At 68.9% G+C, this 55,961-nt stretch carries 53 protein-coding genes; 25 read left to right on the top strand and 28 right to left on the bottom strand.

Going from position 1 to position 55,961, the window contains the following annotated elements:
• Positions 1-184: 184 nt before the first annotated feature.
• Complete coding sequence (locus ACZ63D_RS28110; RefSeq protein ID WP_465357350.1) at positions 185-1,978, top strand: ABC transporter ATP-binding protein; 1,794 nt, start codon at positions 185-187, stop codon at positions 1,976-1,978.
• 9 nt (positions 1,979-1,987) lie between these two features.
• Positions 1,988-2,440, top strand: coding sequence for a MarR family winged helix-turn-helix transcriptional regulator (locus tag ACZ63D_RS28105; RefSeq protein ID WP_465357349.1), 453 nt, complete (start codon positions 1,988-1,990; stop codon positions 2,438-2,440).
• A 198-nt stretch (positions 2,441-2,638) separates the two neighbouring features.
• On the opposite strand, the gene ACZ63D_RS28100 is transcribed toward ACZ63D_RS28105, so the two are convergent.
• From ACZ63D_RS28100 to ACZ63D_RS28085, 4 genes are all read right to left on the bottom strand, one after another.
• Positions 2,639-3,016 carry a hypothetical protein gene (locus ACZ63D_RS28100; protein ID WP_409466174.1) on the bottom strand — a complete coding sequence of 126 codons (378 nt, stop codon included), beginning with the start codon at positions 3,014-3,016 and terminating at the stop codon, positions 2,639-2,641.
• Between the two features lie 344 nt (positions 3,017-3,360).
• Complete coding sequence (locus tag ACZ63D_RS28095; RefSeq protein ID WP_465357348.1) at positions 3,361-5,670, bottom strand: [protein-PII] uridylyltransferase; 2,310 nt, start codon at positions 5,668-5,670, stop codon at positions 3,361-3,363.
• Between the two features lie 3 nt (positions 5,671-5,673).
• Complete coding sequence (locus tag ACZ63D_RS28090; RefSeq protein WP_043827775.1) at positions 5,674-6,012, bottom strand: P-II family nitrogen regulator; 339 nt, start codon at positions 6,010-6,012, stop codon at positions 5,674-5,676.
• On the bottom strand, positions 6,009-7,376 hold the full coding sequence (locus ACZ63D_RS28085; RefSeq protein ID WP_465357347.1) for an ammonium transporter: 1,368 nt from the start codon (positions 7,374-7,376) through the stop codon (positions 6,009-6,011). The genes ACZ63D_RS28090 and ACZ63D_RS28085 overlap by 4 nt, the downstream gene beginning before the upstream one ends.
• Positions 7,377-7,550: 174 nt before the next feature.
• Between ACZ63D_RS28085 and ACZ63D_RS28080 the strand changes: the two genes are divergently transcribed.
• From ACZ63D_RS28080 to ACZ63D_RS28060, 5 genes are read left to right on the top strand one after another with little or no spacing between them, the layout of a single operon-like run.
• Positions 7,551-8,384 (top strand): putative RNA methyltransferase, encoded by an 834-nt coding sequence (locus ACZ63D_RS28080; protein ID WP_465357346.1) that lies wholly within the window; start codon positions 7,551-7,553, stop codon positions 8,382-8,384.
• Positions 8,374-8,874, top strand: a complete 501-nt coding sequence (locus ACZ63D_RS28075; protein ID WP_465357345.1) for a GNAT family N-acetyltransferase — start codon at positions 8,374-8,376, stop codon at positions 8,872-8,874. Before ACZ63D_RS28080 ends, ACZ63D_RS28075 begins: the two co-directional genes overlap by 11 nt.
• 35 nt (positions 8,875-8,909) lie before the next feature.
• Complete coding sequence (locus ACZ63D_RS28070) at positions 8,910-10,196, top strand: O-acetylhomoserine aminocarboxypropyltransferase/cysteine synthase family protein (RefSeq protein ID WP_465357344.1); 1,287 nt, start codon at positions 8,910-8,912, stop codon at positions 10,194-10,196.
• Complete coding sequence (locus tag ACZ63D_RS28065; protein ID WP_465357343.1) at positions 10,193-10,669, top strand: CoA-binding protein; 477 nt, start codon at positions 10,193-10,195, stop codon at positions 10,667-10,669. Before ACZ63D_RS28070 ends, ACZ63D_RS28065 begins: the two co-directional genes overlap by 4 nt.
• A 19-nt stretch (positions 10,670-10,688) precedes the next feature.
• Positions 10,689-11,201 (top strand): DUF6228 family protein, encoded by a 513-nt coding sequence (locus ACZ63D_RS28060; protein ID WP_465357342.1) that lies wholly within the window; start codon positions 10,689-10,691, stop codon positions 11,199-11,201.
• Here ACZ63D_RS28060 and ACZ63D_RS28055 read toward each other — a convergent pair.
• From ACZ63D_RS28055 to ACZ63D_RS28045, 3 genes are read right to left on the bottom strand one after another with little or no spacing between them, the layout of a single operon-like run.
• Complete coding sequence (locus ACZ63D_RS28055) at positions 11,194-12,015, bottom strand: class I SAM-dependent methyltransferase (RefSeq protein ID WP_465357341.1); 822 nt, start codon at positions 12,013-12,015, stop codon at positions 11,194-11,196. The genes ACZ63D_RS28060 and ACZ63D_RS28055 overlap by 8 nt on opposite strands.
• A complete protein-coding gene (locus ACZ63D_RS28050; protein WP_465357340.1) occupies positions 12,012-12,338 on the bottom strand; it encodes a VOC family protein in 327 nt (108 codons plus the stop codon). Before ACZ63D_RS28050 ends, ACZ63D_RS28055 begins: the two co-directional genes overlap by 4 nt.
• Before the next feature lies 1 nt (position 12,339).
• Positions 12,340-12,504, bottom strand: a complete 165-nt coding sequence (locus ACZ63D_RS28045) for a ribbon-helix-helix domain-containing protein (protein ID WP_465357339.1) — start codon at positions 12,502-12,504, stop codon at positions 12,340-12,342.
• A gap of 69 nt (positions 12,505-12,573) precedes the next feature.
• Here ACZ63D_RS28045 and ACZ63D_RS28040 point away from each other — a divergent pair, with 69 nt between their 5' ends.
• The 3 genes from ACZ63D_RS28040 to ACZ63D_RS28030 all read left to right on the top strand — a co-directional run bounded on the left by ACZ63D_RS28040 (position 12,574) and on the right by ACZ63D_RS28030 (position 15,268).
• Positions 12,574-12,750, top strand: a complete 177-nt coding sequence (locus ACZ63D_RS28040; protein ID WP_167441866.1) for a hypothetical protein — start codon at positions 12,574-12,576, stop codon at positions 12,748-12,750.
• A gap of 137 nt (positions 12,751-12,887) precedes the next feature.
• The gene (locus tag ACZ63D_RS28035) at positions 12,888-13,220 is read left to right on the top strand and encodes a type VII secretion target (RefSeq protein ID WP_465357338.1); all 333 of its coding nucleotides are present in this window, start codon (positions 12,888-12,890) and stop codon (positions 13,218-13,220) included.
• Positions 13,217-15,268 (top strand): WXG100 family type VII secretion target, encoded by a 2,052-nt coding sequence (locus tag ACZ63D_RS28030; protein WP_465357337.1) that lies wholly within the window; start codon positions 13,217-13,219, stop codon positions 15,266-15,268. The genes ACZ63D_RS28035 and ACZ63D_RS28030 overlap by 4 nt, the downstream gene beginning before the upstream one ends.
• A gap of 97 nt (positions 15,269-15,365) precedes the next feature.
• On the opposite strand, the gene alc is transcribed toward ACZ63D_RS28030, so the two are convergent.
• Positions 15,366-16,385 (bottom strand): allantoicase, encoded by a 1,020-nt coding sequence (alc, locus tag ACZ63D_RS28025; RefSeq protein WP_465357336.1) that lies wholly within the window; start codon positions 16,383-16,385, stop codon positions 15,366-15,368.
• A gap of 5 nt (positions 16,386-16,390) precedes the next feature.
• Positions 16,391-17,719 (bottom strand): allantoinase AllB, encoded by a 1,329-nt coding sequence (gene allB, locus ACZ63D_RS28020; RefSeq protein ID WP_465357335.1) that lies wholly within the window; start codon positions 17,717-17,719, stop codon positions 16,391-16,393.
• Between the two features lie 108 nt (positions 17,720-17,827).
• Between allB and ACZ63D_RS28015 the strand changes: the two genes are divergently transcribed.
• The 7 genes from ACZ63D_RS28015 to tatB all read left to right on the top strand — a co-directional run bounded on the left by ACZ63D_RS28015 (position 17,828) and on the right by tatB (position 22,462).
• A complete protein-coding gene (locus ACZ63D_RS28015; RefSeq protein ID WP_465357334.1) occupies positions 17,828-18,304 on the top strand; it encodes a helix-turn-helix domain-containing protein in 477 nt (158 codons plus the stop codon).
• Between the two features lie 93 nt (positions 18,305-18,397).
• On the top strand, positions 18,398-18,883 hold the full coding sequence (uraD, locus tag ACZ63D_RS28010; protein WP_465357333.1) for a 2-oxo-4-hydroxy-4-carboxy-5-ureidoimidazoline decarboxylase: 486 nt from the start codon (positions 18,398-18,400) through the stop codon (positions 18,881-18,883).
• Positions 18,880-19,197, top strand: a complete 318-nt coding sequence (gene uraH / locus ACZ63D_RS28005) for a hydroxyisourate hydrolase (RefSeq protein ID WP_465357332.1) — start codon at positions 18,880-18,882, stop codon at positions 19,195-19,197. The genes uraD and uraH overlap by 4 nt, the downstream gene beginning before the upstream one ends.
• Before the next feature lies 1 nt (position 19,198).
• Positions 19,199-20,089: a factor-independent urate hydroxylase gene (gene pucL, locus ACZ63D_RS28000; RefSeq protein ID WP_465357331.1), complete on the top strand. Its 891-nt coding sequence runs from the start codon at positions 19,199-19,201 to the stop codon at positions 20,087-20,089.
• Positions 20,090-20,114: 25 nt separating this feature from the next.
• Entirely contained in the window at positions 20,115-21,461 is a 1,347-nt protein-coding gene (locus ACZ63D_RS27995) for a nucleobase:cation symporter-2 family protein (protein ID WP_465357330.1), read from the top strand.
• The gene (locus ACZ63D_RS27990) at positions 21,458-22,066 is read left to right on the top strand and encodes a TetR/AcrR family transcriptional regulator (protein WP_465357329.1); all 609 of its coding nucleotides are present in this window, start codon (positions 21,458-21,460) and stop codon (positions 22,064-22,066) included. The genes ACZ63D_RS27995 and ACZ63D_RS27990 overlap by 4 nt, the downstream gene beginning before the upstream one ends.
• A 36-nt stretch (positions 22,067-22,102) precedes the next feature.
• Positions 22,103-22,462, top strand: coding sequence for a Sec-independent protein translocase protein TatB (tatB, locus tag ACZ63D_RS27985; protein ID WP_465357328.1), 360 nt, complete (start codon positions 22,103-22,105; stop codon positions 22,460-22,462).
• Here tatB and ACZ63D_RS27980 read toward each other — a convergent pair whose 3' ends face one another.
• Complete coding sequence (locus ACZ63D_RS27980; RefSeq protein WP_465357327.1) at positions 22,463-23,137, bottom strand: DUF998 domain-containing protein; 675 nt, start codon at positions 23,135-23,137, stop codon at positions 22,463-22,465.
• A gap of 163 nt (positions 23,138-23,300) precedes the next feature.
• On the opposite strand from ACZ63D_RS27980, the gene ACZ63D_RS27975 reads away from it, so the two are divergent.
• Entirely contained in the window at positions 23,301-24,695 is a 1,395-nt protein-coding gene (locus ACZ63D_RS27975) for an FtsW/RodA/SpoVE family cell cycle protein (RefSeq protein ID WP_465357326.1), read from the top strand.
• 16 nt (positions 24,696-24,711) lie between these two features.
• Here ACZ63D_RS27975 and ACZ63D_RS27970 read toward each other — a convergent pair whose 3' ends face one another.
• Positions 24,712-26,049, bottom strand: coding sequence for an 8-oxoguanine deaminase (locus tag ACZ63D_RS27970; protein WP_465357325.1), 1,338 nt, complete (start codon positions 26,047-26,049; stop codon positions 24,712-24,714).
• A gap of 69 nt (positions 26,050-26,118) precedes the next feature.
• A complete protein-coding gene (htpG, locus tag ACZ63D_RS27965) occupies positions 26,119-27,999 on the bottom strand; it encodes a molecular chaperone HtpG (RefSeq protein WP_465357324.1) in 1,881 nt (626 codons plus the stop codon).
• Between the two features lie 123 nt (positions 28,000-28,122).
• On the opposite strand from htpG, the gene ACZ63D_RS27960 reads away from it, so the two are divergent.
• On the top strand, positions 28,123-28,551 hold the full coding sequence (locus ACZ63D_RS27960) for a nuclear transport factor 2 family protein (RefSeq protein WP_465357323.1): 429 nt from the start codon (positions 28,123-28,125) through the stop codon (positions 28,549-28,551).
• 50 nt (positions 28,552-28,601) lie between these two features.
• On the opposite strand, the gene ACZ63D_RS27955 is transcribed toward ACZ63D_RS27960, so the two are convergent.
• Entirely contained in the window at positions 28,602-29,798 is a 1,197-nt protein-coding gene (locus ACZ63D_RS27955; RefSeq protein ID WP_465357322.1) for a DUF6986 family protein, read from the bottom strand.
• Positions 29,798-31,372, bottom strand: coding sequence for a malate synthase A (gene aceB / locus ACZ63D_RS27950; RefSeq protein WP_465357321.1), 1,575 nt, complete (start codon positions 31,370-31,372; stop codon positions 29,798-29,800). Before aceB ends, ACZ63D_RS27955 begins: the two co-directional genes overlap by 1 nt.
• Positions 31,373-31,480: 108 nt before the next feature.
• Between aceB and ACZ63D_RS27945 the strand changes: the two genes are divergently transcribed.
• Positions 31,481-32,245, top strand: coding sequence for an IclR family transcriptional regulator (locus ACZ63D_RS27945; RefSeq protein ID WP_465357320.1), 765 nt, complete (start codon positions 31,481-31,483; stop codon positions 32,243-32,245).
• On the opposite strand, the gene ACZ63D_RS27940 is transcribed toward ACZ63D_RS27945, so the two are convergent.
• Positions 32,238-32,729 (bottom strand): GNAT family N-acetyltransferase, encoded by a 492-nt coding sequence (locus ACZ63D_RS27940; RefSeq protein WP_465357319.1) that lies wholly within the window; start codon positions 32,727-32,729, stop codon positions 32,238-32,240. The genes ACZ63D_RS27945 and ACZ63D_RS27940 overlap by 8 nt on opposite strands.
• 9 nt (positions 32,730-32,738) lie before the next feature.
• Positions 32,739-34,094 carry a signal recognition particle-docking protein FtsY gene (gene ftsY, locus ACZ63D_RS27935; RefSeq protein ID WP_465357318.1) on the bottom strand — a complete coding sequence of 452 codons (1,356 nt, stop codon included), beginning with the start codon at positions 34,092-34,094 and terminating at the stop codon, positions 32,739-32,741.
• Positions 34,095-34,234: 140 nt separating this feature from the next.
• Between ftsY and ACZ63D_RS27930 the strand changes: the two genes are divergently transcribed.
• Positions 34,235-35,449 (top strand): anhydro-N-acetylmuramic acid kinase, encoded by a 1,215-nt coding sequence (locus tag ACZ63D_RS27930; RefSeq protein ID WP_465357317.1) that lies wholly within the window; start codon positions 34,235-34,237, stop codon positions 35,447-35,449.
• Positions 35,450-35,458: 9 nt separating this feature from the next.
• Entirely contained in the window at positions 35,459-37,024 is a 1,566-nt protein-coding gene (locus ACZ63D_RS27925; RefSeq protein ID WP_465357316.1) for a sodium:solute symporter, read from the top strand.
• A gap of 61 nt (positions 37,025-37,085) precedes the next feature.
• Here the strand turns inward: ACZ63D_RS27925 and ACZ63D_RS27920 are convergent, their stop codons facing one another.
• The 4 genes from ACZ63D_RS27920 to ACZ63D_RS27905 all read right to left on the bottom strand — a co-directional run bounded on the left by ACZ63D_RS27920 (position 37,086) and on the right by ACZ63D_RS27905 (position 42,355).
• Entirely contained in the window at positions 37,086-37,427 is a 342-nt protein-coding gene (locus ACZ63D_RS27920; protein ID WP_465357315.1) for a beta/gamma crystallin domain-containing protein, read from the bottom strand.
• Positions 37,428-37,598: 171 nt separating this feature from the next.
• A complete protein-coding gene (locus ACZ63D_RS27915) occupies positions 37,599-38,141 on the bottom strand; it encodes a hypothetical protein (protein WP_465357314.1) in 543 nt (180 codons plus the stop codon).
• Positions 38,142-38,277: 136 nt separating this feature from the next.
• Positions 38,278-41,880 carry a chromosome segregation protein SMC gene (gene smc, locus ACZ63D_RS27910; protein WP_465357455.1) on the bottom strand — a complete coding sequence of 1,201 codons (3,603 nt, stop codon included), beginning with the start codon at positions 41,878-41,880 and terminating at the stop codon, positions 38,278-38,280.
• A gap of 178 nt (positions 41,881-42,058) precedes the next feature.
• The gene (locus ACZ63D_RS27905; RefSeq protein WP_465357313.1) at positions 42,059-42,355 is read right to left on the bottom strand and encodes an acylphosphatase; all 297 of its coding nucleotides are present in this window, start codon (positions 42,353-42,355) and stop codon (positions 42,059-42,061) included.
• Between the two features lie 159 nt (positions 42,356-42,514).
• On the opposite strand from ACZ63D_RS27905, the gene ACZ63D_RS27900 reads away from it, so the two are divergent.
• The gene (locus ACZ63D_RS27900) at positions 42,515-43,201 is read left to right on the top strand and encodes a hypothetical protein (protein ID WP_465357312.1); all 687 of its coding nucleotides are present in this window, start codon (positions 42,515-42,517) and stop codon (positions 43,199-43,201) included.
• Between the two features lie 84 nt (positions 43,202-43,285).
• On the opposite strand, the gene ACZ63D_RS27895 is transcribed toward ACZ63D_RS27900, so the two are convergent.
• Together ACZ63D_RS27895 and ACZ63D_RS27890 are read right to left on the bottom strand one after the other, a co-directional pair.
• On the bottom strand, positions 43,286-44,170 hold the full coding sequence (locus ACZ63D_RS27895) for a phosphotransferase (protein WP_465357311.1): 885 nt from the start codon (positions 44,168-44,170) through the stop codon (positions 43,286-43,288).
• Positions 44,167-44,658 (bottom strand): glycine-rich domain-containing protein, encoded by a 492-nt coding sequence (locus ACZ63D_RS27890; RefSeq protein ID WP_465357310.1) that lies wholly within the window; start codon positions 44,656-44,658, stop codon positions 44,167-44,169. Before ACZ63D_RS27890 ends, ACZ63D_RS27895 begins: the two co-directional genes overlap by 4 nt.
• Before the next feature lie 78 nt (positions 44,659-44,736).
• On the opposite strand from ACZ63D_RS27890, the gene ACZ63D_RS27885 reads away from it, so the two are divergent.
• Positions 44,737-45,849, top strand: coding sequence for a helix-turn-helix domain-containing protein (locus tag ACZ63D_RS27885; RefSeq protein ID WP_465357309.1), 1,113 nt, complete (start codon positions 44,737-44,739; stop codon positions 45,847-45,849).
• A gap of 22 nt (positions 45,850-45,871) precedes the next feature.
• On the opposite strand, the gene ACZ63D_RS27880 is transcribed toward ACZ63D_RS27885, so the two are convergent.
• Genes ACZ63D_RS27880 through kdpF form a run of 6 tightly spaced genes read right to left on the bottom strand, consistent with a single transcriptional unit; the run spans position 45,872 to position 53,597 of the window.
• Positions 45,872-46,570: a response regulator gene (locus ACZ63D_RS27880; protein WP_465357308.1), complete on the bottom strand. Its 699-nt coding sequence runs from the start codon at positions 46,568-46,570 to the stop codon at positions 45,872-45,874.
• Positions 46,567-49,125 carry a DUF4118 domain-containing protein gene (locus ACZ63D_RS27875; protein WP_465357307.1) on the bottom strand — a complete coding sequence of 853 codons (2,559 nt, stop codon included), beginning with the start codon at positions 49,123-49,125 and terminating at the stop codon, positions 46,567-46,569. The genes ACZ63D_RS27880 and ACZ63D_RS27875 overlap by 4 nt, the downstream gene beginning before the upstream one ends.
• Before the next feature lie 4 nt (positions 49,126-49,129).
• Positions 49,130-49,741: a potassium-transporting ATPase subunit C gene (locus ACZ63D_RS27870; RefSeq protein WP_465357306.1), complete on the bottom strand. Its 612-nt coding sequence runs from the start codon at positions 49,739-49,741 to the stop codon at positions 49,130-49,132.
• A gap of 1 nt (position 49,742) precedes the next feature.
• On the bottom strand, positions 49,743-51,836 hold the full coding sequence (gene kdpB, locus ACZ63D_RS27865; RefSeq protein ID WP_465357305.1) for a potassium-transporting ATPase subunit KdpB: 2,094 nt from the start codon (positions 51,834-51,836) through the stop codon (positions 49,743-49,745).
• Complete coding sequence (gene kdpA / locus ACZ63D_RS27860; protein WP_465357304.1) at positions 51,833-53,494, bottom strand: potassium-transporting ATPase subunit KdpA; 1,662 nt, start codon at positions 53,492-53,494, stop codon at positions 51,833-51,835. Before kdpA ends, kdpB begins: the two co-directional genes overlap by 4 nt.
• A 1-nt stretch (position 53,495) precedes the next feature.
• Positions 53,496-53,597 (bottom strand): K(+)-transporting ATPase subunit F, encoded by a 102-nt coding sequence (gene kdpF / locus ACZ63D_RS27855; RefSeq protein ID WP_037358287.1) that lies wholly within the window; start codon positions 53,595-53,597, stop codon positions 53,496-53,498.
• A gap of 424 nt (positions 53,598-54,021) precedes the next feature.
• Between kdpF and asnB the strand changes: the two genes are divergently transcribed.
• Entirely contained in the window at positions 54,022-55,863 is a 1,842-nt protein-coding gene (gene asnB, locus ACZ63D_RS27850; protein ID WP_465357303.1) for an asparagine synthase (glutamine-hydrolyzing), read from the top strand.
• Positions 55,864-55,961 lie beyond the last annotated feature (98 nt).

Here is a 55,961-nt window from a genome sequence, read left to right as displayed (position 1 = left end):
AAAGTTCGCGTGCCGGGCGGTGCTCGGCACCCCCGGCATCTTCCGAGGGTAGCCGCCCCGGCCGCCCGGCCTTCACGGGTACGGGAAGGGTACTACTCGACCGCGTAATAACTGACTGAGCGACAACAGCTCAACCACGCGAAAACTGCTCGACCAGGCGCGCCAATTAAGTAAACATAGGCGTATGACATCAGCTGTTGCCCGGCGTCCGACGCTCGCCGAACCGGCAGGGGACGAGGACGAACAGGTGCCGTTCCGGCGTATCGCGGGCCTGTTCCGGCCGCACCGGCGAGCGCTGGCCGGGCTGTGCGCGCTACTGGTCGTGCAGGCCGGGCTGGGCGTCACCTCGCCGTTCCTGCTCCGGGAGATGCTGGACGACGCGCTCCCGCACCGCGACGCCCTGCTGGTGAGCCTGCTGGCCGCCGGGATGATCGCCGCCGCGCTCGGGTCCGGCGCGCTGAGCGTGCGGACGACCGGGCTGTCCAACACCATCGGCCAGCGGGTGATGAACGAACTGCGGGTGGCGGTGTACAGCCATCTGCAGCGGATGTCGCTGGGCTTCTACACCCGGACCAAGACCGGCGAGGTGCTGTCGCGGGTGTTCAACGACATCGGCGGCGTGGACAACGTCGTGACCGGGACCGCCGCGTCGATCGTGCAGAACGGCACCACGGCGCTGGCGATCGCGGTGGCGATCCTGGTCATGGACTGGCAGCTGGCACTGTTGTCGCTGGTCGTCGTGCCGTTGTTCCTGCTGTTCACGCTTCGGCTCGGCGGCAAGCAGCGCAAGCTCGCCCGCGGCCGGACGCGGCGGATGGCGCGGCTGACCACGATCGTCGAGGAATCGCTGTCGGTCACCGGCGTGCTGCTGGCCAAGACGATGGGCAACGCGAAGCTGATGCGCGACCGGTTCGCCGAGGAATCGCGCGAGGTCGCGGCGCTGGAGCGCAGTGCCGCGCTGGCCGGGCGGTGGCAGCGGGCGGCGCGGACGATGAGCCTGACGATCATCCCAGCGCTGGTCTACTGGGCGGCCGGGCTGGAGCTCGCCGGTGGCGCGGCACCGATCTCGCTGGGCACGGTCGTGGCTTTCACCAGCATGTTGAACCGGCTGCTCGCCCCGGCGACGGCGATGCAGACGGTGGGCCAGAACGTCGCGTCGGCGAAGGCTTTGTTCGGGCGGATCTTCGAGGTGCTCGATCTGCCGGTGGAGATCGACGACCGGCCGGGCGCGCGTGAATTGGTCCTCAGCGGCGGAGCGGTTTCGATGCGCGGGGTGTCGTTTCGCTACGACGAAGAGGGGCCGTGGACGTTGCGGGACATCGATCTCGACGTGCCTGCCGGGACTACGACGGCGCTGGTCGGGTCGACGGGTTCCGGGAAGACGACGCTCGCCTATCTGGTCGCTCGGTTGTACGAGGCGACCGAGGGAAAGGTGTGCGTGGACGGGACGGACGTCCGGGAGGTCACGCTCGCGTCGCTGGCCGCCGGGGTCGGGCTGGTGTCGCAGGAGACGTACCTGTTTCACGCGTCGGTGCGGGAGAACCTGCGGTTCGCGAAACCGGACGCCACTGACGAGGAGTTGGAGAACGCCGCTAAAGCCGCACATATCCACGACACGCTGGCCGCGCTGCCGGACGGGTACGACACGGTGGTCGGGGAACGCGGTTATCGGTTTTCCGGCGGGGAGAAGCAGCGGATGGCGATCGCGCGGATCCTGCTGCGCAATCCGCCGGTGCTGATCCTGGACGAGGCGACGAGTTCACTGGACAACCGGACGGAGCGGGCGGTGCAGGCGGAACTGGACCGACTCGCCGCGGGCCGCACGACGATCGCGATCGCGCATCGGCTGTCCACTGTGGAGCACGCGGATCAGATCGCGGTGCTGGACGGCGGGCGGATCGTCGAGCGGGGCACGCATGCGGAGCTGCTGGCGCTGGACGGAAGGTACGCCGCGTTGGTGCGTGGGGAAACCGCCTAATCTGGCGGTATGGAGACCGAATCCGACGTGCACCGGGCCGACGAGCTGGCGGCGCTGGCGCGGGCGGTGCGCGAGGGCGTCGGACGGTTGAACTGGCGGATGCGCGCCGAGGCGGACGCGCCCGCTCCGGGACCGGCTGTGCTGGCGGTGCTTTCGCGGCTGTACCGGGGCGGCACGCACACACCGAGCGAACTGGCCGAGGCCGAGCGGATGCATCCGCAGTCGCTCACGCGGATCCTGGCCTCGCTGGCCGAACGCGAATGGATCACGCGCACCCCCGATCCGGCGGACGGGCGGCGGTCGCTGATCGACGTCACCCCGGCTGGGCTGCGGGTGCTGCGCGAGTACTCGATCGCGCGGGAGAAATGGCTGGCGGCGGCCCTCGACCGGACGCTGAGCCCCACCGAACAGGAACTGCTCCGGCTCGCCGCCGGGCTGCTGACGCGGCTCGCGGACTCCTGAGACCTGGGAGTTCCGGGGCGGCCGCTCCCCACGGCCGTCCCCGGAACCATGGCGGAAGAGCTCACCTCCCCGGGAGACTTCCGCCGCAGGCACGCGGAGCGGTTCCCCCTCGACCACCCGGCGTTGGCGAGAAGTCTGCCGTCCAGGACCGGGCGCGCGGCAGCGTGAAGTCCCTCAATCGGGGCTGAGTAGAACTACTCAAACGCGGGTGTCGGGCCCCGCGGAGTCGCTCGTGAACTCGAAGAGCGGTTCGGCGTCGGAGAGTTCCTCGGCTGAGCAGCTCACCGCGCAGGCGGCGGCCTGGAGGACCTCGGTGAGCACCTCGACCTCGGACGGGGAGACGGTCGCGAGCGCGGGATTGCGGACGTCCATGCGGCCGGCGAGACCCGCCAGTGCGTGGGACAGCGCGTGCTGGCCCGCGACGAGCTGGGTGACCACCTCGGACAGCTCGCCGAGGGTGGCGGCGGAGCCGTCGCCGCGGAGCAGGGCGGAGAGTTCTTCGGCGCAGGTGCGGAGATGCCCGGCCACGACTGTCGGGGGCAGGGAGAGCTCGGGCAGGTTCTCGTGACCTCGCACCGCGTTCACCTCGCCCCTTGGTCGGACTTGCCATCCTGCCATCGGGAGCGGGGTTTTCGCTTCCGACACCCCGGATGGGTGAGCCCGGATGGCGGAATGGTCGTTCGTCTGGGCGGAGGTTGGGTCTGGAAAAGAGGGTTGCGTGGGGGCACCCCGAAGCTTGATTGTGCTGACGGTCTGAGGGTGCTTGTCAAGGCGGGAAAGATGCCTTGACAAGCACCCTCAGACCGCAGGGAGGCTTCGTATCGGGGTGCAGGGCCAAGGCTGGGTGCCTGGATCGGTGGGGGTGCGTGGGTGCGGGTTGGGTGGGTGGTGGTTGTCGTGAAGGTGCCCTTCACGGAGGGCTAGGAGACGGCGGTGAGGACGGCGTCGGTGATGGTGGTTCGCCACTGGGGGGTGACGTGGCCGGAGCGGGGGGAGAGGGCGAAGGAGTCGACTACGGCGCCGCCCAGGGTGGCGGCTTTTGCCCAGTGGACGTCTGCTTCGGCGCGGCGCAGGGCGCTGGCCACGCGGAAGAGCAGGCCGATTCGGTCGGCGGCGCGTAGTTCCAGCACTACGGCGTCGGGGCCGCTGGTTTCGTCGTCGAACCAGCGCACGACGGGTTTGACCACGACGGGGGACGCGGTGGCGTAGTCGCGTTCTTTCGCGGCCAGGCGTTGGGTGAGGGGCAGTGTGCCGGCGACTGCGCGGGCGAACTGTTCCCGCAGCAGCGCGGGGTCCGGCAGCGAGCCGAACTTCGGCGACGCGGTGAAGACGCCTGCGCGGCCGCGGCCGGAGTGTTCGCGCAGGATCGCGGAGTGGACTTCCAGGGAGTTCAGGGCCAGCACTCCGGCCGCGGGGGCCAGCAGTTCGCGATCCGCGGGCACGGCCAGCAAGACCGTGACGACCTTGCCGTGTGCGGAGATTCGGATTTGGCCGACGCCGGTTCGGGCGGCTTCGGCGACCAGTTCGCGTTGCTCGTCGTCCAGCGGCTCAGGTGGAGTGAAACCCTTGCCGTGCACGGCTTCCTCGCAGCCGCTGACCAGTTCGGCCAGCAGGCGATCCTTCCAGTCGGTCCAGACGCCGGGGCCGGTGGCCAGCGAATCGGCGCGGGTGAGGGCGTGCAGGAGTTCCAGCAGGACGACGTCGCGGTCCAGGGTTTTCACCACGCGCGAGATGGTCGCGGGGTCGCCGATGTCGCGTCTGGTCGCGGTGTGCGGGAGCAGCAGGTGGTGGCGGACCATCGCTGAGACCGTCGCGACGTCCGCGGGTGGCAGGCCCAGGCGTTGCGCTACCGAGGCGGAGATCTTCGCGCCCAGTTCGGAGTGGTCGACGTCGCGGCCCTTGCCGATGTCGTGCAGCAGCGCGCCGATCAGCAGCAAGTCCGGCCGGGACACGGTGGTGGTCAGTTTCGCCGCTTCGACGCACGCCTGGACCAGGTGCCGGTCGACGGTCCACTGGTGCACGGGCGAGCGCGGCGGCAGGTCGCGTACGGAACCCCATTCCGGGAACAGCCTGGCCCACAGGCCGGTGCGGTCGAGTGCTTCCACGGCGTCGACCAGGCCTTCCCCCGCGCCCAGCAGGTCGACGAGGGCGTTGCGGGCGTCCTCCGGCCACGGTTCGCGCAGTTCGGGCGCGGATTCGGCGAGGGTGCGCAAAGTGCCTGGCGAGATGGGCTTTCGCGTGCGAGCGGAGGCGGCCGCGGCGCGAAGCAGGAGGGCTGGATCCCGCGCGGGGAGCGCGTCGCGGGCCAGAGCGACTTCGTCGCCGTGCAGCACGACGCCTTCGGCCAGCGGGCGGCGGACTGGGCGTCGGCCGAAGCGTGGGCGTGGTTGTTCCACAGTGGACCGCAGGGCGACATCGACGGCGTACGCGATGGTCCGGCCCGCGCCGGAAAGCTTGCGGGCCAGGGTGAATCGGTCGCCCAGTTCCAGTTCGTGCGCTACGACGTCGGCGTCGGCGGCACCGAGGATGTCGCGTTCGCGACGCGACTCTCGGCGCAGTTCCGTGCGGACGTCGAGCAGGAGTTGCTTGGCTGCCAGCAGTTCTTCGCCCGGCCGCGCGGTGAGCTGGCCCGCCGCGAGGGCTTCCAGCACGCCGAAGTCGCGGAGGCCGCCTCGGCCGTGTTTGAGATCCGGCTCGGCGGACTGGGCGATCTCGCCGCTGCGCCGCCACCGCGTGTGGACGGATTCGGCCAGCTCCGGCAGGCGTTTGCGGGCTGTGCGCCGCCATTGGTCGCGGGCGGCGGAGGCGAGGCGTTCGGTGAGGCCAGGGTCGCCGGCCAGGTGCCGGGCGTCGAGCAGGCCGAGCGCGGTGCGCAGATCCTCCGCCGCGACTTTCAGCGCCTCGCCGGGGGTGCGGACCGAATGGTCCAGGCCGACCCGCGCGTCCCAGAGCGGGTACCACAGCGCGTCGGCGATTTCCCCGACCTGACTGTTTCCGTTGTGCAGCAACACTAAATCGAGATCGGAGCACGGCACCAGCTCACGCCGTCCCAAACCCCCTACGGCGACCAGCGCGACACCTGGGTCCGCGGTGTCGACGCCGGCCGCCGCCGCCCCTTTCCCGAGCCAGAACTCGTACAGATCGACCAGGGACGTCCGCAGTGCGGGCGCTCCGTGCCGTCCTTCGAGAAGCAGCGCAGTGGCTCGGGCGAGTTCTCCCCCGTCGGTCATCGGCTACAGCGCGTCCGTGCCGCGTTCGCCGGTCCGGACCCGGATCACCGTCTCCACTGGCGTCACCCAGACCTTCCCGTCGCCGATCTTGCCCGTGTGCGCGGCGGTGGTGACCGCGTCGAGGACCTTCTCGACTACGACATCGTCCACCACGACCTCGATCTTGAGCTTGGCCACGAAATCCACCGAGTATTCGGCTCCCCGGTAAACCTCGGTGTGGCCCTTCTGCCTGCCGTATCCCTGGACCTCGCTCACCGTCATCCCGAGCACGCCCAGCTGCTCCAGCGAGGAGCGGACGTCGTCGAGCGTGAACGGCTTGACGATCGCGGTGATGAGCTTCATGCCTTGGTCTCCTCGAGTTTCGTGACGGGCTTGACCGGGAACGTCGCCGAGTGGCCGAGGCCGCCCATGCCGGTGAAGTCGTAGGCGCTCTCCGCGTGCTGGCCCTCGTCGATGCCGCTGACCTCGTGCTCGACGCTGACGCGGAACCCGCCCGCCTTCTTGATCGCGAAGCCGATGATCAGCGTCATCACGAACGAGTAGCCCAGCACCGCGAGCGCGGCGACCACCTGGATGCCCAGCTGCTTGAGACCGCCGCCGTAGAACAGGCCGTCCGCGCCCGCCGAGTTGACGCTCTTGGTGGCGAAGAACCCGATCAGAATGGTGCCGACCAGACCGCCGACGAGGTGCACGCCGACGACATCGAGGGAGTCGTCGAAGCCGAAGCGGAACTTCAGCGAGATGGCCAGCGCGCACAGCACCCCGGCGATCACGCCGATCGCGATCGAGCCGAGCGGGCTCACGAAACCGCAGGCGGGGGTGATCGCGACCAGGCCGGCGACCGCGCCGGAGGCCGCGCCGAGCGTGGTCGGCTTGCCGAACTTGAGCTGTTCCACGAGCAGCCAGCCGAGCACCGCGGCCGCGGTCGCGACGGTGGTGTTGGTGAAGGCGACGCCCGCCAGGTCGTTCGCGCCGAGCGCGGAACCGGCGTTGAAGCCGTACCAGCCGAACCACAGCAGCGACGCGCCGAGCAGGACGAACGGGACGTTGTGCGGACGGCCGGTGTCCTTCGGCCAGCCCTTGCGCTTGCCGAGCACCAGCGCGAGGGCGAGACCCGCGGCGCCGGCGTTGATGTGCACCGCCGTGCCGCCGGCGAAGTCAAGCGCCTTCAGCTGGTTGGCGATCCATCCGCCCACCGCGTCCTTGCCGGTGAAACCGTCGAACGAGAACACCCAGTGCGCGACCGGGAAATACACGATGACGACCCAGATCGTCACGAAAAGCGTCCAGCCCCAGAACTTCGCGCGATCGGCGATGGCACCGGAAATCAGCGCCGGGGTGATGATCGCGAACATCAGCTGGAACATGCAGAACGCGAGCAGCGGCAACGCGTCCGGCCCCGGCCACGGAACGGCGGGCGGGCCCGCGCTCGCGAGGCCAACCAGCTTGCCGAACGCGTCCGACAGGCCGGCGTAGTCGAAGTTCCCGACCAGGCCGCCGAAAGCGTCGTCGCCGAAGGACAGCGAGAACCCGAAGAGCACCCACAGCACCCCGACTATGGCGAGTGCGATGAAGTTCATCATCAACATGTTCAAAACGCTCTTCGCGCGGACCATGCCGCCGTAGAAGAACGCGAGGCCCGGGGTCATCAGCATGACCAGCGCGGCGCTGATCAGCACCCAGGCGGTATCTCCGGCGTTCAGCACAATCGTCCTCCCGTGCCGTGGGCAACTGCTGAGGAAGTGTTGGCCGCGGGTGTTTCACCAGGCTTCGGTTCACGTTTCCCTCGCGTGAACTCCGGTGCGGTGGTTGTTACGGGGACGTTTCCGCGGACCCGGGGCGAAATGTCCGGTCAGGCAACCTCATGGTCGAATACCGACATGTCTTTGCCGGATCGGGTGATTGATGCACTGCGTTGTTCGGTGTGCGGGGAGCCGGTCTCGCTGACCGGCCGGACGCTGCGCTGCGCACGGCGGCACGCGTTCGATCTGGCCCGGCAGGGTTACGTCAATCTGCTGCACGCGCGCATCCCGGCGGGGACGGCCGACACCGCGCCGATGGTGGACGCGCGGGCGGCGTTCTTGTCTTCCGGGGCGTACGCACCGCTGGCCGAGGCCGTCGCTGCCGCTGGTTCTGCTCCCGGATTGATCATCGACGCGGGAGCCGGGCCGGGTTATTACCTCTCGCGGGTGCTGGACGACGCGCCGGACGCGGTCGGACTGGCGCTGGACGTGTCGGCGATCGCGCTGCGACGGGCCGCGCGGGCGCATCCGCGGCTGGGTGCGGCGGTGTGGAATCTGTGGGAGCCATGGCCGGTGGGCGACGGGGTGGCTTCGGTGGTGCTGGACGTGTTCTCGCCGCGAAATGCCGCGGAGTTCCACCGGGTGCTCGCGCCGGGCGGGAAGCTGGTGGTGGCGTCGCCGTTGCCGGGCCATCTCGCGGAACTGGGCGACCTGGTGCTCGCGGTGGACTCGCGCAAGGAAGAGCGGCTCGAGGCGGCGTTGGGCGGGTTGTTCGCGCGGGAGTCCGGGGTGGAGGTGGTCCGGACTCAGGCGTTCAGCGCGGCGCAGGTGCGGGATGTGGTGGCGATGGGGCCCGCGGGATTCCATCTGGACCGGGACGGGCGGCGGGAGCGGCTGGAGGCGGTGGAGAGGCGGGAGGTGACGTTGGCGGTTTCGGTGAGTGTGTGGCGGAAGCGGGACGATGTTTCGTGAGGGAGAGATCCGAGTACGTACAGCCGAGCTGAGCGACGTCGAGGCGATCTGCAGTTTTGGCGAGACGCACGTCCCACCGCACTACACCCCGCTGATCGGCGAAGCGGCGGCCCAGCGCCAAGTCCGCCAGTGGTGGAACGAATCGCACATCGCCTCTGCCGTGGCCGACGGGCGAGTTGTCGTCGCCGAAACCGGCGGACGCGTCGTCGGCGTCGGACAGCGCGGGCCGGACCACGTCGTCTACAAGCTCTACCTGCATCCGCACTACCGGGGCCGCGGTCTGGGGCCACGGCTGCTCGACGCCCTCGCCAGCCAGCTGCCGGACAGCGTCAGCCAGCTGCGCATCGAACACTTCGCCGCCAACGAGCGAGCCGGGGCGTTCTACGAGCGAGAGGGCTTCGCGGTCGAGCGAATCGAGCCGGACGCCAGTGGAGATCCAGCGCTCGCCGTGGTCTGGCGCGCCCGCCCGGCCACTCTCCGGGAGGAATAGCCCCCGCCCCCGGCGCTGGGTTAGCGTGGCGGTCGATGAGCGAACGCACCTGGGGCTTCCGCACCCGCGCCCTGCACGCCGGCGGCACTCCTGACCCGGCGACCGGGGCTCGGGCGGTGCCGATCTACCAGACGACCAGCTTCGTGTTCGAGGACGCGGCCGACGCGGCCAATCTCTTCGCCCTGCAGAAGTACGGGAACGTCTACAGCCGGATCGGCAATCCGACCGTCGCCGCGTTCGAGGAGCGCATCGCGAGTCTCGAAGGGGCGATCGGCGGGGTCGCGACGGCCAGCGGGCAGGCCGCGGAGTTCCTCACCTTCTCGGCGCTCGCGGAGGCCGGCGACCACATCGTGTCGGCTGCCGGGTTGTACGGCGGGACGGTCACGCAGCTCACCGGCACGCTCGCGCGGTTCGGGGTCGAGACGACGTTCGTGCACGGCGGCACCGAGGAGTACGCCAAAGCGGTGACCGACCGCACGAAGCTGATCTACACCGAGGTGATCGGCAACCCGAGCGGCGCGATCGCGGACCTCGCCGGGCTGGCCGATCTCGCGCATTCGCACGACATCCCGCTCGTGGTCGACGCGACGCTCGCCACGCCGTACCTCTGCCGTCCCATTGAGCACGGCGCGGACATCGTCTTGCACTCGGCCACGAAGTTCCTCGGCGGGCACGGCACGACGCTCGGCGGGATTGTCGTCGAGGCGGGGACTTTCAACTGGGGCAACGGAAAGTTCCCCCGGATGACCGAGACTGTCGACAGTTACGGCGGGCTCAAGTATTGGGAGAACTTCGGCGAGTACGCGTTTTGCACGCGGCTGCGCGCGGAGCAGTTGCGCGACATCGGCGCGGTACTGTCGCCGCATTCGGCGTTTTTGCTGTTGCAGGGCGTGGAAACCTTGCCGCAGCGGATGGACGCGCATGTCGTCAACGCGCGGGCGATAGCGGAGCACCTGAACGCCGACCCCCGGGTCGCGTGGGTGTCTTACGCGGGGTTGCCGACTCACCCGGATCACGAGCGGGCCGCGCGGTATCTGCCGCAGGGGCCGGGTGCGGTGTTTTCGTTCGGGGTGAAGGGCGGACGCGCGGCGGGCGAGAAGTTCGTGGAGTCGGTGGAGTTGTTGTCGCACTTGGCGAATGTCGGCGACGCGCGGACGCTGGTGATCCATCCGGCCTCGACGACACACGCGCAGCTGTCCGAGGACCAGCTCGCCGCGGCGGGCGTGGGCGCGGACTTGATCCGGCTGTCGGTCGGGCTGGAAGACGTCGAGGATCTGCTGTGGGATCTCGACCAGGCCCTCGACAAGGCGGTGCGGGCGTGAGTTACGAGGTCGGAGCGGTCGAACGGCGGCGTCTCCTGGGGCGCACCAAGTCGGTGACGGTCGTGGGCGCGTCGGCGAATCCGGCACGGCCGAGTTACTTCGTGGCGACGTATCTGCTGTCTTCGACGCGGTATGAGGTCACCTTCGTGAACCCGCGGCTCGACACGTTGCTGGGGCGGCCGGTGTACCCGTCGCTGGCGGACGTGCCAGGCGAGCTGGATCTGGTGAGTGTCTTCCGCAAGCACGACGACCTCCCCGGGGTTGCCGAGGAGGTCGTCGAGGCGGGAGTGCGGACGTTGTGGCTCCAGCTCGGCCTGTGGCACGAGCCGGTGGCGGACCGAGCCCGCGAGGCGGGGCTGGACGTGGTGATGAACCGGTGCGTGAAGATCGAGCACGCGCGGTTCGCGGGCGGGTTGCATCTCGCCGGGTTCAACACCGGGGTGATCAGTTCCCGGCGGCAAACCGCGCCCTGAACCGGCTACGCTGGGCGAAGTGAACCCGAACTGCCCGCACGGCTGGCTGCCGTCCGGAACCGAGATGACCTGCCTGGACGATCTCGAAGTCGTGTTCCACGGCGACCAGGTCTCGGTGCGATTCGGGGAACGGCACGCCGCCGATCACCACCTGGACCGGCGGTTGTTCTTCTCCGTCCGCGTGCAGGCACCCGGGCTCGACGCCCGGCTGGAGCACGTCACCAACTACGTCAGCGGCCGCGGCCTCGCCCGGTTCCTCGACGAGCTCGACTTCCGCGGCTGGGAAGGCGAGCGGCGCTGGGTCAACGCCGACCGCGACTTGAGCGTCTCCGCGACCTACAGCTCCGGCGGCCGCGTCAAGCTGGTCTGGACGCTGCGGCCGTGGCGGCACTCTGTCCACGGCGAGTGGGAGGTTGCCGCCACGACCACGATGGAGGCTGGCGCGGAGAAGGACGACCTGGCCGTCCAGCTCCACGCTTTCCTTACCGCCGAAGGGTTTCCTGTCGACTACGGCGAAACCGAGGTCAGCTGACCGTCGCCACGAGGAACTCCTCCCCCGCCGCCTCCAGCCCGTCCGGACGATCCGCCAGATACCGCTTGGTCAACTCGACCGCGCTGACGTGCTGGACGTCCTGAAAACCGCACTCCCGCGCGAAATTCAGCATCTCGTCCGGTGCGAAGAAGCTGACGAACGGCGTCCCAGCCGCCTTCGCGCCCTCCATGGCTGCTGCTCGGGCTGCCCGGTCAGGTTCGGCCAGGTACTCCTCCGGCATCTGGAACGTCATCGCCACCACGGTGCCCGGCGCGAACCCGGCGAGCGCGCGCAAGGTCGCGGCGTTGGCTTCGCGGGTCAGGTACATGCTGACTCCCGTCGACGCCACTACCGCGGGCTTCGTCACGTCGAAACCGTTGGCGGCCAAGCGTTCCGGCCACTGTTCGCCGGATTCGAAGTCGACCGGCACGAACCGGTACGGCGCGGGCAGGCCCAGCGCGGCGAGCCGTTCCCGCTTCCACTCCTGCGTGCCCGGCTGGTCGATCTCGAACACCCGCACGCCCAGCTCCGGTTCCCGCTGCGCGAACGTGTCCAGCCCCGCGCCGAGCAAGACGTACTGCGAAACCCCGCGTTCGCGCACCAGATCCTCGACGAACCGGCTGCGCAGCGCGATTCCCGCGCGGAACCGGCGGGTGAACTCCAGGTCCATGTCCGGCCGGGACCGCCAGTCCGGGCCGGGATCCGCCAGCCGCAGACCGATCTCGTCGGCCAGTGCGTGCGGCGGCGGATCGGCGAGCACGTGCAGCGCGCGCCACAGCGCGACGCGCACCGCGGTGTGGTCCGGCTCGCTCACTTCGGGGCCCGCAGAACCCAGGTCCGGCCGTCCGGATCCCGCACAGTCATCTCGCGCGTGCCGTAGTGGGTGTCCTCGAACGGGGTGACGACGTCGAGCCCCTCGCCGGCCGATTCGTCCGGCACCGCCACCACCACGCTCATGCGCGGCTCCTGGCTTTCCGGGACCTCGGCGACGAACACCGGCGCGCCGTCGCCGTTCGACAGCTGGCCCGAGTTGTGGCCGGTCTCGAAATCGAGGCTGAAACCGACGCGCTGCAGGAACTTCGCGGTCTTGCCCCAGTTGTGCGTCTCCAGGAAGAGCGTGGTGATGCCTTCGCTCATGTCAGCTGTCCTCTCGTTGTTCCGGCGGGGTGCCGAGATAGGCCCGCAAGGCCTCGGTGACCAGTGCGGACAGTGACTGCTCGGTCTCGATCGCCCGGTACTTCACCTGCTTGATCAGCTCGACCGGCAGGTAGACGTTGAATTGCTTGACCTCTTCACCGGCCATTCTAGGATGCTAGCAATCTAGCCAGCGGCGGACAAGGCCCTCCCTCGGCCGCCGTGAGAAGGTGGAGGCATGGCGAAACCCTCCGGGCTGCAGATCAGGAACATCATCGCCGCCGTCCTGATGGCTGCCGCGTTCGTGTTCAACCTGGTGACCGGCGGCCCGTGGTGGGTCACCGCGATCGTCGGCGTCGCGGCTCTGCTGTCGTCCTTCTCCGCCTACCTGAACCGGCCGAGCGCCCGCGGCTGACCCGTCCGGCCATTCCGGCCCGCACGCTCGGGCAGGAAGCTCTCTCGTTCAACCTTCGTCCGCACGGACGTCGCCTCCGGTTCAGCCGCCGCTGCTCTACTCGGCGCGGCCCGATCGCGGCAGGCGAAGGAGTGTTGGTGGCAGGGAACGGCTTCACCGTCCACACGGACGAGCTGCACAAGTTCAGCGAGTATCTCGACAAGACGACCGTGCCCACGGTGGACGAATCCGCGAAGGCGGTGGACGACGCCAACGGCGGGGACATCGACGCGTTCGGCGTCGTGCTCGCGCAGGTGCTCGCCATTCCCGCGCGGATCGCGCTGAAGGCCGTCTCCGACAATCTGCACGGCGTCGCGAAGGACGTGACCGACAGCGCGGACAAGACGCGCCAGGCCAGCGAGCAGTACAGCAAGGGCGACCAGGACCTCGCGAAGGCGTTCGACCAGTTCAAGCCGGAGCAGGTGAAATGAGCGTCGTCGTTCCCATCACGGATTCGAACAACACCACCGGCGCGGGAGCCATCGACAGCTGGCACAGCGTCGTCTCGTCGATCCAGGAGATCCAGCACCTGCACGGAGCCGACGCGGCCGCGGTGGGCGTCGAGATCGGCGTGTCGATCGTCGGCGCGATCGCGGACACCGCGGCGCTCGTCGTCGACCCGTTCGGCAAGCTGATCGCGGCCGGACTCGGCTGGCTGATCGAACACATCTCGTTCCTCAAAGAAGGCCTCGACAAGCTCGCCGGCGACCCCGCGTCGATCAAGAAGATGGCCGAGGAACTGCACAAGACCGCCCAGAACCTGCGCAACGCGGCGAAGGACCTCGACACCACGCTGCAGAAGACGGTCGTCAACTGGCAGGGCGAGGGCGCGGAGGCGTTCAAGAAGAACATCAGCGACCGGCGCGGCCAGATCGACAGCGCCGGACAGGCGGTCGACGTCGCGGGTTACGTCGTCGAAACGACGATGGCACTGGTCACCGTGGTGCGCTCGCTGATCCGCGACCTGATCACGACGTTCCTCGGCGACGTCATCGCGACCATGCTGATCGCGCTCGCGATGGCGGCGTTCACCTTCGGCGCGTCGATCGTCGTCGGGGTGGGAAACGTGATCCGGTCGGGGATCTCGCTGGCGCTGACGATGGCGTCCAAGATCGCGCGGGTGGTCGGCCTCGGCGGGCGGACCGCGAGCCGGCTGGCCCAGTTGGCGGAGAAGGTGAAGCCCTCGCGCGGCGGTGCCGGTGGCGGCTCGCACGGTGGCGGGAACAACCACGAGATGGCCGACCTCGGCGGGAACCACGGTGCCGGGAACCACGGCGGCGGGGGCGGGGGAACCGGCGGCCAGGGCGGCCACGGCGGGAACAACACTCCGCACGACGACGCTCCCGGCGGCAACAACCACCACGAGGACACTCCCGGCGGGAACAACCACCACGAGGATCCGCCGGGCAACAACACGAACCACGAAGACACCCCCGGTGGCAACAACCACCATGAGGACACCCCCGGCGGAAACAACCACGAGAACACCGCTCCCGGCGGCAACAACCCGCACGAGGACACCCCCGGTGGCAACAACCACCACGACGACGCTCCCGGCGGGAACAACCACCACGAGGACAACCCGGGCGGGAACAACAATCCGCACGAGGAGCGGCCGAACAACCAGCCGCACGAGGACGATCCGTTCGACACCTGGCTGGCCGCGGACCAGCACTTCAACCCCCCGCCCAACCGCCCGCACGACGCCCCGGGCGGCACCCCGCACGAGGACGCCCCGGGCGGCGGGGGCAACCACCACGAGAACTCGCCGGGCGGCAACTCCGGCCACGACAACACCCCGGGCGGGAGCAACCACCACGAAGACTCCCCCGGCGGCCACGACAACACCCCAGGTGGCAACAACCACCACGAGGACACTCCCGGCGGGAACGGCCACGACAACACGCCCGGCAACAACCATCACGAAGACACGCCCGGCGGAAACAACCACGACAACACCCCAGGCAACAACAACCCGCACGAGGACACCCCCGGCGGCAACAACCACCAGGACGACGCTCCCGGCGGCAACAACCACCACGAGGACAACCCGGGCGGCGGCAACCACGAGAACTCTCAAGGCGCCGGTGGCGGCGGGGGCAACACGGGCGGCGGGAGCGGGTCCGGTCCGCAGTCCCCGCTCAAGCCGTATGAGTTCAGCTGGATGAAGAAGCACGAAAGCTGGCTCGAGAACATGTGCAGCCTCCCCCAGGTCCAGAAGTACACCGGCGGGAAGAACGTCTGGAAGGACATCGTCAAAGGCCCGGAGAACTACTTCAAGACGCACCCGGACGTGTACCCCTTCCTCAAGGGGCTGGCCGACGCCAAGAGCAGCAAGAACTTCGCCGGCTGGGTCGGCAAGGACTCGATCAACTTCGACAAGGCGATCACCGACATCCACATGCAGGCCGAGGAAGCCTGGAAGGCCTCGGACGAGCAGTGGCGCCAGGAGCACCCGGACCCCGCGGGCACGGAGTAACGGACCGAAATGCCATGCGGGCCACCTTGATTCCCTCAAGGTGGCCCGCACGGACGTTTCCCAGACCGGAGCGCGGCTGGCTAGGGCGGAACCGGACTCAGTCCGACGTCTCCGCGAAGCGCGCGGTCAGGGCCTCCCGGCCGCGTTTGCTCAGCTCGCCGAACAGCCGCAGGCGGGCGAGGCCGCCGTCGGGGTAGATGTCGAGCCGGATTTCGGTGACCTCGGGGCCGTCTTCGGCCAGGGCGAACCGGTGCCGGGTGTCGGGCTGCAACCTGGTGCGCGGCAACAGTTCCACCCACTCGCCCTCGTCGAGGCGGCCGCTCACCGACGCCCAGCCGGGCGCGTTTCCCTTGAGGTTGCTGGTGTCCAGCTCCACGAACCGGATCAAGCCCGCGCCCGCCAGCCGGACTGTCGCCCAGTCGTTGCCGTCGTCGCGGCGGCGGGCGGTTTCCCAGCCCTCCGCCTGGTGCGCGGCCAGACCCGGCGACAGCATGTTGTTCGGCGACGAATAGAACATGTCGCTGCAGCCCGTGACGACCGCGCCGTTCTCCAACGCGGCCAAGTCCAGCGAACGCGGGTCGAGCAACGCCGGGTCGGGCACCGGCGAACCGTGTACCCGCAGTCGCGCGACGCCGCCGTCGGGGTGCTGGGTGAGGCGCACGTGGGTGTATCGACGCGAGGACGTCACTTTGTAGAAGTTCTCCGAGTCGCCGACAGCCGGTTCGTGGTCGACCAGGACGTCCCAGTCGGCGTCCTGCAGTTCGGCCGCGCTCGGATAGCCGGGAACCGACGTCGCCGCCACGGACACGAACGGCGGGTAGTTGCCTTTGAAGAACGCCGTGTCCACCACTACCCCGGACACCACGCCGCCGAGACCGAGGCGGACCAGGGCGTGGTCGTCGCCGGGTTCGCGGTGCCGCCGGGTCTCCCAGCCGTCGTACACCTGGCCCTTCGGTCCGAACGTTTCGGCGCGATGCGCCGGCCGCCACGGGTTGACCAGGTTTTCCTTTTCGGCGAACAGTTCGTCGCTCGCCCACATCACGGTGCCCCCGAACAGGCGCGAGGCCAGATCGGGCTGGGAAGTCCACTCCGGACGGTCGGACACGTGCTCCTCCATCTCTTTCAGCAATTGCCCCGGGTCAGCAGAGTTCCCCTCGGTTCGTCGCCGGTCACCGGCTCGCCGCGCAGCCACGTGCCGCGCACGACGCCGGCCAGCGGACGCTGGTCGTAGGCGCTCACCGGGTTGCGGTGCTTGAGCTTCGCGACGTCCACGACGAAGGCTTCGTCCGGCGCGAAAACGCAGAAATCGGCGTCGCAGCCCACTTCCAGTTTGCCCTTGCGCGTCATTCCCACCTGCGCGGCCGGACGCTCGGCCATCCACCGCACGACGTCTTCGAGGCCGAAGCCGCGCTGACGGGCTTGCGTCCAGATCGCGGGCAGGCCGAGCTGCAGACTGGAAATACCGCCCCAGGCAAGACCGAAATCGCCGGTGTCGAAGCGTTTCAGCTCCGGCGTGCACGGCGAATGGTCGCTCACGATCGTGTCGATCACACCGTCAGCCAAACCCTGCCAGAGCAATTCCCGGTTCGCCGCTTCACGGATCGGCGGACAGCACTTGAATTGCGTTGCCCCGTCCCGGATTTCCTCCGCGACGAACGACAGGTAGTGCGGGCAGGTCTCCACCGACAGCGCGACACCCTCGTTGCGTGCGCTGGAAATCAGCGGCAGAGCGTCCGAAGAGGACAGATGCAGGATGTGCGCACGGGCCCCGGTGCGCCGGGCCGCTTCGATCACGTGCGTAATGGCCAGGTTTTCCGCGCCGCGCGGGCGGGAACCGAGGAAGTCGTGGTACTTCTCGCCGTGCGGGTCGGGAGCCGCGTCGATCGCCTCGGAATCCTCCGCGTGCACGATCATCTGCGCGTCGAACGACTTCAGCTCGCGCAGCGCGGATTCCAGCCCGGCCGCGTCCAGCGGAGGGAACTCGTCGACGCCGGAGTGCAGCAGGAAGCACTTGAAGCCGAAGACGCCTTCGTCGTGCAGTCCGCGCAAATCCCCTTCGTTGCCCGGAATCGCGCCGCCCCAGAACCCGACGTCCACGTGCACCCGGCCGCTCGCCGCCTTGCGCTTGACCTCCAGCGCGGCCACGTCGACCGTCGGCGGCAGGCTGTTGAGCGGCATGTCCACAATGGTCGTGACGCCACCGGCGGCGGCCGCGCGCGTCGCGGTCTCGAAGCCTTCCCACTCGGCGCGGCCAGGGTCGTTGACGTGCACATGAGTGTCCACGAGACCGGGCAGCAGCACCTCGTCCGCGGTCAGGTCGACGACCCGCGTGCCCGGCATCTCGACGACACCGGGCTCGACCGCGGCGATCCGGCCGTCCCGCACGCCGATCGTCGCCGGGCCAAGACCGGCCGGGGTCACCGCACGCGCGGCTCGCACCACGAGGTCCATCGACGGCACCCTCCAGTTCCACGTTACGGAAAGAGTCTTTCGCTCACCGAGATTAGACACGTTCTTCCCGGCTCGTCAACGCCGTCCCTACCACGTTACGGTCACCGGGTGGAGTTGGAAGCGGAGTTCACCAGCGAGCCGTTCCGCGGCGAGGGCGCGCCGCCGGAGCACGCTGTCCGCGCCCGCGACGCCGCCGACGCGGCCGGGCTCGACACCGACTTCGGCCCGCTCGGCACCCTGGCCCGCGGGAGCGCCGACGAGCTGTTCGCCGCGCTGCCCTCGATCGCCCGCGCCGCACTCGAAGGCGGGGCCACCCGGGTGACGCTGCAACTGCGCCGGACCGACGATTCCGACGCGAGTCCAGCCGTCGAACTCAACAGCGCGCTCTCGCGGCTGATCTCCGACGTGGAACGCGAACTCGGCTCGAAACTTCGCGATCTCGACCGCCCGGAAAAACAGCGCGCGGTGCGCTTGCTGCGCGAGCGCGGGGCCTTCAACCTGCGGAAATCGGTTTCGGCCGTCGCCGAGGAACTGGGCGTCACGCGGTTCACGGTCTACAACTACCTCAACCGGGAAGCCGACTGAAACGGCCGCGAGCCGCGATTCAACAAAGTGTTGACGCACGCTCGGCCCGGCCGTACGGTCAGCGGAACACCACCTCCCCTCCAGGAGATTCCGTTGCCGCTCGCACTCGCCGAGTTCAACTCCGCGTCCGCCGCCGAACTCCGGCCCACACTCACCGCCTGCCTGGCCGTGCCGCGCTGGGTCGACACCGTGCTCGAGGGTCGCCCGTACGCCGATTTCGCCGCGCTGAGCAAGGCCGCGGACAGCGCGACCCCGTTGCGCCGCAATGAGATCCGCGACGCGATCGCCGCGCACCCGAGGATCGGGGAACGCCCGACGAGCAAGGGCAGCGACGCGGACTGGTCCCGTTCGGAGCAGTCCGGCGTGGACAACGCGGACGAATTCGCCGCCGCCAACGCCGAGTACGAAGCACGCTTCGGCCACGTGTTCCTGGTGTGCGCGAGCGGGCGCAGCGGCGAGGAACTGCTCGCGAACCTGCGCTCCCGGCTCGGCAACGACCCGGACACCGAACTCGACGTCGCCGGCGCGGAGCTGGCCAAGATCGCGCAACTGCGCCTGGCGAAAGCAGTAACGGCATGAGCCTCGTGACCACCCACGTCCTCGACACCGCGAGCGGGAAGCCCGCCGCAGGTATCTCAGTGCGCTTCGAGCGCCAAGACGGCACGGTGCTGGCCGAAGACACGACCGACGACGACGGCCGCATCCGCGATCTGGGTCCGGACACGCTCGATCCCGGCGTCTACCGGCTGGTCTTCGACACCGGGAGCTACCTCGGCCCGGAAGGGTTCTTCCCCGAGGTCACGATCGCTTTCCGGATCGTCGACGGCACGTCGCACCACCACGTGCCGGTGCTGCTGAGCCCGTTCGCCTATTCCACCTATCGCGGGAGCTGACATGGGAATCTCGTTGGGCCCCAACCAGTACGGCAAGGCCGAGGTCCGCCTCGTCACCGTCCGGCGCACCGGCGACGTGCACCACCTGCGCGACCTCACGGTGTCCTCGGCCCTGCGCGGCGACCTGTCGGCCACGCACCTCACCGGCGACAACTCCGCCGTGCTGGCCACCGACACGCAGAAGAACACGGTGTACGCGTTCGCCAAGCAGCAGGACGTCGGCGAGATCGAGGACTTCGCGCTGCGGCTCGGCCAGCACTTCGTCCGCACCCAGGAAAAGATCACCGGCGCGCGGATCGCCATCGAAGAGCAGGAGTGGGACCGCATCACGGTGGACGGCGCGCCGCACGACCACTCGTTCAGCCGTTCCGGCGGCGAACGGCGGACCACTACCGTCACCGTGCACGCCGACCGCGCCTGGGTGGTGTCCGGTGTGGACGGTCTGACCGTGCTCAAGTCCACCGGGTCCGAATTCCACGGCTACCCGAAGGACGAATACACCACGCTCGCCGAAACCGACGACCGCATTCTCGCCACCGCCGTGACCGCGCGCTGGCGCTACGAGGGATTCACCGGGATCGACTGGGCCAAGAGCCATCGGGAGATCCGGCGGACGCTTCTGGAAACGTTCGCCACCAAGCACAGTCTTTCGCTGCAGCAGACCCTGTACGCGATGGGCGAAGCCGTGCTGCGAGCACGGCCGGAAGTAGCCGAGATCCGGTTCTCCCTGCCCAACAAGCATCATTTCCTCGTCGATCTAAGCCCCTTCGGCCTCGAGAACTCAGGCGAGGTGTTCTACGCCGCCGACCGACCGTATGGCCTCATCGAGGGCACGGTCGTCCGCGACGAAGCCGAAGAGCCCGGCCCGGCCTGGACCGACGCCGTGCTCTAGCCCCGAGTCCCCTCCGGGAGAGCGCATGTCAGTTACACAGGAACGACCTTCTCGGCACCCCGTGGACGTGCGGCCCCCGTTGCCGCAACTGATCCTCGGAGGAATTCAGCACGTCGCGGCCATGTACGCCGGAGTAGTCGCGCCACCGCTCGTCATCGGCGCGGCCGTCGGCCTCTCCCCCGGCCAGCTCACGCTGCTGATCAGCGCGGCGCTGTTCACCGCGGGGCTGGCCACCCTGTTGCAGACCCTCGGCTTCTGGCGTTTCGGCGCGAGACTGCCGCTGGTCAACGGCGTCACTTTCGCCGCCGTAGCCCCCATCCTGTCCATCGCGGCCCAGCATCGCGACGGCAACGCACTGGGCGTCGTTTACGGCGCCACGCTCGCCGGTGGCGTGTTCGTCGTGCTCGCCGCTCCGTTTTTCTCGAAACTGACGCGGTTTTTCCCGCCGGTGGTGACGGGGACGGTCATCACGCTCATCGGGATTTCGCTGCTGCCGGTCGCCGTGCAGTGGATCGCCGCGCAGCACAAATCGGCCACGCCCAGCGGGCTCGCGCTGGCCGGGATCACCCTGGTCGCGGTGCTGGTGTTCACCCGGTTCCTGACCGGGTTCTGGAGCCGGATCGCGCTGCTGCTGGGCCTGGTCGCAGGCACCGCCGTGGCATGGCCGCTCGGCCAAGTCGACACGTCGACCCTGCGGCAGGCCCCGGTGTTCGGCATCGTCACGCCGTTCCACTTCGGCACGCCGGCGTTCGACGTCGCCGCGATCGTCTCGATGCTCATCGTGATGCTCGTGGTGATGGCCGAAAGCACCGCCGACCTGCTGGCACTCGGCGAGATCGTGGGCCGGCCGACCACCAGCCGCGTCCTGGCCGACGGCCTGCGCGCGGACGGGCTTTCCACCGCCGTCGGCACGATCTTCGGCGGGTTCGCCTGCACGGCGTTCGCGCAGAACATCGGGCTCGTGTCGCTCACCCGCATGGTGAGCCGGTACGTGGTCGCGGCCAGCGGTGCCGTGCTCGTGCTGCTGGGCGTGTTTCCGATGGCGGGCGGGATCGTCGCGCTGGTGCCGCAGCCGGTGCTCGGCGGAGCGGGGCTGGTGCTGTTCGGCAGCGTCGCGGTGAGCGGTGTCCGGACGCTCGCGAAGGCGTCGTTCGAACATCCGGTGAACGTCGCGATCGTCGCCGCGTCGCTCGGCGTCGGGCTGATCCCGATCGCCATGCCGGACTTCTACTCCGGATTCCCGGCGGCGCTGCGGGTCGTGCTCAACTCCGGGATCAGCGCGGGCTGCGTGACCGCGGTCGTGCTCAACCTGGTGCTCAGGCCGCGCTTGATAGAACGCTCTACTGTCAAGGAGCTATCCTCGGTGTCGTGACTGGCACCAAGGACCGCATCCTCGCCGCCGGGGCGGAGCTGTTCCGGCAAGGCGGGTACGCCGGCACCGGCATGAAGCAGATTGTCGAGAAGGCCGGCGCGCCCTTCGGGTCGGTGTACCACTTCTTCCCCGGCGGCAAGGAGCAGCTGGGCGAAGAAGTGGTACGCACCTCGGGGATGCAGTACGGGCAGCTGTTCGAAGTCTTCATCACGCCGGCGCCGGACCTGATCACCGGCCTCGAGACGTTCTTCGGAGCCGCGGTCACCACGTTGCTCGAAACGGACTACGTCGAGGGCTGCCCGATCGCGACCGTCGCGCTCGAAGTGGCGACCACGAACGAACCCCTGCGCAAGGCCACCGCGGACGTGTTCGAAGCGTGGACCAAAGGGGGAACCAACGGCTTCACCGCCTTCGGGCTTCCCGAGGAACACGCCCGCACGCTCACGCTCGCCCTGATCACCAGCCTGGAAGGCGCGTTCGTGCTGTGCCGCTCCATGCGAACGACTGAACCGATGGCGGTCGCGGGCGCGGCAGTGGTCGACGTAGCGCGACGGCTGCTGACCGAACTGGGTGACGACGGGAAACGACGTCCCGCGGACGGCTAAGCTGGAGTCAGCGTCCGGGTCCGCGGGAGGTGGCCGGTGTTCGGTCTCAGCATCGACCACATCGTGATTTTGCTGCTCGCCGGGTTGTTCATTCTCGGCCCGGAACGGCTGCCCGAAGCGGCGCGGTGGGTGGCGCAGACCTTGAAGCGGGCACGCGGGTTCGCCGCCGGGACCAAGGCCCAGCTCGAAGCGGAACTCGGCCCGGAGTATCAAGAACTGCGGAAACCGTTGCAGGAGCTGCAATCCCTGCGGATCGGCAATCCCCGGGCGGCCGTGACGCGGTATCTGCTCGACGACGTTCCCCCTGCCCCGCGCCCGGCCACGCCGCCTCCGGTTCCGGTCTCGGTTCCGTTGCGGGCGAACGAACGCCCACCGATCGATCCCGACGCCACCTGATCAGTCCGCCGCGCGCCACGCCCATCCGGCCAGCACGAGCAGTTCGACCAGCTCCAGCACGGCCATCAGCCGTTCCACGAGCCCGGTCGCGACCGTCGGCACATGCTGCCCGAAAGCGACATTGGCCACGAACGGAATGAGAAACGGCAGAAAGAACGGCACGGCCGCCACCGCCAAAATCCGCGAACAGCGCGCATAACCCCGCCACAGCGGCGAATTCCGGTGCGTCCAGCCGAGCAGCCATCCGGCTAACGGCAAACTCACACAACTGATTCCGGTCGCGCCCAGATGCACTTTGCCGACCCACGTCACCGCATTTCCCTGCGGATCCTTCGTGAACAACGCCACCGCGGCGAGCCCGGCGCACCAGGCGGTCATCGCGACGACCGTCAGCGTTCCGCGCAGAATCCCCCGGCGGCGCAGGACCACGGCGATCACCACCGAACCGGCCGACGTCAGCAGCATCGCCGCCGCCCACATCCACCAGCCGGGAGTCCAGGCGTAGTCGCTGAGCATCGCACTGACCGGGTCGATCGGGCCCCAGTAGCGGCTGACGTGCAGCACCACCAGGAACGCCGCCGCGACGAGCACCGCGGCCACCGCCGTGCCGAGCGCTCGTTTCGTTCCCCTCGCCGACGGGGCTGACACCAGCACCGGAGTCAGATCTGTCGCCACTGCTGGTTCTCCGCTCCCCTGCCTGATCTAGGAGAAAGCATATCCTGGCCGCGGGCCCGTCGCTTTCGGACAGTCTGGCCGAATTGCCGTGCATTCTCAGCGTCCTGCCAGAAATCGTGACTACCCTCGCGCTGGCTCGACGCTTTCTAGAGACGGGAAATCCATGCCTGCCGCGCGCGGTACGGAATTGCGGCTGCTCCTGCTCGCGGTGCCGATCATCTGGTTCGCGTTCCTGCTCGTGGACGCGAACGCTCTCGGGCACCTCAACTCCTCCACCGTCGGCTACGGCGCGTCGTTCACCGCGGTCGTGGCGGTGGCGCACCTCGCGGTCCGGCGCTGGGCCCCGCACGCGGATCCGCTGATCCTGCCGTGCACCGTCCTGCTGAACGGCCTGGGACTGGTGGTCATCCACCGGATCGACCTCGGCCTCGCCGACCAGGCGACGCAGCGGGGCAAGGTGTACTCCGCCGTCGCCGGGCAGCAAGTGCTGTGGACAGTCGTGGCACTGGCGTTGTTCCTGCTCGTGCTCGGGTTCGTGCGCGATCACCGCGTGCTGACCCGATACGGCTACCTCGCCGGGCTGGCCGGGATCGTCGCGGTCCTGCTGCCCGCGCTGCTGCCGGCGGCTTTGTCGGAAGCCGGCGGCGCGAAGGTGTGGATCAAGATCGGCCCGCTGTCGATCCAGCCGGGCGAGTTCGCGAAGCTGCTGCTGATCGTCTTCGCCGCGACCACGCTGGTGGCGAAACGGGAACTGTTCCGGGTCGCCGGGCGGAAGGTGCTCGGCGTCGAACTGCCGAGGGCGCGCGACCTCGGGCCGATCATCCTCGCCGCGCTCGGCTGTGTCGCGGTGCTGGCGTTCGAGAAGGAACTGGGGGCCTCGCTGCTGTTCTTCGGGATCGTGCTGGTGATGATCTACCTGGCGACCGAGCGGGTGATCTGGGTGTACGCCGGGCTGGCCGTGTTCGCCGTCGGCTGCGTGCTGGCGTACTCCCTGTTCAACCACGTGCGGCAGCGGGTCGCGAACTGGATGGACCCGCTCGCGACCTATGACCAGCCGGGCGGCGGATACCAGGTCGCGCAAGGGCTGTTCGGCCTCGGCACCGGCGGCATGGGCGGAACCGGCCTCGGCGCGGGCAGGCCGGACATCGTCCCCGAGGCGAACACCGACTTCATCACCGCCAGCATCGGCGAGGAACTGGGCTTTCTCGGGCTGGCCGCGGTACTCATGCTGTACCTGCTGATCGCGCTGCGCGGGATGCGGCACGCGCTCGCCGTCCGCGACAGCTTCGGCAAACTTCTCGGCGGCGGGCTCGCGTTCACCGTGGTGATGCAGATCTTCGTGGTCGTCGGCGGGGTGACGAAGCTGATCCCGGAAACCGGCATTACCGCGCCGTTCCTGTCGAAAGGCGGTTCGTCGCTGCTCGCGAACTACATCCTGGTCGCGTTGCTGCTGCGGATCTCCGACGCGGCGCGGCAGCCGAGCACGACGGAGCCGGTGCAAGCGGCGCGGGCGCCGTTGGCGGAGACGGGAACGGTGCTGGTCAAACGACCGCAGTGAGCTGGAGGTCTGCTGCTCACCCCTCCCGCAGCCGCGCGCTCGCCTTCGCCAGTTCCCCCGCGATCGCCGACTCGTCCGCCGACCGCAGCTCTCCGCGCTCCACCACCGTCTTCCCGCCCACGAACAACCTCCGCAACGGAGGCGGTGCGGCCAGCACCAACGCCGCGACCGGGTCCTCGATGCCCGCGTAGTTCAGCCCGTTCAGATCCCACACCGCCAGATCCGCGAGCTTCCCCGCCTCCACCGAACCCAGCTCCCGCTCCCGGCCGAGACACCGCGCGCCGCCCATCGTCCCGAGCCACAACGCTTCCCGTGTCGTCAGTCCCTTCGGCCCGCCGCGTTGCCGGGCTTGCAGCAACGCCTGATGCAGTTCCTCCGCCAAGCCGCCGGATTCGCTCGAGGCCGCGCCGTCAACGCCCAGCCCGACCGGAGCGCCGGCGTCCAGCAAATCCCGCACCGGGGCGATTCCGCTGCCCAGCCGCCCGTTCGACGTCGGGCAATGCGCGGAACCCGTAGCCGTCGCGCCGAACCGGCGGATCGCGTCCGGCGCGAGGTGCACGGTGTGCGCGAGCCAGACGTCCGGGGCCAGCCAGCCCAGCTTGTCCGCGTACTCCGCGGGCGTTAGGCCGGTTTCGGCGAGGCATTGCTTTTCCTCGTCCTGGGTTTCGGCCAGATGCGTGTGCAGCCGGACCCCCTTGCGGCGAGCCAGTTCGGCCGAATCGGCCATCAGCCGCTCGGTGACGGTGAACGGCGAGCACGGGCCCGCCGCGATCTGCAGGTGCGCGCCCGGCGAGGCGTCGTGGTACCGGTCGATCGCCGCTTCGGTGCCGAGAAGAGCGTCTTCGGCGGACTCGACCAGGCTGTCCGGCGGCAGCCCACCGTCCGATTCGCCGCGGTCCATCGAGCCGCGGACCAGGTGCAGCCGTAACCCGATCCGTTCCCGGGCGGCGACGAGCGCGGCCACCTGATCGCCGCCGTCGCGCGGGAAGACGTAGTGATGGTCAGCGACCGTGGTGCAGCCGCTCAGGGCCAGCCGGGCCATTCCGGCGGCACCCGCGGCGTGGGTGAGGTCCGCGTCCAGTTTGGCCCACACCGGGTACAGCGCGACCAGCCACTCGAACAACGTGTGGTCGGCGGCGAGACCGCGGGTGGCCCATTGGTAGAGGTGGTGGTGCGTGTTCACCAAGCCGGGCGTGACGAGGCAGCCCGTGGCGTCGACGCGTTCGTCGGCCTCGCCGGAATAGGCGCCGTCGCCGACCGCCGCGATGCGGTCGTCCTCAAGCACGACGTGCCCGGTGCGGTACTCGGGACCGCTGACCGTCGCGATCGCGGCGTTCTCGACGACTGTCCTCATGCGACACTCACCTCCGGAAGCTCTCGGGAGTGGCTACCCGGAAACCGCGGCAGCCACTCCCGAAACGCTTCACAACGCCTTGGCCGCGCGATCCGCCACCAGGTTCAGGAACCGGCTCGGATCGGTCAGCTCGCCGCCCTCGGCGAGCAAAGCCATGCCGTGCAACAGCTCCGCCGTCTCGGCCAGCGAAGCGTCCTCCGGGTGCTCGGCGAACGCCTTGCGCAGACCGGTCACCAGCGCGTGCTCCGGGTTCAGCTCCAGCACGCGCTTCACCGGCGGCAGCTCCTGCCCCATCGCGCGGTACATCTTCTCCAGCGTCGGCGTCAGATCGCCCGCGTCGCCGACGATGCACGACGGCGACGTGGTCAGCCGCGACGAAAGCCGGACCTCCTTGACGGTGTCGGACAGCGTCGCCGACATCCATTTCAGCAGGTCCTCGTACTCGGCCTTCTTCTCCTCGGTCGTCTCGTCGCCGAGGTCGACCTCGCCCTTCGCGACCGACTGGAACGTCTTGCCGTCGAAGCCGCTCACCGCGTCGGCCCACATCTCGTCGACCGGGTCGGTGAGGATCAGCACCTCGTACCCCTTGGCGCGGAACGCTTCCAGGTGCGGCGAGTTCTCGATCGTGGTGCGCGAATCGCCGGTCAGGTAGTAGATGTGCTCCTGGCCCTCCTTCATCCGCGACACGTAGTCGCGCAGCGAGGTCGGCTTCTCCGCGTGGTGCGTCGAGGCGAACGACGAGATCTCCAGGATCTGCTCGCGGTTCTCCGGGTCGTCGAGCAGGCCTTCCTTGATCGCGCGGCCGAACTCGGACCAGAACTTCGCGTACTTCTCGGCGTCCTCAGTCATCATCGTCTTGACCGTGGAGAGGATCTTCTTCTCCAGCCGCCGCCGGATCGCGCGGATCTGCCGGTCTTGCTGCAGGATCTCGCGCGATACGTTCAGCGAGAGGTCCTGTGCGTCGACGACCCCCTTCACGAAGCGCAGGTAGTTCGGCATCAGCGCTTCGCAGTCGTCCATGATGAACACGCGCTTGACGTACAGCTGCACGCCGCGCTTCGCGTCCCGCATGAACAGGTCCACCGGCGCGCGCGAGGGCAGGAACAGCAGCGCCTGGTATTCGAAGGTGCCCTCGGCCTGCATCCGGACCGTCTCGAGCGGATCGGTCCAGTCGTGGCTGATGTGCTTGTAGAACTCGTGGTACTCCTCGTCGGAAACCTCGTCCTTCGACCGCGCCCACAGCGCCTTCATCGAGTTGACGGTCTCGAGACCCTCTTCGCCCTCGCCGGTCTTGGCCATCTGGACCGGCCAGGTGATGAAGTCGGAGTAGCGCTTGACGATCTCGCGCACCTTCCACGGCGACGTGTAGTCGTAGAGGTGGTCCTCGTCGTCGGCGGGCTTGAGGTGCAGCGTCACCGAGGTGCCCTGCGGAGCGTCCGAGAGCTGCTCGATCGTGTAGGTGCCCTCGCCGGTCGATTCCCAGCGGACGCCCTCGTCCGTGCCCGCGCGCCGGGTCACCAGCGTGACCTTGTCGGCGACCATGAAGCTGGAGTAGAAGCCGACGCCGAACTGCCCGATCAGGTCCTGTCCGGCGGACTCCTTCGACTCCTTGAGCTTGCGCAGGAAGTCGGCGGTGCCGGATTTCGCGATGGTGCCGATCAGGTTGACGACGTCGTCCCGGCTCATCCCGATGCCGTTGTCGCGCACGGTGAGAGTGCGCGCGTCGGCGTCGGTGAGGATCTCGATGTGCAGGTTGTCGGTCTCGGCCCGCAGATCCTTGTCGCGGTACGTCTCCAGCCGCAGCTTGTCCAGCGCGTCGGAGGCGTTCGAGACCAGCTCGCGCAGGAAGATGTCCTTGTTCGAGTAGATCGAGTGGATCATCAGCTGCAGCAGCTGGCGCGCCTCGGACTGGAACTCCAGCGTTTCGACCGTCCCGGTTTCCTCAGCCATGGCTTTCGTGTTTCCTTTCCACCCCTGAAAGACCAGCGTGAAGTTTACCCAGGAGGTACGACAGAACGTGCGGAGACCGTGGCGTCCGATTGCCGCCAGCGGCGCCCTCCCGCCGTGGGCAGGATGGCGGTCGTGACTGATCCTGACGCCGTGCTCACCGGCATGTATCGAGCCGAAGCTGAGTATTTCGCCGCCGGTGGCCCCGGTTCCGCCTCGTTTGCCCCGCTGGCCCCGTATTTCGCCGAGGATGTCGTACTTCACCAGGCCGGCGGGCTGCCGTTCGGCGGCACCTGGCGCGGCCACGCCGGACTGGAGAAGTTCTTCCTCGAAATGAGCCGGACGTGGGAGTCGTTCGAGATCGGCGAGCAGGAGTTCCTCGCCCTCGGCGCGACCTCGGTGGTGCTCACCCAGGTCCGTGCGCGGGCCCGGCAAACCGGGCGGGAGCTGGAGTTCCCGATCCTGCAGACGATCCGGATCGAAGACGGGCGGATCGCCGAGGTGCGGCCGTTCTATTGGGACACCGCGGCGATCGCGGAGGCCTGCCGCGGCTGAAGCCTCGTGAGCGGCTAAGCCGGTTCTCACCGGCCTAGCCGCTCACGAGTTCACGCTTGCCGCCGCGCGTACGCCTCGATCCGCGCCACCTCGAACGGCAGCTCAGCCTCCGCCAGCGCCCCGCAGTAGAACCCGCCCAGCAAGTACCGGGCCAACGCCTCCGCCGTGGCAGGCTCATCGAGCACTCCCCCGGCAGTGTTCGACGCGTAGTCCTGCAACCGCTTGGCCGCCGCCGGAGCGCCCTCGCGGTAGAAGGCGTACGTCGCCGCGTACCGGGTTGGCAGCTGATGCGGATGCAGGTCCCAGCCCTGGTAGAAGCCGTTCTCCAACGACCGCCGCACCAAACGCAGATGCTCGGCCCACGCGCCCGGCAGGTCGTCACCGATCGGGAGCCGGTTGGTGGAACCGTCAGACAGCCGCACGCCCGTTCCAGCAGCCGCGACCTGCATGAACTGCTTCGCGAAGTCGGCTGCCGGATGCGTCATGCTCTGGTACGCCGCGCTGATGCCGAGACCCGCGCTGTAGTCGTAGGTCCCGTAATGCAGCCCGGAGCACCGGCCGTCGGAGGCCTGGATGATCCGTGCCACCGAGACCGTGCCGTCGGTCGAGAGGATCGACTGCGCGGTCTCGATCTGCACCTCGAACCGCAGCGCGCGATCCGCCAGTCCGTACGCGGTTTCCAGTCGCCCCAACACTTCCGCGGCGACCTCGACCTGTTCGACCGCGGTGACCTTCGGCAGCGTCACCACGAATCCGTCTGGCAGCGAGCCTTCGGACAGCAGTCCCGACAGGAACAGGTCAAGCGTCCGGATGCCGCGACGCCGGGTCGCGGCTTCGAAGCTCTTGAACCGGATCCCGACGAACGGAGTGCCGCCGGTGGTGGCGAGGGTGCGCCCGGCGGCCTCCGCGGCCGCGTCCTCCGCTTCGTCGCCGGGACGGCCGTAACCGTCCTCGAAGTCGATGCGGAGATCCTCGATCGGCTCGGTCAGGAGCTTCTCGCGGACCCGCTCGTACACCGCCGGGTCGAGGTTCAGCAGGTCGCCGTGCTCGATGAAGACCCGCATCGCCTGTTTGCCCCAGTCGGCGACCAGACGCGTCCGGTATTGCGACGCCGGCACGTACACCGTGTGCACCGGACGACGGCCCGGAGACTCGCCGGGATACCGCGCCGCCACGCGCGCGTCGGCCTCGGCCAACCGCGCGTCGGCGGCGGTGTAGACGTCCTCGGCGAGCCGTCCGCCGCCCATTACTGGATGTGCTCGTACGCCGGCAGGGTCAGGAAGTCCGGGAACTCGTCGGCCAACGCGACCTGCTCGAACAGCTCGACCGCGGGCTTGAGCAGATCGTCGGCGATCTCCGCCGCCAGCTCGCCGCGGACGTCGGCGACGACGCCGCGCACCAGCTCCGCGGTGACCTTCTCGCCGTTGTCCAGCTGCGTGCCGTTCTTGACCCACTGCCACACCTGCGACCGCGAAATCTCGGCCGTGGCGGCGTCTTCCATCAGGTTGTGGATCGCCGCCGCGCCGTTGCCGCCCAGCCACGAGGCCAGGTAGCGGATGCCGACGTCGACCGCCGCGCGCAGCCCGGCCGCGGTGGCGCTGCCCGGCGTCGAGGCGACGTCCAGCAGCTGATCGGCGGTCACCTGCACGTCGTCGCGGGTGCGCTCGAGCTGGTTCGGCTTGTCGCCGAGGACCTTGTCGAACTCTTCCTTGCAGAGTGCGACCATGCCCGGGTGCGCGACCCACGAACCGTCGAAGCCGTCCCCGGCCTCCCGGGACTTGTCGGCGTGCACCTTGTCGAAGGCGCCCTTGTTGACTTCCGGATCCTTGCTCGGGATGAACGCGGCCATGCCGCCGATCGCGAACGCGCCGCGCTTGTGGCAGGTGCGCACGAGCAGTTCGGTGTAGGCGCGCATGAACGGCGCGGTCATGGTGACCGAGTTGCGGTCCGGCAGCACGAACTTCTCGCCCGCGTCGCGGAAGTACTTGATGACGCTGAACAGGTAGTCCCAGCGGCCCGCGTTCAGGCCCGAGGCGTGCTCGCGCAGTTCGTAGAGGATCTCTTCCATCTCGAACGCGGCCGGGATGGTCTCGATCAGCACGGTGGCGCGGACGGTGCCGTGCGGGATGCCGAGCGCCTTCTCCGCGTGCGTGAACACGTCGTTCCACAGCCGCGCTTCGAGGTGGCTTTCCATCTTCGGCAGGTAGAAGTACGGGCCCTTGCCGCGGTTGAGCAGTTCCTGGGCGTTGTGGAAGAAGTACAGGCCGAAGTCGACCAGCGCGCCGACGCCCTTGCGCCCGCCGAAGGTCAGGTTCCGCTCGTCGAGGTGCCAGCCGCGCGGGCGGACCACGATGGTGGCGTGCTCGACGTCGGGCTTCAGCTCGTAGTGCTTGCCGTTCTGGTCGAGCGTGATCGTGCCGCGGATCGCGTCGAACAGGTTGACCTGGCCGCCCACCACGTTCGCCCAGTGCGGCGTGTTGGCGTCCTCGAAGTCGGCGAGCCACACCTTGGCGCCGGAGTTGAGGGCGTTGATGGTCATCTTGCGATCGGTCGGGCCGGTGATCTCCACGCGGCGGTCGCGCAGTGCCTCCGGAGCGCCGGCGACCTGCCACTCGCCCTCGCGGATTTCCTTCGTCTCCGGGAGGAAATCGAGCCGGCCGGTAGTGCGGGCCTCCTCGCGCCGCTTGCCCCGCGCGACGAGAAGTTCGTCGCGCCGCGCGGCGTACTCGTCGTGCAAGCCCGCTACGAAAGCGAGGGCTTCCGGCGTCAGAATCTCGTCCCCACGCTCGACGGACCCGCCGAGAACCTGGACCTCAGACATGCGCAACACCCCGAGTAGTGCTTTGGATAACGTCCCTACGGTTTTTACCTGACGGACTATAGTTTCTGCATAGCGGAACATCAATCGGGTCTGTGAGGAGGACCACTGGTGGCGGCTGAGAAGAGCGGACGAGACGGCGGCGTCCAGTCCCTGCAGCGCGCGTTCGAGCTGCTGGAGCACCTGGCGGACACCGGCGGCGAGGCCAGCCTGTCGGAGCTGGCGACCCTGTCCGGGCTGCCGATGCCGACGATCCACCGGCTGATCCGCACGCTGGTGTCGCTGGGCTACGTCCGGCAGAACACCAACCGGCACTACGCGCTGGGCGCCCGGCTGATCCGGCTCGGCGAAAACGCCAGCATGCAGTTCGGCGCGTGGGCGCGGCCGCTGCTGGTCGAGCTGGTCGAGGAGGTCGGCGAAACGGCGAACCTGGCGGTGCTGGAACGCGACGAGGTGGTGTACGTCGCACAGGTGCCCTCGAAACACTCGATGCGCATGTTCACCGAGGTCGGGCGGAGGCTGCTGCCGCACGGCACCGGCGTGGGCAAGGCGATGCTGGCGGAACTGCCCGCCGACGAGGTCGCGGCGCTGCTGGAGCGCACCGGAATGCCCGCCTACACCGAGCACACTTTCACCGACCCGGACGCGCTGGCGGTCGAGTTGAAGAAAATCGCCGGACAGGGTTACGCACTCGACGAGGCGGAGCAGGAGCTTGGCGTGCGCTGCATCGCCGTCGCGATCCCCGGCGCGCCGGTGCCCGCCGCGGTGTCGGTTTCCGGCCCGTCGGGACGGCTGACCGCGGACGCGGTGAACCACATCGCCCCGGTGGTGCAGAAAATCGCGGACCGGCTTTCGCAGCAGCTCCCGGTTACCTGAGTTCGCCCTTGAGGAGGTCCATCAGCAGGCCGTCGTGCCAGGTGCCGTCCAGCCCTTGCTCGTAGTCGCGGAGAATCCCGACCCGGCGGAACCCGAGCTTCTCGTACACGTGGATCGCGCGGACGTTGGCCGCCGCCGGATCGATGGTGATCCGGTGGTGCCCCTCGTCGAAAAGCCGCTGGGCGAGAATCCGGATCGCCTCCGCGCCGAGCCCTCGCCCGTAGTGGTCCGGGTGCACGGCGAGGTCGATCCCGGCATGGCGGTAGCGGGGCGTGGTTTCTTCCCAGCTTTGGATGATGCCGACGGTTTCGCCGTTGTGCTCGATGGCGTAGGCCTGTGCTTCGTCTTCGGCGAGGAGGCTGTCGGTTTCCTCGTCGGGATCGCCCCACCATGGGGAGACTTCCGGGGACGAGAGGATTTCGTGCACTCGCGGCCGGTCGGCTTTGGTGAGCGGGCGCAGGGTTACGCGGTTCGTGGTAGTCATCCGGGAGAATCAGCCCAGCAAAGCGTCCACGAACGCCCCCGGCTCGAACGGCGCCAGATCATCCGGCCCCTCGCCCAGCCCCACCAGCTTCACCGGCACCCCCAGCTCACGCTGGACCTGGAACACGATGCCGCCCTTGGCCGTCCCGTCCAGCTTCGTCAGGACGATCCCCGTCACGTCGATGACCTCGGCGAACACCCGGGCCTGCGCCAGGCCGTTCTGTCCGGTCGTGGCGTCCAGCACGAGCAGCACTTCGTCCACTCGCGCCTGCTTTTCCACGACTCGCTTGACCTTGCCGAGTTCGTCCATCAGGCCGGTCTTCGTGTGCAGGCGGCCCGCGGTGTCGATCAGGACCGTGTCGACGCCCTCGCTGACGCCTTGCTTGACCGCGTCGAAGGCGACCGCTGCCGGGTCTGCGCCTTCCTTGCCTCGCACGGTCGACGCGCCCACCCGTTCGCCCCACGTTTGCAGCTGGTCCGCGGCGGCGGCGCGGAACGTGTCAGCCGCGCCGAGGACGACGGTTCCGCCCTGGGCCACCAGCACTCGCGCGAGTTTGCCGGTCGTCGTGGTCTTGCCGGTGCCGTTGACACCGGCAACCAGCACGACCGCGGGCTGCTTCTTGCCGTCCACCTCGTGCGGCAGGGCGCGGACCGAGCGCTCGGCGTCCGTGGACAGCGATGCGGTCAGCACCTCGTGCAGCAGTTGGCGCGCTTCCTCCGACGTGCGCACCGCGCGCCGGTTCAGTTCGTCGCGCAGGCGTTCCACGATCTGGGTCGTCGTGGCGGCGCCGAGGTCCGCCATGAGCAGCGTGTCTTCGACGTCCTGCCAGGAGTCTTCGTCCAGGTCGCCGCCGCCGAGCAGGCCTAGGAGGCTCTGGCCGAACACCGAGCGGGACTTGGACAGCCGGCCGCGCAGTCGCTCGAGGCGACCGGACGGGGACTCGATCTCCTCGATCGGCTCCACCGTGCCCGGGACGACCGCCTCGGGAGCCTCTTCTTCGACCGGCTCGGGGAGCTTGACGTCGCGCACCGTGCGCTGGTCGGAGTCGCGCGGGACCGCGGCGTCGTCGCCGACCGCGGGCTGGCCGTCGACCTCCGGGCGGTCCTCGACCGGATGCTCGACCACCGGATCCGGCGAAGGCGCAGGCGCGGGAGCCGGAGCAGGCGGGGCCTCGGCGGTTTTCCCACCGGGCGCGAGCGAGATCCCCCCGCTCGCGGCGTACGTGCCGCCCTTCGGCTTCTCTTCGACCTTGCGCTGCTCGGCGATGCTGATCCGCCGCTTGCGCGCGATGAGCAGCCCGGACACCAGAACGGCGACCAGGACGACGACGGCGACGACAACGATCCAGAACCAGGTGCTCGACACGCCACCATCCTGTCATCCGCGTGCACAAGCCACCGGACACCCCACCGCGAGGCCAACGAGTAACGCGAACGGTTCCGATTCGGCCAAGACTCCACGAGGCGTCTTGCGCCACCCCTTCCGCGTTGACTAGACCACATCGGATGACCACCCCCGCCGGCCACCGTTTCCGCGTCCTCGGTCTGCTGTCGGGCACCTCCGTGGACGGGATCGACGTAGCGGTCGCCGAAATCCGTGACGACGACGGGACAGTCGTCCTCACCCCGCTCGGCGAACTCGACGTGCCCTATCCCGCCGATCTCCGCGCGAATCTCCTCGACGCCCTCCCGCCGCGGCCGAGCAGCGCGCGGCAGCTGACCGTCCTCGACACCCGGGTCGGCCAGGCGTTCGCGGACGCGGCCGCGCGCGGGATCGCCGCGTACGGGCCGGTGGACGTGATCGCCTCTCTTGGCCAGACCGTCTACCACTGGGTCGAGAACGGCGTCGCGCTCGGCACGCTCCAGCTGGGCCAGCCGGCGTGGATCGCCGAGCGCACCGGAGTGCCGGTGATCGCCGACCTCCGCATCCGCGACATCACCGCGGGCGGCCAGGGCGCGCCGCTGGCGAGCACGCTCGACGCGATGTGGCTGCGTGGCCTCGCCGAGGAGACCGGGCGTCCGGTGGCCGCGCTCAACCTCGGCGGCATCGCGAACATCACCGTGGTCACGCAGTCCGGCAAGGTGCTCGCCTACGACACTGGCCCAGCGAACGCGTTGCTCGATCTAGCCGCCGCCCGCGTCAGCGAAGGCAAGCTGTCGGCCGATGTCGACGGACGGCTCGCGCTCGCCGGTTCGGTCCGGCAAGACCTGCTCGACCGGCTGCTGGCCGACCCCTATTTCTCCGCTGCTCCCCCGAAATCCACTGGCAAAGAGCACTTCCACGGCGGATACCTGGACGCAGCCCTGTCCGGACTGCCACCGTTGTCCCCGGAGGATCTGCTGGCCACGCTCACCGAACTGACCGCCGCGACGGTCGCCGCCGAATGCCGACGGCACGGCGTGACGACCGTGGTCGCGTCCGGCGGTGGCGTCGCGAACCCGGCCGCGATGGCCGCGCTGGCGCGGCAGCTTCCCGAGGGCGCGCTCCGCACCAGCGACGACCTCGGCCTCCCCGGTTCCGGCAAAGAGGCTTATCTGACCGCGCTGCTCGGCTGGCTGAGCTGGTGCGGTGTCCCGGCGACGCTGCCGTCAGCCACCGGAGCGAGCGGCCCCCGCCTGCTCGGCGCGCTGACGCCGGGTGCGGCGCCCCTGAATCTCCCCGCCCCGCTGGGGGGCGCCGCGACCCGGCTCCGGGTCGCGGAATCCGGGCAATCACGGTAGGAGAACCCCATGAATCCAGTCGATCTGGTGATCGTCATCGTGTACCTCGCGGCGATGCCGGTCATCGGCGTGCTGGTCGGACGCAGACAGAAGTCCGCGAACGACTATTTCGTCGGCGAGCGCAGCATGCCGTGGTGGGCGGTCACGCTCTCGGTGGTGGCCACCGAGACGTCCACGCTCACCGTGATCTCGACGCCCGGGCTCGTGTTCGGCAACGCGTTCCTGTTCCTGGAAGTCGCTTTCGGCTACATCATCGGCCGCGTGATCGCCGCGTTCGTGTTGCTGCCGCGCTATTTCCGCGGCAATTACGTGAGCGCGTACGAATTCCTCGGCCGCCGTTTCGGCCGCGGGCTGCAGGGCACCGCGTCGGTCACCTTCGTGGTGACGCGGCTGCTCGCCGAAGGGCTGCGGCTGTTCGCCGGGGCGATCCCGATCAAGGCGATCCTCGGCCACTACGGCATCCACACCGAGTACTGGCACATCGTGGTGCTGCTGACCGCGCTCACCGTGGTCTACGCGTTCGTCGGCGGCATCAAGTCGGTGATCTGGGTGGACGTCATCCAGTGGTCGCTCTACATCCTCGGCGCGATCGGCGCGGTGATCTTCCTGTCCACGAAGCTGCCGTCCGGCTGGACGCAGATCGCTTCGAGCCAGGGCCGGTTCCAGCTCACCGACTTCACGTCGAACCTGCTCACCAACCCGTACGCGTTCCTCTGCGCGGTGGTCGGCGGCGCGTTCCTGTCGATGGCTTCGCACGGCGCGGACCAGCTGATCGTCGGCCGCCTGCTTTCGTGCCGGAACCTGCGGGACGGCCAGCGCGCGCTGATCGGCTCGGCCTTCGTGGTGTTCATCCAGTTCGCGCTGTTCCTGCTCGTGGGCGCGATGCTGTGGGTCTACACCGGCGGCAAGACCGGCGCGACGGCCACCGCGGTCGCGGCCGGGAAGATGTCCGGCGACGACGTGTTCTCCAACTTCATCGTCAACGACCTCCCCGTCGGACTGGCCGGGCTGCTGATCGCGGGCATCCTGGCGTCCACCATGGGCGCGCTCGCGTCCGCGCTCAACGCGCTGTCCACCTCCACCATCGCCGACCTCTACCAGCGGTTCACGCACAAATCGATCGAGGACGCCAAACTGCTCCGGCACGGTCGCATGTGGACACTCATCTGGGCGGCGGTGTTCGCGGTGTTCGCCTCGATGTTCACCAACTCGAAGGACCCGGTCATCCAGCAGGGCCTCGGGATCGTCGGCTACACCTACGGCGCGCTGCTCGGCTCGTTCTTCCTCGGCCTGCTGGTGCGCAAGGCCCGCCAGTCCGACGCGGTGATCGCGTTCGCCTGCTCGGTGATCGGGATGGCGTTCCTGATCCTGTTCGTGAAATTCGACAAGGCGACCACCGAGGTGCACATCCAGTTCGGCGCGGCGACGAAGACGCTCGTGCCGCTGGCGACGTACTGGTACACCTTCGCCGGGGTGCTGATCACGCTGATCGTGGGCGGGCTGCTGTCGCTGCGGCGACGCGGCGTGGACCCGAATGTCGAGAAGGTCGAGGAACCGGTGGAAACCCCTGCCTAGCAAGGAGAAACGCGGCCCGGTCCCTTCGAAGCCGAGGAGACCGGGCCGCGTCCGTGCCCGCTTAGTGGATCCAGACCTGCCGTACGTGCACGAAGTTCAGGTCAGCGCCCTGCCAGTGGCCGAGACTGGCCTGGCCGCCGTCCCAGTACAGGGTGACCGAGTTGTTGCCGGAGTCGACGCGGGTGACGCCGCCCAGGTCCACGTACGTCGCACCGCCGTTGGCGAAGCAGGCGACATCGCTGCCGTCCCACGGGCTTCCGCCCGCGAGGCGCAACTGGACGAAGTCGGTGCGGCCGTTGCAGGCGACTCGGTCGATGGCGAACGCCTGACCGGCCGGAACGGTGACGGCCAGCGCGAGCGCCGCGGCACCGCCGAGCGCGAGTCTCTTGACGAGTGAAGGCATGATCGCTGTGGAACCTTTCTCCCAGTGCTGCCTTGAAGGTGATCCGGTCGCCGCGGCGAAAACCGCGCTCCCGGTACGGGATCGACCGTGCCAGTCCGAGGCAGTGAGCGGACAGCCGTGGCGTCCGCTTCTACCCTTTCGTACCCGGGGCGCGAGAGAAAAAGGCCGCGCTCAGACAGCCTTGCCGTGGAACGAAAGCCCCTTGCTGCCGCAGAAAATCTGCTTGCTGCCGCCGTTTCCGCCGTCGTATCCGCAGTTCCAACCGTCGACGTCGAGGAAACGGCCGCTGCCCTCGGCTTTGGTCGGAGCCTGGGTCAGATAGTCGGACATCACGGTGATCGCCTCGGTGCAGCCGACGGTTCCGGCGGGCATCGCCTCGGTCACCACGTCGACCTTCCCGCCGGGGCCGTCGATCGGGCCGCAGTCGGCTCCGTCGCCGAGTTCGCCCTTGCCTGGCAGGCGGTCGCTGGGCTGCTGTTTGGCGGGCGTCGAATGCGGCTTCGGTTTGCTGGCGTGCGTCGGTGTCCCGGTGGACGGCACGGGCGTCGCGGAAGTACTCGGCGCGACCACCGACGAAGCAGTCGGCGCGGCCGAGAGCGCGCTTTGCACCGACGCGGCCTGGCCGGTCTGCGAGCCGCCGCCGCACGCGGCGACCGCCAGCGCGGCACCGAGCAACGAACCGGAAATCAGGGTGCGGGCCACCATGGTGCGCATTGTCGAATCCCCTCCAGGATGTGTTTCCTTTGAACACCCCTGAAGACGCCCGGGCTCCGCGGCCGTTGGCCGATCGGACGGCAGTCCGGGCAGCCCTGCCCGTTCGGGCAAGGTCGCCGGAACGGGCGCAACCCGCTCAGGACGCCGGGACCGGTTCCTCCGCCGCGGTGCGCAGCCGCTGCGAGATCACCTTGGTGATGCCGTCGCCCTGCATGCTCACGCCGTACAGCGCGTCGGCGATTTCCATCGTCGGCTTCTGGTGCGTGATGATGATCAGCTGCGACGAATCGCGCAGCTGCTCCAGCAGGCCGATCAGCCGGCGCATGTTGGTGTCGTCCAGCGCCGCCTCGACCTCGTCCATCACGTAGAACGGCGAAGGGCGGGCACGGAAGATCGCCACCAGCATGCCGACCGCCACCAGCGATTTCTCGCCGCCGGACAGCAGCGACAGCCGCTTGACCTTCTTGCCCGGCGGGCGCGCCTCGACGTCCACGCCGGTGGCGAGCAGGTCGTTCGGCTCGGTGAGCACCATCCGGCCCTCGCCGCCGGGGAACAGCACGCCGAAGACGGTTTCGAACTCGCGCGCCACGTCGGCGTAGGCCGAGGCGAAGACCTCCAGGATCTTCTCGTCGACCTGCTTGATGACCGCTTCGAGGTCCTTGCGGGTGTCCTTGAGGTCTTCCAGCTGGGTGGAGAGGAACTTGTAGCGTTCCTCCAGCGCCGCGAATTCCTCCAGCGCCAGCGGGTTCACCTTGCCCAGCAGGGCCAGGTCCTTCTCCGCGCGCTTGGCGCGGCGGGCCTGGGTGTCGCGGTCGTAAGGCATCGGCGGCGGCGGGGTGACGTCCTCGCCGCGTTCCTTGGCCGCCTCGTACTCGGCCATCTCGCCCGCACTCGGCGGCACCGGCACGTTCGGGCCGTATTCCTCGACCAGGTCCGCCAGGCCGATGCCGAAGTCCTCGGCGATCTTGGCTTCCAGCGTCTCCAGCCGGAGCTTCTGCTCGGCGCGCAGCACCTCGTCGCGGTGCACGGCGTCGGTCAGCTTCTCCAGTTCGCCGGACAGCTCGCGCACCTTCGCGCGCACCGCGGTGAGCGCGGTTTCGCGGGATTGGCGCTGCGCCTGGGCTTCGTCGCGCTCGGCGGCCGCGCGCTGCACCGACAGCTCGATCCGCTCCAGCGCGAACTCGCCGGCGTTGACGACCGCGTTCGCGATTTCCGCGCCGCGCTCGCGCGCTTCCCGGGCCTTGGCCGCGCGCTCGCGCGCCTGCTGCTCGGCATAGGCCGCGCGGCGCAACGATTCCGCTCGCCCGGCGATGCTGCGCGCGCGTTCCTCGGCGGTGCGCTGCGCGAGGCGGGCTTCGACTTCTTCCTGCCGCACCACGGCAAGCTGCTCGGCGGCCTCGTCGCGCTCGGCGGTGTCCGGGTCGTCTTCCACCGGCTGCTCGGCGACCGCGGCGAGCCGTTCTTCCAGCTCCGCCAACTGTTCCAGCGCCTGCTCGCGGCTCTGCTCGACCTTCGCGCGCTGCTGGGTCAGCCGTTCGACCTCGGCCTGCGCGGACCGGGCCGCCTGCTGCAACCGGTTGAGCCGCTCGGACGAACGCGCCTTGCGCACCTTGGCTTCGCCGAGCGCGTCCTTCGCCTGCCCGACCTCTTCGCGCCGGGCCTGCTGCTCGGCACGCGCGCCTTCCAGCTCGGCGGAGTACTGCTCCAGCGCGCGTTCAGCCGTGCGCAAGCGTTCCTGCGCCTCGTCGACCGCGGCCTGGACCTCGATCACGCTTTCGCGGGCAGCTGAACCACCGGCGATCCAGGTGGCTCCGAAGACATCGCCCTCGGCGGTGACCGCACGCACCTCCGGATGCTGGGCCACGAGCTGACGCGCGGCGTCCAGATCCGGCACCAGCGCGAGCCTGTCCAGCGCTTTCTCGACCGCCGGACGCAGCTGCTCCGGCGCGCTGACGACCTCGCGAGCCCAGCGCGCGCCCTCGGGCAGCATCGGCCACGAGCTGGTGTCCACAGTGGACCCAGCGCCGACCGGCACGATCCCGGCGCGGCCGGAATCGGTGTCCTTCAAGTATTTCAGCGCGGACAGCGCGTTTTCGCCGCCGGACACCGCGACCGCGTCGGCCACCGGTCCGAGCGCGGCGGCCAGCGCGACCTCGTGGCCCGGCTGCACGGTGAGCAACGCGGCGACCGTACCGAGCAAGCCCGGCAATTCCGCGGACGCGCCGAGCAGCGCGCCCGCGCCGTCCTTGCGCTTGAGCCCCATCGACAACGCCTCGACGCGGGCCTTCTCCGACGCGATCTCGCGCTCGGCTCCGCGCTCGGCCTTCACCAGCTCTTCGACCCGCGCCTTGGCGGCGTTGTTCGCCTCCACCGCGCGGTCGTGGCGCTGCTGCAGCTCGGCGTCGTCGGATTCCTCCGTGCCGCCGGCGGCTTTCGCTTCTTCCAGCTCCTCGACCGCGATCTCGGCGCGCTCCGCGGCTTCCTGCAGGCCGACCGTCAACCGGTCGACCTCTTCCGCGGTCGCACCGTTCTTGCTGCGCAACGCTTCGACCTGACCGGTCAGCTTCGCCATGCCCTCGCGGCGGTCGGCGATCGCCCGCACCGCGGCCCAGTGCGCGCGTTCCGCGGCCTGCACCCGCTGTTCGAGATCTTCCCGGCGCAGCACGGTTTCCGCGAGAAGTTCGCGGGCCTCCATGACCGCCTCGGTCAGCTCTTGTTCGCGCTCGGCGGCCTGTTCGGCTTCCGCGAGCAGTTCCTCCGGATCACGGCCGCCGGTCGGCGCGGAGACGTCGGAAGAAAGGTGCCGCTGCCGTTCGACGGCCAGCCGCACGGTGCCGCGCAGCCGTTCGGTGAGCGCGGACAGCTTGTACCAAGTCTCCTGCGCGATCTGCAGCCGCGGCGCGTCCTCGGCGAGCGAAGCCTCCAGCTCGGCCTCTTCGGCGGACACGATTTCCAACGCCTGCTCGACTTCGGCTCGGCGCTGGCGGGCGGTGCGCTCGTCGGCCTCGTCGCGGGCGATGGACTCGCGCTGAGTGACCAGGTCGTCGGCGAGCAGCCGGAGCCGGGCGTCGCGCAGGTCGGACTGCACCGACTGGGCCTTGCGGGCGATCTCGGCCTGTTTGCCCAGCGGTTTGAGCTGGCGGCGCAGCTCGGTGGTGAGGTCGGTGAGCCGGTCGAGGTTGCCCTGCATGTTGTTGAGCTTGCGCAGGGTTTGCTCTTTGCGCTTGCGGTGCTTGAGGACGCCCGCGGCCTCCTCGATGAACGCGCGCCGCTCCTCGGGCTTGGATTCCAGGATCGCCGAAAGCTGCCCCTGCCCGACGATGACGTGCATCTCGCGGCCGATGCCGGAGTCCGACAGCAGCTCTTGGACGTCCATCAGCCGGCAGCGGTCGCCGTTGATCTCGTACTCGCTCGCGCCGTCGCGGAACATCCGGCGGGTGATGGAGACCTCGGCGTACTCGATCGGCAGCGCGCCGTCGGCGTTGTCGATGGTGAGCGTGACCTCGGCGCGGCCGAGCGGCGCGCGGCCCGCGGTGCCGGCGAAGATGACGTCTTCCATCTTGCCGCCGCGCAGGTCCTTCGCGCCCTGGGTGCCCATCACCCAGCGCAGCGCGTCGAGGACGTTCGACTTTCCGGAGCCGTTCGGGCCGACCACGCAGGTGATGCCGGGTTCGAAGCGCAGCGTGGTCGCCGAGGCGAAGGACTTGAAGCCCTTGAGCGTCAGGCTTTTCAGGTGCACGTGCTGCCGACCCCTCTTGGCCACGGGTACTGGATGGCTACCGGTTCCCCCGGTTCGGGACAGGCTACCCGGGGTTCTCCAGCGCCGTGGGAGGCCGGGCCGCCCCGGCGCGCCTAGCACAGGATCGGCAGCCCCGGCAACCCCAAGCACCCCAACAGCCGCAGCCGCACCACCGGCCTCAGCGTTCGGCGAAACCGTCGAACCCGCCCTTGGCGGCGGTCCAGCGTTCAACTACCTGATCCACTCGTCCGGGTGAGGTTCCCGAGCGCAGCGCGGCCAGCAACTGCGCACAGTGGTCCCGGCTACCCTCCGCGACGACCTCAACACGGCCGTCCGGGAGGTTCCGGGCGAATCCGGTCAACCCGAGTTCCAGCGCCCGGCTCCGGGTCCACCAGCGAAAACCGACTCCCTGCACCTGCCCGTGCACCCAGGCGGCCAGCCGGACGGGCGATTCCTGCTCGTTCACCGGCCCCATCCTGCCGCACACCCCCGGCTGCGGACGGTGACGGCCCTGTCCCTCGGCCGCGCGAACGGGTCCTGAGCAGTGATAATCTCCCGGCTGGCATCCGGGGCCGGAGCCCCGCTCCCCCGTGCCGCCCCTCGACTTGAGCGTTGACCCTTCTAAGGAGCCTGCATGTCCCGTCCCGACGGGCCTGAACCAAGCTCAGCGTCGCCCGAGATCGCGGTGAGCGCTGCCCCGACCGCTCCGCCGAAGAGCGCGAAGCTCAGCCGTTCCGGCTACGCGATCCTGGGCGTCAGCGGCCTCGTGGTCGCCACCGCTTTCGCCGCGGTCGCCGAACTGGCCGGCCCCGGCTCGGTCACCGACACCGCGACGCACACCACCGGCGGCGGCCAGGGCGGCCTGCAGGACAGCTCGCAGGTCGTCGTGCCGGGCAACGCCGTCCCCGGCGCCCCGATGACCGTCCCCGGCTCGCCGACCCCCGGCCAGACCGCCCCGCCGACCCCGACCACGGTGGTCGCCGTCGGCCCGGACGGAAAGCCGACGACGAGCGTCATCACGCCCCCGCCGAACGCGGGCCAGCCCGGCGGCCAGCCAGGCGGCGGGCAGCCGGTGCCGGGCGGAACCACGTCGGAACGCAGCGACCCGCCGCCCACCAAACCCGGCGGCGGAACCACGACCCCGCCTTCGTCGCACACGGTGAACCCGCCGACGTCGACCACGTCCGACCCGGTGAGCACCCCGCCGTCCGACAGCTCGACGCCGAAACCCCCGGGCAGCAGCTCCACCGGCGGCCAGCCGTCGTCCACGCCGAGCCAGTCCACTTCGGACACCAACCCGACGAGTTCCACCAGCCGCTGAATGTCCGTGAGGGGAACCCGTTTCTTTCTACGCCGCAAGGCCCTTATCTCTCGCAGATGAGGGCCTTGCGCCTTGTCTGTCCGATTAAGACATAGTCAGGCGGTGCCGGGCATACTGCTGTGCAGCGGTAGCGAGCCTGGTAGCGCCGGGGAACGGCCCTGTCACGGCCCGATATCCCCACAATCCCGCTACATAGCAAGCAAACGCAGTGACCGCCTTGTCCGTTCGAGCGGACCACGACGGCATCTTCGCGGCCCACTCTTCGGCTTGGCCGGGCTCGTGGCCCGCCGCGATGAGCCGTACGACCAAGAAGGCCGCATCGACCCACGCCGCGCCCGAAGCAGGCCTGCCCCAATCGATCACGCGCACCGACGACGAGTCGTCATCGATCATGAACTGATGCTCGTGGAGATCGGTGTGGAGCAGCGCAGTCCCTTCGACCAGGCTGGGGGTTTCGCGGCACCAGCCGGTCAACTCGTCGATGTCGAAATCCGCGACCGTGTCAGGGGCCTCGGCCGAGAGTTTGGCCCACCAGTCGGTCGGTGCCCAGCGCTTGCTGAGTGGCTGTGCTGTGCCACCGGGAAGCCCGTTGATCCTGGCGACTGCCTTGGCGACGGTCGCCAAGTCCGCAGCGCCCGGCGACAGGTCGGCCGGACGACCGTTGACGTGCTCAAACCCGACGACGAACCAGGGCGCGTCCGCGTCGATGTCTTCGCTGAATCGGGTTTCCGGGGCTAAGCCAGGAGCGAGATTCCAAGCCTCGGACTCGTTTCGGAGCCAGCGCATCCGCGGGCTGATTCCGCGAACGCCTTTCAAAAAGACATCCCCCTGCTCACCGCGCAGTACAAGAGCGACGTTGCAGTTCTGCCCGTGTTCGATCTCTCGGACGACGGTGACCGGGCCAAGGTGTGACTGGATCGCGGTCCGGACCGTGTCCGGCAGGTCGCTCCAGGCGAATCGCTCCCTCACGCGGGGACCGTACCAGCGCGTGCTTGGTAGTGGTGGCATCCAGTGTCACCACCTGAATGCGTACATCCTTCCCTGCACTGGTTGCACTTCGCCGACGCGATCCACAGCGCGAGATCAACGGCGTACCCGGCTTTGCGCAAGGCTTTCACGGTTACGTTCATCGAAGCCTCGGGAGCCCGCGTGATCGGGATGGCTCCGGTGTCGGCGGGCTCGTGGTGGATGAACCGGCCCGCTATCCGCTCGCAGAACGCGGAGTACTCACGCGTGTAGAGGATGAACGTGTGCCACCCGATGTCGACGGCCTCGCTCGGCGACAGCGGCTCAGATGCTCCCGAACAAGCCCCGAGATAGGCGAGCGCCTGGTCCATGATCCGCGCGGCGTACTCGCGCCGCATGGAGTGTTCCTTGCAGATCCGGTCCACGAGGCGATTGAACAGTTCCTCAGCGACCAAGCCCTGCCCGGTGAGTTCTTCAACGGCGATAGTCATTCAGGTAGCCTGGGCGTCACACGCCGTGATGGGAACAGAGCTGCGGTTTACCAGGGTTTGCAAACGTGGCGGGCGGTCATGGTCGAGCTGGGGCAGCGGTTGCGGGCGGCACGTGAAGCCGCCGATCTCAGCCTGGCCGCGATGGCCGTCAAAACCCACTACACCAAGCCGTACTTGAGCCTTCTGGAGAACGGCAAGCGGACCGTGCGGCCAGAACACGTGACGGCGTACTCGCGCGCGCTCAACGTTTCAGCGGACGCGCTCTACGGCCCGCCGCAAGACCCCCTTCGGGTGGCACACGAATGGCTGGTGACGGACACCCCGGCGGCTGTCCACCGGGCGTCCGGGCGACGGGTCGGCGAAAGCCTGACCTCCGAGATCGAGCGACGGGTGATCGACCTCCGGTCCCTGGACGACACCGTCGGAGGAGGGGATCTCCTGCCGATCGTGCACCGGGAATTAGCGGACACAACGGAGATCGTGAGATCCGGGAGCTATTCCGAGGACATCGGCACAAGGCTCCTGACCGCGGTTGCCGAACTCTCTCAGCTTGTCGGCTGGGTCGCCAGCGACGCAGGACACTGCCAAGAAGCGCAGCGGGTGTACCTCAGCGGTGTCTCGGCCGCGCGAGACGCACATGACCAGGCGCTTGCTGGCCAGTTGCTTTCCTCGCTCGCGTATCAGATGACAAACGTGGGCAATCCGGTCGATGCGGCCCTGCTCGCGAAGACTGCCGTCAAGGGTGCAGAGCACGCGACGCCCGTTGCCCGGGCATTGCTGCTAGAACGCGTGGCCTGGGCGTACGCCAGGTCTCGCGACTCCGGAGCTGCGCGGAGAGCCTTGGCTGCCGTGGACGACGCCTATGAAGCGCGGTCTTCCGGAATCAAGGAGCCGGAATGGGTGTACTGGCTCAACCGTGACGAGATCGACGTCATGGCCGGTCGCTGCTTCATCGAAATCGGACAGCCCGCGGCAGCCGCGCCGTTGCTCACCCGGGCTATCGACAGATACGAAACCAGTCACGCGCGTGAAATCGCCCTGTATCAAACCTGGCTGGCCGAGTCCTTCGCCCGTGCGGGCGAGCTAGACGCCGCACGGGCCGTCATCGAGGAAGCCCGAGTCTCTTCGGCCGGAATAAACTCCCTCCGGCTCACCCGACGCGTCGAAGAGATCGAGCAGCTCATCCGTTAAGGAACGGCTTTCCGGCCAGAGGTCAGATCTCGAACCGGTATCCCATCCCGGGTTCAGTGAGCAGATGCCGCGGCCGGGAAGGCTCCGGCTCCAGCTTCCGCCGCAACTGGGCCAGATACACGCGCAGGTAATGGGATTCCGTCTCATACGACGGCCCCCACACCTCGTGCAAAAGCTGTTTCTGCGCCACCAGCCTCCCGCGGTTGCGCACCAGCAGTTCCAGCACGCCCCATTCGGTTTTCGTCAGGTGCACCTCGCGGCCCTCGCGCAGCACCTTCTTCGCCGCCAGGTCGATCGTGAACGATCCGGTGTCCACCACGGCTTCCGCGCCGTCCGCGCCCGCTACCGACGACCGGCGCACCGCGGCCCGCAGCCGGGCCAGCAGTTCGTCCATTCCGAACGGTTTGGTGACGTAATCGTCCGCGCCCGCGTCGAGGGCCTGGACCTTGTCCGCCGAATCGCCGCGCGCGGAGAGCACGATGATCGGCACCGTCGTCCAGCCGCGCAGGCCCGCGATCACCTCGGTGCCGTCGAGGTCGGGCAGGCCGAGGTCGAGGACCACCACGTCGGGTTTCGTCTCGGCGACCGCTTTCAGCGCGGCGGTGCCGTCGTGTGCGGTGATCACCTTGTACCCGCGTGCGTTGAGGTTGATCCGCAGCGCCCGCACGATCTGCGGTTCATCGTCGACGACCAGCACCGTCGCCGTTTGGTCGGCAGTCATCGCGCCGCGCCCTCCTCCGCCGATTCGGCTTCCACGAGTTCCCGTCCGGTACAGGCCGGCAGCGAGATCACCACCGTCAATCCTCCGCCAGGAGTGTCCTCGGCGCGAACGGTACCGCCCATCGCCTCGGTGAACCCCTTCGCGACCGACAAGCCGAGCCCGACGCCCGGCGTCGAGTCCCGGTCTCCGCCCAATCGCTGGAACGGCGCGAAGGCGGACTCCGCCGCACCCTTCCGCAAGCCCTTGCCGTGGTCGACGATCCGCAGTTCCACGAACTCCCCGTGCGCGCTCGCCCGGGCCGAGACGTCGCCGCCGCCGTGCCGGATAGCGTTGTCCAGCACGTTCGCGATCACCCGTTCCAGCAGGCCGGGATCCGCTTGCACCGAAGGCAGCCGCGCGTCCACCGACACGCGCACGTTCTGCGTATTGTCTACATTGGACAGAGCGTGCGCGACCACCTCGTCGTAGCCGACCGGCCGCAGATGCGGGGTGACCGCCCCGGTCGCCAGACGCGAGGAGTCGAGCAGGTTGTCGATCAGCCCGGCGAGCCGGTCCGCCGAAAGCTCCACGGCTTCCATCAGTTCCTCAGTGTCCTCATCGGACAGAGAAAGATCCGGAGCACGAAGGCTCCCGATCGCCGCTTTGATGGACGTCAGCGGCGTCCGCAGGTCGTGGCCGACCGCGGACAGCAGCGTCGTGCGCAGCTCAGTCGCCTCGGCCTTCCGCTCCGCGGCCGCCGCAGCCGCCGCCATCCGCTGTTGCCGCAAGGCGAGCAACGCTTGTCCCGCAACGGCTTCGAGCACTCGGCGATCCGCTGCGGGCAATGTGCGACCGCGCAGCGTCAGGTGCACGTCGGCGGTCACCGCGATGTCCACATCGGCCTCGTCCGGATCAGCACACGGTTCGCCGCCCGAAAGAGCGACTTTGTCCCACTTGCCGTTGCGCTTTTCCAGCAGCGTCACGGAAGTGAGGCCGAAGTTCTCCCGCACCTTCTCCAGCAACCGCTCGATCGGATTCGGGTTGGTCAGCACGGTCCGCGCGTACGACGCCAGCAACGACGCCTCCGTCCGCGCTCGCGCCGCCGCCACGCCCCGCCGGGCAGCGGAGGCAACGACCAGCGCCACCATCACCGCCACCACGATCATCGCGATCAGCGTCACGACGTTCTGCGGACTGTGCACATTCAGCGTGTACAGCGGCGGCGTGAAGAAGAAGTTCAACAGCCCCGCGCCGAAGATCGCAGCCACCAAAGCCGGGCCGAGTCCGCCCACCAACGCGACGATGACGGTGGCCAGCACGTAGAGGATCACGTCAGTGGAGAACTCGACCGCGTCGCGCAGCAGCACGCCGAGACCAGTCGCGGCGACCGGCAGCAGAATGCTCAGCACCCAGCCCATCACGAGCCTCGACGGCGCCAGCGGGCTCGCGCCCAGCCGCGCCCGCAGCCGTCCGCCAGCGTAGGAGTGCGTGACCATGTGCACGTCGATCGGCCCGGACTGCTGGATCACCGTCGCTCCGATGCCCTCGTCGAAGAGCCGGGCGACCCGGGACCGCCGCGAGGTCCCGATCACCAGCTGAGTCGCGTTGACCCCGCGCGCGAAATCGAGCAGCGCCGTCGGCACGTCGTCGCCCACCACGGCGTGGAAGGTCGCGCCGACCTCCTCGGCCAGCGTGCGGCAGCGGGCCATCGCGGTCGGCCCGAGCCCGGCGAGACCGTCGCCGCGCAGGATGTGCACGACCTGCAGTTCCGCGCCCGCCCGGTTGGCGATCCGGCTGGCCCGCCGGATCAGCGTCTCGCTTTCCGGTCCGCCGGTGATCGACACGACCACTCGTTCGCGGGTTTCCCACGTATCGGTGATCTTCTGTTCGGCGCGGTACCGCTGCAGCGCGACGTCGACCTGGTCGGCCACCCACAACAGCGCCAGCTCGCGCAGCGCGGTGAGGTTGCCGGGCCGGAAGTAGTTGCCCAGCGCGGCGTCGATGCGTTCGGCCGGGTAGACGTTGCCGTGCGCGAGCCGCCGCCGCAGCGCCTCCGGGGTGATGTCCACCAGCTCCAACTGCTCCGCGCGCCGCACGACCTCGTCCGGCACGGTTTCCTGCTGGGTGACGCCGGTGATCCGCTCCACGACGTCGTTGAGGCTCTGCAAATGCTGCACGTTGACCGTGGACAGCACGTCGATGCCCGCTTCGAGCAGCTCGTCGATGTCCTGCCAGCGTTTCTCGTGCCGCCCGCCGGGCACGTTCGTGTGCGCCAGCTCGTCCACGACGACGACCTCGGGCGCGCGGGCGAGCACCGCGTCGAGATCCATTTCGGCGAACTCGTGCCCGCGGTGGCGGACCGTGCGCCGCGGCACGACCTCCAGCCCGTCGAGCAGGTCGGCGGTCTTCTTGCGGCCGTGCGTTTCGACCAGGCCGACGACCACGTCGGTGCCGCGGTCGAGGCGGCGGCGCGCTTCGCCGAGCATCGCGAAGGTCTTGCCGACGCCCGGAGCCGCGCCGAGGTAGATCCGCAGTTCGCCTCGGCGCGGCTTCGGGGGTGTGTCAGGTGTGCTCACTGTGTCAGTGTGCGCCAGGAGCGGCCGAACGCACCGCAAGGTTGAGCCGGAGCACATTCACGCCCGGCACGCCGATCCCGTTGCCGGTGGTGTTGTCCGCGACCAGCTGCCGCACCTTCTCCTCGCTCAGCCCGGTGTTGCGGGCCACGCGAAGCACCTGCAGATCGGCGTAGGCGACGCTGATCGCCGGGTCGAGGCCCGAGCCCGAGGCGGTCACCGCGTCCGCGGGCACCTCCGCCGGGGTGACGCCCTCGCGCTGGGCGATCATGCTCCGCCGCTGCGCGACGGCCTTCGTCAGATCCTCGTTGTACGGCCCCTTGTTGGACGGACCCGACGTCGACGGGTCGCCCGGCCCGAGCACGTCCTTCGAGCTGGCGGAGGGCCGGTTGTGGAACCACGGGTCGTGCGCCGGATCGGCGGGCGCCGGGTCGATGCCGATCAGCGACGAGCCGGCGGCCTGGCCGTTCTGCGTCACCACCGAGCCTTCGGCGTGCCCCTGGAGGCCGGGGATGCGGGACACCGCCCACACGCCCAGCGGGTAGACGACGCCGAGCAGCACGGTCATCGCGATGAGCAGGCGCAGGCCCGCCCAGGTCTGCTTGAGCAAGACGTTCATGTCAGCCAATCCCTGGAATGTGGCGCACGATCAGGTCGATCACCCAGATCCCGAGGAACGGGCTGACGATCCCGCCGAGGCCGTAGACGAGCAGGTTGCGGCGCAGCAGCGCGGACGCCGACGACGGCCGGTACCGCACACCGCGCAGGGCGAGCGGGATCAGCGCGACGATGATCAGCGCGTTGAAGATCACCGCGGAGAGGATCGCCGACTTCGGCGTCGCCAGGTGCATGATGTTGAGCGCGCCGAGCTGGGCGAAGATGCTGGTGAACATCGCCGGCAGGATGGCGAAGTACTTCGCCAGGTCGTTCGCCACGCTGAACGTGGTGAGCGCGCCGCGGGTGATCAGCAGCTGCTTGCCGATGCCGACGATCTCGATCAGCTTCGTCGGGTTCGAGTCGAGGTCGACCATGTTCCCGGCTTCCTTGGCCGCCATGGTCCCGGTGTTCATCGCCACGCCGACGTCGGACTGCGCGAGCGCGGGCGCGTCGTTCGTGCCGTCGCCGGTCATCGCGACGAGCCGGCCGCCCTCCTGCTCCTTCTTGATGAGCGCCATCTTGTCCTCGGGCTTGGCCTCGGCGAGATAGTCGTCGACGCCCGCGTCCTCGGCGATGGCCTTCGCGGTGAGCGGGTTGTCCCCGGTGATCATCACCGTCTTGATGCCCATCGAGCGCAGTTCCTCGAAGCGCTCCTTCATGCCCGGCTTCACCACGTCCGACAGCCGGATCACGCCGCGCACGAAAGCCGTGCCGCCTGCCGCTTCCGCGACCACCAGCGGGGTCCCGCCCTGCTGGCTGATCTCGTCCACGACGCGTTCGGTCTCGTCCGGCACGTCCCCGCCGCGGTCGCGGACCCATTGCCGCACCGCCGAAGTCGCGCCCTTGCGGACCTCGCGACCGTCGAGGTCGACACCGCTCATCCGCGTCTGCGCGGTGAACGGAACGAACTCGGCGAGCTTCTCGCTCTCGTCCGCCGCGCCGGGCAGCCCGTGCTGCTCGGCGACCAGCTCGACGATGCTGCGGCCTTCCGGCGTGCCGTCGGCGAGGCTGGACAGCCGGGCCGCGCGGGCCAGGTCGTCCACAGTGGACTTGCCGACCGGGATCAGCTCGGTCGCGCGCCGGTTGCCGAAGGTGATCGTGCCGGTCTTGTCCAGCAGCAGCGTCGACACGTCTCCGGCGGCTTCGACCGCCCGGCCGGACGTGGCGAGGACGTTGCGCTGCACCAGCCGGTCCATCCCGGCGATGCCGATCGCGCTCAGCAGCGCGCCGATCGTCGTCGGGATCAGGCACACCAGCAGCGCGGTCAGCACGATCACCGACTGCTCGCTGCCGGAGTAGGCCGCCATCGGCTGCAGCGCCACGACGGCGAGCAGGAAGATGATGGTCAGCGTCGACAGCAGGATGGTCAGCGCGATCTCGTTCGGCGTCTTCTGCCGGGAAGCGCCTTCCACCAACGCGATCATCCGATCCACAAAGGACTCGCCGGGCTTCGTGCTGATCCGCACGACGATCCGGTCGCTCAGCACCGTCGTGCCGCCAGTGACCGCACTGCGGTCGCCGCCGGACTCACGGATCACCGGAGCCGACTCGCCGGTGATGGCCGATTCGTCGACCGTGGCAATGCCTTCGACGACGTCGCCGTCACCGGGGATCACCTCGCCGGCCTCGACCACCACACGGTCGCCGACGCGCAGGTCCACCCCAGGCACCTGCTCTTCGGAACCGTCCTCGGTGAGCCGCCGCGCGACGGTCTCTTTTTTGGTCCGCCGCAACGTTTCCGCCTGCGCCTTGCCGCGCCCCTCGGCGACGGCCTCGGCCAGGTTCGCGAACACGACGGTGAACCACAGCCACACCGCGATGAGGATGGAGAACACGCTCGGGTCGGTGATGGCGAAGACGGTGGTCAGGACCGAACCGGCCCACACCACGAACATCACCGGGTTTTTGAGCTGGTGGCGCGGGTTCAGCTTGCGCAGCGCGTCCGGCATGGACGCCCACAGCTGCTTCGGGTTGAAGACCCCCGCTCCGACGCGTCCGGCGTTCTCGACGTGGTGCTGCGTCTCCTCTTCCGGAGTCCGCTCTTGGGTGATGGTCATGCCAATGCCTCTGCAATCGGCCCCAGCGCGAGCGCCGGGATGAACGTGAGGGCCGCGACGAGGACGACGGTGCCGGTCAGCAACGTCCCGAACAGCGGCCCGGTGGTGGGCAGCGTGCCCGAGGTTTCGGGGACTTTCTTCTGCGCGGCGAGGGAACCCGCCAGGCAGAGCACCGCGACGATGGGCACGAACCGGCCGATCAGCATGGCCACCGAAAGCGACGCCTGGAACCAGTCGCTGGTCGCGGTGAGACCGCCGAACGCACTGCCGTTGTTGTTGCCCGCGGACGCGTAGCCGTAAAGGACTTCCGACAGCCCGTGCGGCCCCGAGTTGCCGAGCGCGTCCCGCGTGGCCGGGATCATCAGTGCGATGCCGGAGCCGAGCAGGACGACGGTGGGCATCGCGAGCATCGCGATCGCCGCGCAGGTCACCTCGCGCTTGCCGAGCTTCTTGCCCAGGTACTCCGGCGTGCGGCCGACCATCAGGCCCGCCAGGAACATCGCGATCACGGCCATCACGAGAATGCCGTACATCCCGGTGCCGACGCCGCCCGGCGAAATCTCGCCGAAGAGCATGTTCAGCATCGTGCCCCCGCCGCCGAGCCCGGACAGGCTGTCGTGCGCGCCGTTGACCGCGCCGGTCGAGGTGCCGGTGGTGGTGTCCGCGAACAGCGAGGTGCCGCCGATTCCGAACCGCTGTTCCTTGCCTTCGAGATTCGCCCCCGCGGCCAGTGCCGACGGGCTGTTCGTGCGCGCCTCGGACGTCCAGATCACCGCGAGCATCGCCGCCCACAGACCGGCCATCACCGACAGCAGGACGTAGCCCTGCTTGCGGTTGCCGACCAGCTGCCCGAAGGCGCGGGTCAGGCTGACCGGGATCACGAGGATCAGGAACATCTCGATGACGTTGGTCCAGACGTTCGGGTTCTCGAACGGGTGCGCGGAGTTGGCGTTGAAGATGCCGCCGCCGTTCGTGCCGAGTTCCTTGATCGCTTCCTGGCTCGCCGCCGGGGCCAGCGCGATAGTGCTGGTGCTGCCGTCCGGGTTCGTCACCGCGACGCCGGAACGGAGGCTCTGCACCACGCCGAGCGCCACGAGGACGAGCGCGAAGAGGAACGCCATCGGCAGCAGCACGCGGATCGTGCCGCGGGTCAGGTCGACCCAGAAGTTGCCGAGCCGGTCGGTGCGCGAGCGGATGAACCCGCGCGTGACCGCGATGGCCACGGCGAGCCCGACGCCCGCGGACAGGAAGTTCTGCACGGTGAGCCCGGCCATCTGGACGAAGTGGCCCATGGTCGACTCGGGCGTGTAGGACTGCCAGTTCGTGTTGGTCACGAAGGAGACCGCGGTGTTGAACGCGACGGCGGGCGACACCGGCCCGCGGCCGAAGTTCCACGGCAGGATCGACTGCAGGCGCTGCAGCAGATACAACAGGATCACCGAAACGAACGAGAAGCCGAGCACGCCGGAGGCGTAGGTCTTCCAGTGCTGTTCGGTGTCCGGGTCGACCCGGACGACCTTGTACAGGGCCTTCTCGACCCGCAGGTGCTTCTCGGTGGAGAAGACGCGGGCGAGGTAGTCGCCGAGGGGTTTGTAGACCACCGCGAGGGCGACCAGGAGCACGCCGGCTTGCAGGAAGCCGGCCGCGACGTCACTCATCTCAGAATTTCTCCGGCCTCACGAGGGCGACGAACAGGTAGCCGAGGAGGCCAAGCGCCAGCAGCCCGCCGACGATGTTGGCCACGGTGCCCGCGCCGCTCACAGCTTCTCCAGCCCGCGCAGGACACCGGCGAGCACCACGAAAACGCCGATGAGCAATAGGGCGTACAGCAAATCCGCCACGAGGCACCTCTCAGGAAGGGTCACCCGGCACGGGGTGACCGTCGGTCGAGTGCCACTGTGCGGCCGTCGCGGAGCGTGAGCACCCGCGTCTGACGCCTCCTTGACGCCGCGACCTGGGGGCGTTTACGCGATCTTGACGGCCGGTGACCCGGGCCACTACGTCAAGCGCCATCTGGGCGACCGAGGGCGGGTGACGGTCCGTAGTTGGTGGGTGACTTGCGGCACAGCTGGTAGCGGATCAAGGACAGAGAGTGCAATTCGGGCAGACAAGCGCCGGGGTCCGTGTTACACCTGTGTAACCGATAGTTGTATCAACTAACTAACTAGGTTCAGGGAGGGCTCGTATGTGCGGAATCGCGGGCTGGGTTTCCTACGACACCGATCTCACGCAGCAGCAGGAGATCGCGGACGCGATGACCGAGACCATGGCCTGCCGAGGACCCGACGACCGCGGAACCTGGGTCCGTCGTTCAGTCGCTCTCGGCCACCGCCGGCTCGCCATCATCGACCTGCCGGGCGGCCGCCAGCCGATGAGCGTCAAGACCCCGAACGGCGAAGTCGCGATGGTCTACAGCGGCGAGGCGTACAACTTCTCCGAACTCCGTGAAGAACTCACCAAACTCGGCCACCGCTGGGAGACCGACAGCGACACCGAGGTGGTGCTGCACGGCTACCTGCAGTGGGGCACCGAGGTCGTGGACCACCTCAACGGCATGTACGCGTTCGCGATCTGGGACGAGCGCGACCAGAAGCTCGTGATGATCCGCGACCGGATGGGCATCAAGCCGTTCTACTACTACCCCACCCGCGACGGCGTCCTGTTCGGTTCCGAGCCGAAGGCGATCCTGGCGAACCCGTTGGCGCGCAAGGTGGTCGACAGCGACGGTCTGCGCGAGCTGATGGGCTTCACGAAGCGCCCGGGCTGGTCGCTGTGGAAGGGCATGTACGAGGTCGACCCGGCCACCGTCGTGACCGTGACCCGCGAGGGCATCAACACGCGCACGTACTGGAAGCTCGACGCGAAACAGCACACCGACGACCAGGAAACGACGGTCGCGCGCGTGCGCGAGCTGATGACCGACATCGTCCACCGGCAGCTGATCGCCGACGTGCCGCGCTGCGTGCTGCTTTCCGGCGGCCTCGACTCGAGCGCCGTCACCGGCCTCGCCGCCGCCCGGCTGTCCGAGGAAGGCGAGCAGCTGCGCACCTTCTCGGTCGACTTTTTCGGGCAGGAGGAGAACTTCCAGCCCGACGAAATGCGCGACACCCCCGACTCGCCCTACATCCGCGACGTCGCCAAGCTCGTCGGCTCCGCGCACCAGGACGTGATGCTGAACCCGGCGGACCTGAGCGACCCCGAGGTACGCCGCGCGGTGGTGCGCGCCCGCGACATCCCGTCCGGGCTCGGCGACATGGACACGTCGCTGTACTTGCTGTTCAAGGCGATCCGCGGGGAATCGACGGTCGCGCTGTCCGGCGAATCGGCCGACGAGGTGTTCGGCGGGTACCGCTGGTTCCACGACGAGACGGCGGTGAAGGCGGACACCTTCCCGTGGCTGGCGTTCCGCAACAGCCTGATGGAGAACCGCGGTTCGCTGCTCGAACCGGGCGTGGCCGCGAAGCTCGACCTGGATTCCTACATCGCCGACCAGTACCGGACCGCGGTGTCGCAAGTGGACCTGCTGGACGGCGAATCCGAGCGGGAGTCGCGGATGCGGGTCATCTGCAACCTGCACCTGACCCGCTTCGTGCGGCAGCTGCTCGACCGCAAGGACCGGATGTCGATGGCGGTGGGCCTCGAGGTGCGCGTGCCGTTCTGCGACCACCGGCTCGTGGAGTACGTCTACAACACGCCGTGGTCGCTGAAAACCTTTGACGACCGGGAAAAGAGCCTCTTGCGGCACGCGACGAAGCACGTGCTGCCCGCGTCGGTGCGGGACCGGGTGAAAAGCCCATATCCGTCCACTCAGGACCCGGGGTACGCGATCGCGCTGCAGGAGCAGATCAAGGAAGTACTGGCGCAGAAGGACAATCCGGTGCTGCAGCTGGTCGGCCGGGACTGGCTGCGGGAGTCGGCGGAGACGGATCCGGCGGCGATCAGCCAGGCGCAGCGGGTCGGCATGGACCGGGCGCTGGACCTGCACCACTGGTTCGACATGTATTCCCCGGAGCTGGAGCTCAACTGAGCACAGCCGCGGGGGGGGGGGGGGGGGGGGGGGGGGGGGGGGGGGGGGGAGGGGGCGGGGGGGGGGGGGGGTTTTTTTTTTGCCCTTCCCCTTCTCCC

It is taken from the genome of Amycolatopsis sp. NPDC104775 (assembly GCF_055583325.1).
Note: the sequence above shows the minus strand (reverse complement) of the source record. Positions and strands in the feature narration are given on the sequence as shown.

Coding starts and splice junctions, on each gene's coding strand:
- ACZ63D_RS28110 (WP_465357350.1), top strand. CDS start 185: ATGACATCAGCTGTTGCCCGGCGTCCGACGCTCGCCGAACCGGCAGGG.
- ACZ63D_RS28105 (WP_465357349.1), top strand. CDS start 1,988: ATGGAGACCGAATCCGACGTGCACCGGGCCGACGAGCTGGCGGCGCTG.
- ACZ63D_RS28095 (WP_465357348.1), bottom strand. CDS start 5,670: ATGACCGACGGGGGAGAACTCGCCCGAGCCACTGCGCTGCTTCTCGAA.
- ACZ63D_RS28090 (WP_043827775.1), bottom strand. CDS start 6,012: ATGAAGCTCATCACCGCGATCGTCAAGCCGTTCACGCTCGACGACGTC.
- ACZ63D_RS28080 (WP_465357346.1), top strand. CDS start 7,551: ATGTCTTTGCCGGATCGGGTGATTGATGCACTGCGTTGTTCGGTGTGC.
- ACZ63D_RS28075 (WP_465357345.1), top strand. CDS start 8,374: ATGTTTCGTGAGGGAGAGATCCGAGTACGTACAGCCGAGCTGAGCGAC.
- ACZ63D_RS28070 (WP_465357344.1), top strand. CDS start 8,910: ATGAGCGAACGCACCTGGGGCTTCCGCACCCGCGCCCTGCACGCCGGC.
- ACZ63D_RS28050 (WP_465357340.1), bottom strand. CDS start 12,338: ATGAGCGAAGGCATCACCACGCTCTTCCTGGAGACGCACAACTGGGGC.
- ACZ63D_RS28045 (WP_465357339.1), bottom strand. CDS start 12,504: ATGGCCGGTGAAGAGGTCAAGCAATTCAACGTCTACCTGCCGGTCGAG.
- ACZ63D_RS28040 (WP_167441866.1), top strand. CDS start 12,574: ATGGCGAAACCCTCCGGGCTGCAGATCAGGAACATCATCGCCGCCGTC.
- ACZ63D_RS28030 (WP_465357337.1), top strand. CDS start 13,217: ATGAGCGTCGTCGTTCCCATCACGGATTCGAACAACACCACCGGCGCG.
- alc (WP_465357336.1), bottom strand. CDS start 16,385: ATGGAGGAGCACGTGTCCGACCGTCCGGAGTGGACTTCCCAGCCCGAT.
- allB (WP_465357335.1), bottom strand. CDS start 17,719: ATGGACCTCGTGGTGCGAGCCGCGCGTGCGGTGACCCCGGCCGGTCTT.
- uraH (WP_465357332.1), top strand. CDS start 18,880: ATGAGCCTCGTGACCACCCACGTCCTCGACACCGCGAGCGGGAAGCCC.
- pucL (WP_465357331.1), top strand. CDS start 19,199: ATGGGAATCTCGTTGGGCCCCAACCAGTACGGCAAGGCCGAGGTCCGC.
- ACZ63D_RS27995 (WP_465357330.1), top strand. CDS start 20,115: ATGTCAGTTACACAGGAACGACCTTCTCGGCACCCCGTGGACGTGCGG.
- ACZ63D_RS27975 (WP_465357326.1), top strand. CDS start 23,301: ATGCCTGCCGCGCGCGGTACGGAATTGCGGCTGCTCCTGCTCGCGGTG.
- ACZ63D_RS27970 (WP_465357325.1), bottom strand. CDS start 26,049: ATGAGGACAGTCGTCGAGAACGCCGCGATCGCGACGGTCAGCGGTCCC.
- htpG (WP_465357324.1), bottom strand. CDS start 27,999: ATGGCTGAGGAAACCGGGACGGTCGAAACGCTGGAGTTCCAGTCCGAG.
- ACZ63D_RS27960 (WP_465357323.1), top strand. CDS start 28,123: ATGGCGGTCGTGACTGATCCTGACGCCGTGCTCACCGGCATGTATCGA.
- ACZ63D_RS27955 (WP_465357322.1), bottom strand. CDS start 29,798: ATGGGCGGCGGACGGCTCGCCGAGGACGTCTACACCGCCGCCGACGCG.
- aceB (WP_465357321.1), bottom strand. CDS start 31,372: ATGTCTGAGGTCCAGGTTCTCGGCGGGTCCGTCGAGCGTGGGGACGAG.
- ACZ63D_RS27940 (WP_465357319.1), bottom strand. CDS start 32,729: ATGACTACCACGAACCGCGTAACCCTGCGCCCGCTCACCAAAGCCGAC.
- ACZ63D_RS27930 (WP_465357317.1), top strand. CDS start 34,235: ATGACCACCCCCGCCGGCCACCGTTTCCGCGTCCTCGGTCTGCTGTCG.
- ACZ63D_RS27925 (WP_465357316.1), top strand. CDS start 35,459: ATGAATCCAGTCGATCTGGTGATCGTCATCGTGTACCTCGCGGCGATG.
- ACZ63D_RS27920 (WP_465357315.1), bottom strand. CDS start 37,427: ATGCCTTCACTCGTCAAGAGACTCGCGCTCGGCGGTGCCGCGGCGCTC.
- ACZ63D_RS27915 (WP_465357314.1), bottom strand. CDS start 38,141: ATGCGCACCATGGTGGCCCGCACCCTGATTTCCGGTTCGTTGCTCGGT.
- ACZ63D_RS27905 (WP_465357313.1), bottom strand. CDS start 42,355: ATGGGGCCGGTGAACGAGCAGGAATCGCCCGTCCGGCTGGCCGCCTGG.
- ACZ63D_RS27900 (WP_465357312.1), top strand. CDS start 42,515: ATGTCCCGTCCCGACGGGCCTGAACCAAGCTCAGCGTCGCCCGAGATC.
- ACZ63D_RS27890 (WP_465357310.1), bottom strand. CDS start 44,658: ATGACTATCGCCGTTGAAGAACTCACCGGGCAGGGCTTGGTCGCTGAG.
- ACZ63D_RS27885 (WP_465357309.1), top strand. CDS start 44,737: ATGGTCGAGCTGGGGCAGCGGTTGCGGGCGGCACGTGAAGCCGCCGAT.
- ACZ63D_RS27880 (WP_465357308.1), bottom strand. CDS start 46,570: ATGACTGCCGACCAAACGGCGACGGTGCTGGTCGTCGACGATGAACCG.
- ACZ63D_RS27870 (WP_465357306.1), bottom strand. CDS start 49,741: ATGAACGTCTTGCTCAAGCAGACCTGGGCGGGCCTGCGCCTGCTCATC.
- kdpB (WP_465357305.1), bottom strand. CDS start 51,836: ATGACCATCACCCAAGAGCGGACTCCGGAAGAGGAGACGCAGCACCAC.
- kdpA (WP_465357304.1), bottom strand. CDS start 53,494: ATGAGTGACGTCGCGGCCGGCTTCCTGCAAGCCGGCGTGCTCCTGGTC.
- asnB (WP_465357303.1), top strand. CDS start 54,022: ATGTGCGGAATCGCGGGCTGGGTTTCCTACGACACCGATCTCACGCAG.